Genomic DNA, 55,707 nt, shown 5'->3' with positions numbered 1-55,707 from the left:
TCAACGACCCCGCCTTCTTTGTGCTGACCAGCATTCTCACGGGTGTGGTGCTGTGGTCCATGACGCTTCTGGGCAGCTTCCGGAAGTTGCTGGTCTTCGACGGCGGGATGGTCGCCAAGTACTCGCAGAAACACACCCGCGTTGTGATTCCCTGGGCCGACATTACGCCCGGAACCATCAAGGCCGTGACCACCTCCGACGGCACCGATCCCGACCGCCGATTGGTGGCACGCCGGAAGGTTTCCCTGGGTGCTGGAGGCCGGAGTGCCGTGGTTTTCCAAGCCCGCGACACGTTCTGGGTCTTCGCTTCGAACCAGGATCCCGCCCCATTGGTCCTCGCTATCCACGGGGCGATGAATGATGCAGGAACGCCCGGCGCGGCACGGGCAGCGGCAGGTGCGCTGCCCGCCGTCGTCCTTACCGGGCGGACGGCGCTCGACTGAACGGCTGGACTGAACAATGGGCGAATTTGGCCCTTGCAGACCGTCTACCAGCCGGTAGCATGTGATCCACTATGTTCACTCTCACTATCAACCAACGCGACAGCCGGCGCGACGGCGACCTCGTGCCGCAGCTGCTCAAGGACCTGCGGCACATTCCTGCGCGGCTCGACTTTGACCGCTCGGTTGAGGATGAGGTGCAGGGCATCGTGGAATCGGGCCACCAGGCCGTGGAGACTGCCTTGATCGCGCTCCGGTCCAGCCAATGGTATGTAGGAATCGGCGTCGGACCCATCAATGAGCCGCTGCCCAACCTGGTGAAGGACGCGTCGGGCCACGGCCTGGTCTACGCGCGCCGGGCCGTCGACAGGCTGCGCAACGGCAAAGAGCGGATCCCGGTGGCAGTGGACGGACCTTTGACCGCGTTGGCTTCAGAAGCCGAAGCTGTGCTGCGACTCTTGGGACACATCGTCCAACACCGCAGCGCAGCGGAATGGCGGGTCCTTGACCTGCTCACACCGGGCGTCCGAGGCCAGCAAAAAGCCGTGGCCCAGGAGCTGGGCATCACCACGCAGGCCGTCAGCAAGGCCCTGGCCCGTGCGCAGTGGTCCGAGGAACACGCAGCCCGGCCTGCCGCAGCCCGCTTGCTGCAGATGATCCTGGAAGTGCGCTGATCCAAGACCCAGCCCGACACATCCCAGGAACGCAGCGTTAAACCAACTGAGTCGCAGATGATGCCGTTTTGAAAGCTCAAAAGGGCATCTGCTGCGACTCAGTTGGGTCAGCGGTGGAACTTACTGGTTGCTGACGTTGTCCTTGGCCGTCTGCGCGCGGTCCTGGACATCGGCGGCTGCTGCCTGGCCTTCGTCCTTGACGTTGGCGGCGGCTTCCGTGGCGCTGTCCTTGACGTTCTGCATTGCGTCCTGCGCTGGCTCGCGCAGGTGCTCGGCGACTTCCTGGGCAGCGTGGCTCAGCTCATCGGTCAGTGGCTGGGCTGCTTCCTTGACGGCCTGGGCTGCTTCGCGCTCCTTTTCAGAGGCCGGGAACAGCGAGGACACCAACAAGCCTGCTCCGAACGCGATCAGGCCAGCGGCGATAGGGCTGCCCTGGGCCTTGCGGGTGATTGCCTGCGGCGCGTCACCGATGTCCGATACGGCCCCGGAAACGGTGCCGGCCATACCGGAGACAGCGTCCCCGGCCCGGTGGGCAGCGTTGCCTGCAGCGTCACTGACGTCGTCGCGGGCGCCGAACACAGCGGTCTTGATCTTGTCCACCCTGCGGTTGACGATGTGCGAAGGCGTGACCTTGTCAGCCACGGCGTCAACGTTGGTACTGAGCCGCCGGCGAGTTTCTTCGATATCGGCGCGCAGGGCGTCGGGGTTCTGCGTCATCGTGTCTCCTCAGTGTTCGGTTTCAAAGCGGGGGGTATTTCTTTGACCGTCTCAGCGGTCTGGGGCATGCCCTTGATGGTGTTCAGTTCCTTGCGGCCCTTGGCAGCCAAAACGGCTGCGACGATTCCCCAGATGACCGCGACAATTACAGCGGACCATCCGAGTCCAACAAGTTGGCCCAAGGCCCACCAAAGAGCAATGGACAAGAACAGCACGGTGATGTGGCCGGCGTATGCAGCTCCGCCCAGCATCCCTGCGCCCTTGCCTGCCTTGGTGGCGGACTCTTTCAGCTCCGCCTTGGCCAGCTCCACTTCCTGGCGCATCAACGTGGAAACATCACGCGTCAGGTCGCTCAGGATCTCGCCGAGGGGAAGGGTTTCCGCCTTCACGTGGGCTTCTGTGGGGGGCAGATCGGCGGGACTGCTCATCGGGGTCCTCCGTACTGCGGGTCATCGGGATCAAGCGGTCCGGCAAGCGGGTCGCCCTGGGCCTTAACTCCGCCGGCGTCAGTCTCCGGGTATGGGAGGGTGGATCCGTCGTAGCCACCGGTGGTACCGGCGTCGTATCCGGTGGTGGTGGCTGAACCGTATCCAGCGGTGGTGGCCGTCGGTCCGGGAAGGTCCACGGCGGGAGGAGTCACGGCACCGCCCTGCGTCGGGTAGTAGACAGCTCGAGGCGTCTCAGTAGTGGCTGGGGTGGCGTTTGCTGAGGCTGCGTCGGAGGCGTTGCCTGCCATGCCCCGGCCCAGACGGCCGGCGAGGACGCCGGCTCCTGCAGCCAACAGCAGGAACGTTCCTGGCTTACGGCGGGCGAAGCCCTTGACTTCATCCAACAGGGAACCGGGATCCCGGCCTTCCAACCACTGGGCAACAGAGGAGGAACGCTGGGCTGCCTGCTGGACCAGGTCCGTCGCCACACCACCGTTTTCAGTCGAGTTGGCCATGGTGGAGAGTTCGTCCGAGATAGACCGCAACCCTTCGGCCACCCGCTGCTGCTGTGCTTGGGCCTGATCGGCCAGCTCGCCCTTGGTCTGCGTGAGCAGTTGGCGGGCATTCACCTTAACCTCGTGGGCAACATGCCCGGCTTCGGTCTTGGCGGTGTCTACAACTCCGCCGGCGGCGTCGCCTACGGCACCGGCCACGCCTGCGGCTTCTTCCTTGGCAGTATCCACCTTGCCGGAACTGGCGGAGCCTGTTCCGGAGCCAGTGGGGGTACCACTGATGCCGGTGGTACCAGCCGTTTGGGTCTCAACGTCGGCTGAATCCAGGTAATTTCCCGTGAACGGTTCGGTGCCTGCATGGGCACCGGTGGTTGGCGCCGCGAAGCTTCCGTCCTGCGGCGATTTGCTCTCAGTCATTATCGCTCTCTTTCCACAGTTGGCAGGCTGCGGACAGCAGCCGGGATAGTAAGTATCGTTACTATCAATGGGTGTGTACCCGTTTGCGGGGGTTCTAATCACCCAATCGAACGAATTGATGTCCCTGCTCACGTTCTGCGCTTTCGGCTCGACAGCCGGGACCATACCTGCGAATGTTGGGGTGATGAGCCAACTGCCCGCGAGGCGACGGCTGATTCCCGCGCTTCGAAAAACTGTCACCCGCCACCGACTCCTGTTCGCTGCCAAAACGGCCGCTGCAGCAGGCCTCGCCTGGTACCTCGCGCCCTTCATGCCCGGCTCCGCCGCTGCGTACCCGTACTACGCGCCCCTGGGCGCCCTGGTCAGCATGCACCCCACTGTTGCCGACTCCGCCAAACATGGGCTCCAAAGCCTGGCCGGGCTGGTGTTGGGCATCGGCATGGCCTTCGCCATCACCACCGTGGCCGCACCGACCGCCTTGGCCGTTGCCCTGGTGGTTGGACTTGGCGTTCTCATTGGCGGTCTCCCACGGCTGGGGACAGCGTCCGAATGGATCCCCATGGCGGCGTTGTTCGTGCTGGTGCTGGGTGATTCCAACGCCGAAGGATTCTCGTTTGCCTACGTTCTTCAAATGGGGTTGGGGGTTGCTGTCGGCTTCGCCGTGAACTGGCTCGTGTTTCCACCCCTGCACCTTGACGACATTGATCCCGCGATCGCCGGACACCAGGGAGCATTGTCCCGTCAACTGAAGGACATGGCCGAAGCCATGCAGGAGTCCTGGCCGCCCAACCACGAGGCTTGGGCCAGCCGCAGCGATGATCTCTCGCTCACCGCCGCAGCTGTGCGGACTGCCGTTCACCAGGCAGAGCTGAGCGCCAAAGCGAACCCCAGGTCCCGCCGTCGGGCAACCCGGATCCCCGGCGACCTCGCCGGATTAAGGACCCTTGAGCGGCTCACGTTCCACGTCCAGGACATCACCGATGTCCTGGCAAGCGCCATCTGGGAAGAAGGTGCAGGGACGGTCATCCCCGACTCAGTAGTGGGAAACCTGGCTGAATCCTTGGAAGCGGTAGCCGCAGTGATCGATCGCTGGCGGGATGCAGAGTCCGGGGAACTCGCCAACCGCCTGGCCGCAGCGAAGGACAGCATCTCTGCCCTCAGCGATGCTGTAGCCGGCGCTGCCGCCGATCATGCACCGGTGAACGCACCGGCGTCCGTCGCCATGAGTCTCCGCCGGATCCTCACGGTAGTGCTGACGGCCGAGTAAGGGCTAGCGCGGATGCAGTGGCGGCGAGGCTTTACGGCCCTTTCCTGCACCGATCCCGTCGAGCATTTCCGCCAGTGATTCCAGCGAGGAATGCTTGGGCGACCAGCCCAGGAGACCATGTGCCCGGGAAGTGTCCATGATGGGCGCATTGGCTGCCATATCCACCCACCCGCCGTCCGTCGCCTGCAAACGGAGACGCCAACTGACCTCGACGGCGGCGCGAAGCACCGGAAGCGGGAACGGCAGCAACCGCCGGGCGTTGAAAATCCACGCCAAGGCGTTGGGGTCGATCACGGGTTCTGCGGCGATGTTGAAGGCACCTTCGGCCTTGCGCTCCAGCGCGCGCCAATAGGCGTCGGCGACGTCGGCGGCGTGTACAGCCTGAAACACCAGTTCCTTGGGAAGAGCCAGCAGCGGCAACCAGGGCTTGCGGGGAACCAACCGCGGCAGCACCCGGCCCAGGAAGTACCGGCCTACTTCGCTGCCTGCCCCGTCGCTGAACGTCAACGCAGGACGAAGACGGGCCACCACGATCTCCGGGTTCTCCTTCGCGAAGCTGTCCAGGATCCTCTCCTGCGCGGCTTTGTCCGCACTGTAGTGGGACGTGCGGATACCCGCCGCCGGCCAACCCTCCTTGGTCCGCTGGTCCTTGGGTGCTGGTGAATAGGCACCCACGGACGAAGCACACACAACGTGCCCAACCCCGGCTTTCCGGGCTGCGGCCAACACGTGGGCCGTTCCCGCCACGTTGGTCCGGCGAAGCAGTTCGCGGTTGTGGTTCGGCTGGATCAACCAGGCAAGGTGCACCACGGCGTCGGCTCCGGCCAGGGCAGCTTCCAGCGCAGGCTGGTCCTTGCGATCGCCGATATCCACAGTCTGCCACTCGACCCCTTGGTAGGGAGGCGCATCCTGGTCGGGCTGCCGACGGACAATGCCCACAAGGTCAAGGTCTGCTCCTTCTTCCGAGCGCGCAGCCTGGAGCCGCTTCAGGACTTCGGTGCCAACGTGCCCGGTGGCACCGGTGATCACAATACGCATGGCATTCTTCCTTAGGTTTGCGGACCGTCGCCCGTAGCGCGGATGCGCTCCAGCACGGCTGTTGTGGAGTGCTCGGCCACGTAGTCCAGGATGGTCACGGTGCCGCCATAGCGCTCCACGGCCACGGTTTCCTGGAGCATCTCCGGCGTGTAGTCGCCGCCTTTGGCGTAAATGTCGGGCTGCAGGAGGTCTATGAGCGGTATGGGAGTGGGGGTATCAAAAACGATGACATGGTCCACGCAACTCAGGGCAGCGATGACTGCCGCACGGTCAGCTTCATGGTTGACCGGCCGGTCCGGGCCCTTGAGCTTCCGCACCGAAGAATCACTGTTCAGGGCGACCACCAATACATCACCTAACTGCTTGGCCTGGTTGAGGTATCGGGTGTGGCCGCGGTGAAGGACATCGAAGCACCCGTTGGTGAGCACAATCCGCTTACCCTCCCTGCGGTGCTCCTCCACCTGCCGCGCCAACTCGGCGTCCGTCAGTGCTGTATCCGCAAAGCCCCGGAGGTGCTTGGCGAGTTCGTCGGTGGTGCAGACGGAGGTGCCTGGCCGGTGGACGACAACATCTGCTGCAGCCTGGGCCAGATCCACGCTGGTGGTCAGCGGCAATCCGGCAGCACGGGCAATGGTCAACGCGGCCACGAAGGTATCCCCGGCGCCCGAGGCCTGTTTTTCCGCCTGGGGTCGCGCCCACGTTCGGTGGGTGGCCGGCTCCTGGGAGGTGCCGCCGGGGCGAACCGTCAGCGTGCCCTCCCGGTCCAACGTCACGACGACGGCGCCCGCACCTGAGGCGCGAAGGAGCTGGTCTGCGTGGGCTTCCACGAAGGGGCACCTGGCAGCGCCTCCGGGCAACTCGGTCCCAAGCAATCTGGCCGCTTCCTGGGCGTTTGGGGTTGCGAGGTCAGGTTTGAGGTCGGCCCACTGTCCGGGATAGTGGGCGTCCACTACCACCAGGATGTCCTGCCGAACCACTGCTGGGGTGGCTTGCCCGCCCTCACTCCCCGGCCCCAAATTTTCAAGAATGGCCTCGCGCACAGCTCCTTCCAAAGCACCCGCCCCGTAGTCGCAGAGGACCACGGCGGATGAGCCGGGAAGTGCTTCGGGAATGGCATCGGCCATGTGGCGGCGGCCTTCGGCCGGAAGGTCGGTTGCCGAGTCATCCAGCCGCAGCATGACCTGCCCGCCACTGCTCACCCGGAATTTGGTGGTGGTGGTCATCGCGGGGTGCGAGACCACATGCGAAACGTCCACCCCTGCCGAGCGGAGCTGGTCAAGGAGCGTGCGGCCCGCAGGGTCCTCTCCGATCAGCGAAATGAAACGAACCTCCGCCCCCATCGCAGCGAGGTTCATCGCCGTGTTGGCGGCTCCTCCCGGGGCGAAGTCGCGGCGCTGGACCTGGACAACGGGAGCCGGGGCTTCGCGGCAGAACCGCTCAATGGTCCCATCCCACCAGCCGTCCAGTATGGAATCGCCGATCACCGTCACAACAGGACGTTCCTCGGCCAAGCGGCCTGGCAACCAGTCAGCCATGCCTTCTTGATTGGCCAGGCCTTCTTGATTGGATAGGCGTGCCATGGGGTACCTTCCGGTTGGGCGACAGTTTCCTGTTCCCCTCAGGTACCCCGCGGCAGGCGCTTCACACGCCCGGCCCGGGAGTTTCCGCCACCCTGAAGAAGGAATTGCTCATGAATCTTCCTCCCAAGCCCGGCGTCGGTCCCGTGCTGGAAATGTTCAGCGACGTGAAGCGGATTGCGGTCCTCAGGGGTGGCGGCTTGGGCGACCTGATCTACACCTTCCCTGCCCTCCACGCCCTCAAGGAGGCCTACCCTGGTGCCACCATCACCGTCCTGGGCACACCGATCCACGCGGCAGTGGTTGCCGCGACGGAAGGTCCGGTAGACGACGTCGAAATGCTGCCAGTGACGCGGGGCGTCCATGACGGTCCCCGCAACGGCGAGCGCTTCGAGGATGATGCTGGGGACGTCGCGGCGCAAGAGGCCTTTTTCGAGGCCATGCGTGCCAGGAAATTCGACATCGCGTTGCAGATGCACGGCGGAGGGCGCTTCTCCAACCCTTTCCTGCTCCGCCTGGGCGCCCGGCATACCGTGGGCACGCGCACCCGGGACGCGGAACGGCTGGAGCGGAACCTTGATTACGTCTACTACCAGAATGAACCGGACCGCTGGTTGGAGGTCGCAGGCCTGGCCGGCGCTCCGTCGATCGTCGCCCCTCCCCTGCTCCCGACGCTGGAACATCAACGGAACATTGCGGGTTTCAAGGACCATCAGCGGACATCGTTGGTGGTGCTCCATCCGGGTGCCACCGATCCGCGGAGGCGGTGGCCGGCATCGTATTTTGCTGAAGCGGCGGCAACCTTAGTGCGGGAAGGTGCGCAAGTGTTGATTGTGGGCGACCGTTCGGAGAAGGCGCTGACGCAGGAAGTGTCCGAGCTCGCGGGCAGGCAACTGGCGGAGAACCAGCGGCAGGCCGTGCGCTCCGTGGCCGGCGAACTGGAGATCGGAGACTTGGCGGCACTCCTGGGTGAAGCCACGGTGATGCTCGCCAGTGACAGCGGTCCCCGGCACCTTGCCCAGGCAGTGGGGACCCCGACGGTAGGGATCTATTGGGTGGGGAACGCGTTCAATGCGGGCCCTCGAGGGCGGGCCTTGCACCGCGTCCATATGTCGTGGGCTACGCAGTGCCCGCGCTGCGGAGCGGACGTGACCCAGGTGGGATGGACGGCACCGCACTGCGGCCACGACGACACCCTCATCGAGGGCATCGCCGTGGCCGACGTTGTTCAGGACGTGCTGGACCTTACGGCCACGAGCCTTCTTCTGCGGGGCAGATAAGCAGCTCGCGGACTTCGCTGCCGAACGGCTGCGAGAGCGCGAACACCACTGCCTGCGCCACATTGGCGGGATCGTTCAGTTTGGAATCGTCCTGCGGCTTGTACTGCTCATCCCGATCATCGAAGAAGTGGGTCTTCATACCGCCCGGGATGATGGTGGTGACGCCTATGACTCCCCCGGTTTCGGCAGCCAATGCGCGGCTGAAGCCGATCACACCGAACTTCGAGGCGCAGTAGGCAGTGGCATCCGGCAGTGCCCTCAAACCCAGCGTGGACGCAATGGTGATGGCCCGTCCGCGGGATTCCTTGAGGTACGGCAAGGCCGCCCGGACTACGGACACCGTGCCCAGGAGGTTCACGCCAATGACCTTTTCCCATTCAGCGGCAGGGACATCGCCCAACTTGCCGCAGCGGTCGATGCCTGCCGCGGTCACCACGCCATCGAGCCCGCCCAGGGTGTCGGCGGCCTCCTTGACGGCGGCTTCCACTGCTTCCCGGTTGGAGACGTCCACTTCCAGGGCTTTGGCCCCGGAGACGTTGCTGACATCGCGGTCGAAGACGAAGGGCGTGCCACCGGCGTCGCGGATGGCTTCCACGATCGCAGCGCCAAGGCCGGAGCCGCCTCCAGTGACGATGACGCGACCAGGTGTTTGCGTGTTCATGCGGTTCCTCTCGGTTGATCGGTTGCTTGGGTGCTTGGGTGCTTGTTCTCAGCTGACGGTGTTGTTGTCAGCTGACCTTGGCCAGGGCTGCAGCCAGGCCGCTGGTGGAGCGTGCCGGCTGGAAGGGCACAGTGACGCAGCGCCCTCCCCAACCCGCCACCAAGCGGGCTTCCGGCAATTCTTCGGGGGTGTAGTCGCCACCCTTGACCCAAATATCGGGCCGCAGTTCGGTGAGGCAGGCTTCGGGAGTGTCCTCGCCGAAGACCACCACGGCGTCGACGCATTCGAGTGCCAGCAGCAACTCCGCGCGGTCCTCCACGCTGACGATTGGCCGGTGTGGACCCTTGAGCCGCCTGACCGATTCATCGGAATTCAGGCAAACGATAAGGCAGTCGCCCATGCCACGCGCGGCGGCCAGCGTCCGGGCGTGACCGGCGTGGAGGAGATCGAAGCATCCGCCCGTGGCCACCACAGTGCCTCCTCCGGCCCGCACCGCCCGAGCCAGCTGGACACCATCCGGGTCAAGGTCGTCGGCTCCCACGAGTTCCAGACCTTTAAGCTCGACGACGGGGCCGGCGTCGGGCGCTTCGGTCACCACCGCCAACGCCGCCGCTCCACCCCCTGCCAGGAAGGCGGACGCATCCTCCACTGCCCGGGCGGCGGCCTGTGCGAGGTCCATCCCTGATCCCAAGTGCACGGCAAGGCTGCCGGCCAGTCGGTCGCCGGCTCCACAGGGGTCGCTGACGTTGGTTCTGGGGGCGGGGATACCCTGCGCGGCTCCGGCTGACATCAAGAGCGCCCCGTCCGCACCCCTGGTCACCAAAACGGCGCTGCTTCCCCATCTTTCGAGCAGGTACCGGCCTGCTTCCCCGGCACCCGTGGACGGTTCCAGTCCGGCCGCTTTCGCCGCCGCGATGGCCTCGGCAAGGTTCGGCGTCACGACGGCGACGCCTTGCACGGGCTCGGAACCGGCAGGATGCGGATCCCACACCACGGGGACGTGGCGTACAGCATCGGCGAGCGCGGCACGGATCTCGGTGTTGGCGGTCATTCCCCGGCCGTAGTCGGCCACCACAATGGCTTCCGCCGAGGCGATGGCTGCGAGCATCTCCCCCGTGCTGGCGGGAACAGGGGCGGGGGCGCACCCTTCGTCGAACCGGACCATCGGGTGTGTCCCGATCCGTACCCGTGTCTTGGTGGGCGTGGGGGCGAGCGGGACTCCGGTGAGCACAGACACCCCGGACAGGGCGCGCTTGAGGTGGCTGGCGCCGTCGTCGTCCGATAGTGCGGTGACCAGCGAAACGCTGTGGCCGTCCTGGGCCAACACGGTGGCCACGAGCCCGGCGCCTCCTGCACGACGCCGGATGTCTCCGACGTCCACCACCGGTACCGGCGCGTCGGGGCTGAGCCGGGTGGCTGCCCCGTTGATGTCAACGTCCAGAAGGACGTCGCCTACGACTGTGATCCTCATGGTTGCCCCGCCCCGAAGGAGCTTGAACCTGCGCGCTGGGCGACCTCGGCATCGAAGGCCCGGCACACTGCATGGATTGCGATGAGGTGGCCTTCCTGGGCGTTGGCGGCGATGGCGTCCACGGTGATGGCTTGATCGCAGGCATCGGAAAGGGGGTTGGGGCCCGGACCGGTGAGAGCCCACGTTGCGATGCCGCGTTCCCTTGCCGCACGGGCGGCTTTGAGCAGATTGGGGCTGCGTCCGCTGGTGGAGAGAAGGAGAAGCACATCGCCCGCCCGTCCATGTGCCCTGACTTGCCGGGCGAAGACTTCCTCGTAGCCGTAGTCGTTGGACAGTGCGGTGACGGCGGAGGACTCTGCGTGCAGGGAGATGGCGGAGAAGGGCGCGCGTTCTTCGTCGAACCTGCCCACCAGTTCAGCTGTCAGGTGTTGCGCCTCAGCAGCTGAGCCGCCGTTGCCTGCCGCCAGCAGTCGTTGTCCGGAGAGCAGCCTGGTGGCGAGTTCGGTTCCCCATGCGGACAGGCGCCCGGACTGCGAGCGCAGCGACTCCAGCGCTGGCAGGACGTTGTCCAGGTGTGTGGTGACTTCAGCGGTGTGGGTAGGGTCGGTGACGTTGGGTACCCAGCGCGCCTGGACAGTGGTCGAGGTGCTGGACCCGGTGGTCGCAAGGCCTTTGATCATCACAGCGCCGTTCCTTCCAATGGTTCCAGGACTTGCTCGGATTGCCGGGACAGCCCGGCCGCCAGGACGGATCGGTAGGCTTTCTCGGTGTCGGCGGCAACGCGTTCCCAAGAGTAGCGGGAGCGTGCCCGGCGAGCGCCCGCCCGGCCCATGTCGGCGCGCAGCTCCGGGTCGGCCAGCAGCTTGCCGAGTGCCTCGGCGAGGGCTTCCGGATCACGCGGCGGGACATGCAGCCCGGTCTTTTGGTCGACGACGGTCTCCCGGAGTCCGCCCACTGCAGCCGCAACCACTGGCACTCCGCAGGCCATGGCCTCCAACGGCACAATGCCGAACGGCTCGTACCAAGGCGCACAGACCACGGCGTCGGCGCTGCGGAAAATGCCGGGCATCGCATCGCGTGGAACCTGCCCGCGCATGGTCACTTTGTCCTCCACCCCGAGTTCCTTCGCCAACGCATGGAGCCGTTGGGCTTCCGGGTCTTCCTCAAGTGTCAGGGCGTCGCCGGAGCCACCAACGATCAACAGCTCCACGTCCTTGAAGCCTGCCTCAGCGAGGATCGGGAGGGCCTGGATCACCGTGTCCACGCCCTTCCGTTGCACGAGGCGCCCTACGCTCAGGATGCGATGCGTCCGTGACTTGGGTTCGGCGTCGGAGGTTCCCGGGAACAGCGTGAGGTCCACGCCGCAGGGGGCAATGGAGACCTTGGACCGGCTGATGCCCAGGGCTTTGAGCTCGAAGACCTCGTCGGGGCACGTGGCGATGATCCAGTCAGCTGTGCGGCCAACCCAGGGTTCCAGCCACTCCCTGGCCGGCGGGCTGGTGTCTGCGGACCCTTGATGGCGGCGCTTCACCGAACCCAGGGCATGGAAGGTCTGCACTACAGGCACGGGGTCTGGTGCTCCGGCGCGCCGGGAGGCCTGGATGGCTGCAAGGCCGGACATCCAGAAGTGCGCATGGACCACGTCCGGCAACTGGCCGGCCCAGTCCGCGCAGATCCCGTCCGCCAGCGCACCCATATACGGCAGCAACCCGTCCTTGGGAATGCGGCGGGCAGGGCCGGCGTCGACGTGGACCACGGTGAGTCCCGGACCAACCTGCACCTTTGCGGGCAGGTCCGGATCGTCCCGCCGCGTGTACACCGTGACCTGGTGGCCGCGATCAGCAAGGCTTGACGAAAGCGCGGCCACATGGACGTTCTGCCCGCCGGCATCAACGCCTCCCAATGCAGCCAGTGGGCTGGCGTGTTCGGAGACCATGGAGATTTTCATGGGTGCGTCCTCTCAGTGTCATGGCTGGCTTCTGTGTCATGGCTGGCGAAAGCCGTACCGGGTTGCGGACGGCTTCCTCCGTGGGTGTGCTGGGGCAGGTCGGCCAAGAGTTCGTCCCAAGCCCGAAGAAACCTACCGAGTCCGTAGCGCTGCAAGGCGGCCTCACGGGCGATGATCCCCATGGCGTACGCGTCGTCGGGGTCGTCCAGCAGCCGCCGGGCGAACTTTTGGAGGTCGTCGACGTCGTTGGAGACGAGGCCTGCGCCATGCGGTACGGCGCGGCCCGCCTCGGTGGTGTCCAGTGCCAGCACCGGCATGCCAAGATGCATGGCTTCCAGCAGGGCCAACCCCAACGACGTCCACCGCAACGGATGCAGGTACAGGCGGCAGCGGGCCAGTTCCTGATGGAGTTTGGGCGCCTGCACGTCACCGGCAATGTGGAGCCGTTTTTCGCTAAGACCAAATCCCTTGAGATTCAGTGCTTCCGGCAACGCCTCCGTCCCCATGCCGAACACCCGCAGCGGACCCACGCCGGCGAATCCGAGCAGGAGGTCGGTTCCCGTGACACGGCCACGCCTGACGGGTTCGTTGACCACCACGCCCATCTCTACCTGTTCGCCGGTGTACAGGTGCCCGGGGTCGGGGATGCCGTGCTCGATCACCGTGGTGGCCGCCGAGCCCGTGTCCCAGAAGAGCTGGTTGAAATGAGTCACATGGACCACCGGGATGCTGCCCTGGTCCGCCAAGGGATGAAGCGTGAACGGGACGTCGCCCTTGGGAGTGTTGTGTTCGAGGTAGACGGCTGGGAGGTCGTGGCCCGGACGCCGGCCCAGCGTGCGGGCCACCGCAGTGATCTCCTCGGGCCGTTGGAGGACGACGGCATCGACGCTGTCCGGATCGAGCGTCTCCAGGTCAACTTCCCGGGCGGCAGCGGGCCACTCACGGCCCCCACGCCCCAAACCCCACGCGCCGCCGTCGGACGATGTTGGCAGCAGGTACTCATGCCGGCCACGGACGAATGCCTCCATCCATCCGCCGTGGACATGCCACACCAGGATCCTCATGGTTTCCACACCTTCCGACGAGTGGACAGTGACGACACGCCTCCCAGGAGCCTTTCAACAGCTTCGACAACCTGTTCCGGGGATACCGAGCTCAGGCAGGGATGCCCGGGAACAGGACAAATGCGTGCGCGGCTGTTCCTGCAGCCCGCTTCCTGGTCGCCGAGCAGCTCCAGCGGAACGCCGTAAGGTGCCCAGCGGATCGCAGGGACTACGGGTGCGAACAGGCAGACCACCGGCGTACCCACCGCTGCAGCCAGATGGGCGGGACCTGTATTTCCGGTCACCACGACGGCGGCACCGGCAAGTACCGCTGCCAGCGTCCGCAGGTTGGTTCCGCCGCCGAGGTTCCTGGCCGAAGGTCCTGCCACCGTTGCGGTGAGGGACGTTTCCCCGGGACCTCCCGTGACCACCACACGATGCCCGTATGCTTCGAGCAGTTCCACGGTGGCGGCGTGGTGGAGGGCCGGCCACGCCCTGGCGGGTGCTGCGGCTCCCGGGTGGACCACGATGTACGGGCCACCTTCAGCCAGTTCGTCCGCCACGCCGCCCGGGTCCGCCCCCGGAGTGATACGCAGTTTCCCGTCGTCGCCGTCGGGAAGAACGTAGCCACCGGCCTCAGCGATGGTGAGGGCACGGACCGCTTCCGGCTGGTCCTCGGGGAAGTCTTCGCCGGGTTTGAGCCGGACGTCCAGCAGGGAGCCTGCATAGTCCGTGGACGCACCCGTGATCTTCTTGACGCCTGCCAAGCGCAGGAGGAGTGCGAGCGGGAGGGGGGATTGGTGGAAGGACGTGAGGATCAAGGCTTCCTCGATGCGGGAATTGCGGACAAAGTCGATCAGCCGGCGGGCCGTCGTTTCGGTTGCAGGGGGTGCGGGGTTCACGATCCAGGGGCAGGCCCAGGTGTAAACCTCGGTGACTCCGGGCAGCATCTCCGCCGCGCTTGACCCTTCGGGACCGCAAAGCAGGACCACGTCGTTTGGGCGGCTGCCATCCGGCCTGTTTCCGTTGGCCACAGCACGCAGGGCGGGTCCCGAAAGGAGGACGTCGCCCATGCTGTCCAGGCGGGCTACCAGGATCCGGCTCATACAGGGGTGTCCTGTTCTTCCGGTACCCCGGAGAGAAGGATCTCCACCGCGTGGCCAAGATCCACGGCCACATTGGCCGCAGCCTCAATCTCCTCGTGCAGGGTGATCTCCGTGGGCACCAACACACTGCGGGCACCAGCTGCCGCGGCTGCGTCCATGTCAGTACCGATGTCGCCAACATAGGCAGCCTCGGACGGTTCGATGCCCAGGGCATGGCAGGCAGCCAAGATCATGCCCGGCGCAGGTTTACGGCATTCGCAGCTGTCCTCGGGCCCGTGCGGACATACTTGCCACACGTCGAACGGGCCCAACAACTGTTCCACCCGCTGGTTGACGGCGTCCACCTGGTCCATCGACAGCAGCCCACGGGCAACGCCCGACTGGTTGCTGAGGACCCCTGTGGCAAGCCCTGCCCTGCGCACTTCTTCCAGCGCCGCAAGGGCGCCTTCCATGGGCCGCACCAGCTGCGGGTCGCCGTTGTAAGGCACGTCAACCACCAGCGTTCCATCGCGGTCAAACAGGACCGCCTTCAACGTTCCGGTTCCTCCCATACCCGCAACGTTCCCCGGTTCTCCGGACGCTAAACAGTGCGGCGGTGAGAAGTTTCGTGCCGCTAGACTCCTAGCGGGAGGCCACCATGAATACAGCTGAACGCAACGATCAACCTCTTTTGCTTGCCCTGCGCGCCTTGAAGCTCGGTGACCTTTTGGTCGCAGTTCCGGCGCTTCGAGGCCTGCGGCGGGCCTTTCCCGAACACCGCATTCTGTACGCTGCACCGGCCTGGATCGCCGAGGCCCTGGAACTGGTGGGCGGCATCCATCACTTGCCTACCCCGGGCCTCGACGACCCCCTGACCGTCCCGCACGGGGCCGTGGACATTGCCGTGAACCTGCACGGAAACGGCGCCGAGAGCCGCCTCCGGATCGAGGAACTGGGGGCCAACCGGGTGGTCGCGCACGAGGCACCCGGGATCGATGGGCCGGCCTGGACCTCGGGCTTGCCTGAACGCGAGCGCTGGACCCGACTGCTCAACTGGCACGGCATCGAAGCCGACCCCTTGGACTACCGGTTGAACCTCCCCGCTGTCCCTTCGTCGCGCCCGGGAGCCACCGTGATCCACGTGGGCGCGGCTTACGGCAGCCGGCTGTGGCCCGTGGATCGGTTCGCGGACGTGGCGGCGGAACTCGCGGCAGCCAGGCACGACGTAGTGCTCACTGGTGGCGCGTCGGAGCGCGGGCGCGCTGAGCAGACAGCCGCGTTGGCGAAACTCAAAGGAGCAAACCTCGACGACGGCCTGCTGGCCGGGCGGCAAGGCCTTGCCGAGTTCGCGGCCACCATCGCCGAAGCGCGGTTGGTGGTATCCGCCGATACCGGTGCAGCGCACTTGGCGTCCGCCTATGGGCGCCCGTCCGTGGTGCTGTTCGGCCCCGCCCCCGCGGAAGAATGGGGACCGCCGCCCGGACCGCACAAGGTGCTGACCGCCGTCGAACTCCGCCGCGGTGATGTGTTCTCAGCCGATCCTGATCCGGCGCTTTTGGCCGTCAGCGTCCGCGACGTTGTGGACGCCGTGGAGAGGCTGGGTACATAGGGACCCTCTTCCGGCGGTAACGCGGGTTGTGATCATCGGATTCTAGGGTGCAGTCCCGTCCTGCAAATGGGCTTGTTCGTCCAGCAGTTGGGTTTGAAGGGAAACCAGGATCTTGGACAGCTTGCGCGATACCTGCATTTGCGACATCCCCAGGGCCTCGGCGATGGTGGACTGCGTTTCCTCGCGGTAGTAGCGGCGGTAGAGCAAGTGCCGGTCCTCGGCGCTCAGTCCGCGGATGGCGTTGCGGAGAGCCAGCACGTCCTCGAGGCGGTCCGTGGGGCACCCGAAAGCCGAAAGCGAGCCTTGGAGGCCCTCGCGGCCCTCGGATACTGGAGCATCCAGGGAATCCGGGCGTTTGCTGGTGCCGGCCATCAGTGCTTCGCGCACCTGGCACGGCTCCAGGGCCAGGTCCTGGGCCACTTCCTCGGGCGTTGGCGTTCGTTGCAGAGTTTGGGTCATTTCCTCCGTCCGCGCCAGCACTTGGCGGCGGACATCCTGAATGGTACGCGGAGGGCGCACCACCCAGCAATGATCGCGGAGGTAGCGTTTGACCTCGCCGGCGATCGTGGGCGCGGCGTAGGCAGGGAAACTAACGCCTTTTGATTCGTCATAACCCCGCGAAGCCTTGATGAGGCCCATGTATGCGACCTGCCTGACGTCGTCGAGGTCGTGGGTGTGGGCCGAGTACCTGGAGGCAATGGACTTGGCCAGATTGAGGTGGTCCAGGATCAGGCTGTCCTGAAAGCTTTGCTGGATGCTCCCTTGCGGTGCGTTGGCGGGGGGACGTGAGGGGACGTCAAAGCGCGGGATCTGTCGCATGGGGCTTCAATCCTCTACCTGCTGGTTAGGTGAGCCCACGGCAAGACTCTTTAAAAAGAGAAGCACACTTACTATTAGCTTTCAACGGGGTTAGGCTCAAAAGGTAGCCGCGTCCACCGAATCGGAGATTTACATGGAAGAACCACAACTCGCAGAGCCGAGTACGGTCCTGTCCGATATTCAGGATTTGCTGCTGGGCACGCCTGACGTCGAGGCGTTCCTTGAGGAGTTGGCCCGGCACTCAGCAAGTATCTTCAGCAGCCCTGACCACGAGGTTTACTGCGGAATTACGCTGATGCGTCACCGCACAGCCGGCACAGTGGCCAGCAGCAGCGAACGTGCACGGCAACTGGATGAGGTCCAATACGCGTTTGCCGACGGGCCCTGCCTGCATGCCTGCCGCGAGGGCACCCAGGTCCATATTCCCGACTTTGAAAAAGACGACACCTGGCCGGAATATAACGAGGCCATCACCGACCATGGCCTTCGTTCCGTGCTTGCGGTTCCCTTCCCACTGCCGGACGACACAGCCATGGCGGGTCTCAACCTGTACTCCGACCGCCCCAACGCTTTTGACCAGGCAGCCGTGCAGCGCGCCAACGACTACGTGGGGCAGGCCGCCAAGGGCCTTCAGCTGGCCATCCTGATTGCCCAGCACAGCCAAACCGCCGCCAACCTGCGGGCGGCCATGGAGTCCAGGACCGTGATCGACATCGCCACCGGGATCATCATCGCGCAGAACCGCTGCACCCAGGAGGAGGCGATGGAACTCATCAAGAAGGCCTCCAGCAACCGCAACGTCAAGCTCCGGGTGGTTGCGCAAGCCATTGTTGAGTCCGCCGGCGGAGGGCCGGTCCAGACGGTGTTCAAGTAGTTCAAGTAGTTCAACTTGTTCTTGTACCTACGGGGCGCTACCCCTGCATGGCTCCGATGATTGCGCCCATCACCGTGAAAGTGACCACGTTGTAGCTGCCGTTGATGGCAAAAAGTGTGAGGCTGCGGCGCTCGAACAGGTAATTAACACCCAAGGCTGTTGCCACCCATCCCAGGCCCGCGGCCAGCCCGGCAAAGGTCCCGAACATGAACCCGGCCCGGCCGATGAACGCAGCCAGGACAACGGCCATCACAGCCGCCAGGAGGAACGAGCCCACAAAGACGCGAGCCGTCCCGGACTTCAACTGTTCATCGCCCACCCCGGCCGCCTTCTGCCACGGTTTGGCGAACAGCAACGAATACCAGAGCCCACCCACTACGAACGTGGCCAACGCAGCCAACAACACAGCGAGCCAATTGATCTGAACGTCCATCAGTGTCCTCTCCAGGGTGAGCTGTTCCTGAATGGACAGTACGCCCGGTCAAGCTCGCGGTCTTGTAAAAAACCCGCAGGCTATCCGGCTACTTCCTCGAGCGGGATAAACGTGGCATATTCCGCCCCGTAGTTCTGCACCACCTGAAGGTATTCGGTGGGGGTAAAACCACTGAAGCGCCTGAAAGACCGGATCAGATGAGGCTGATCGTAGTAATCGGCCAAGTGAAGGAGTTCCCGGCCCGGGATGGAGCCCATAGGCAGGGCTGCCGCCTGGTTCACGAGCCTGTTGAACCGGCACACGTCTGAATAAGCCTTGGCCGTGGTCCCACAATCCCGCATCATGATGCGCTCCAGCGTGGACGCGCTGATACCCAATCCCGCAGCCACCACGCTGATTTCGACGTCCTCTTTAGCAAGGGTTTCCACGGCGTGCATTGTCCGGGGATCGGCCGCGTACCCCGGCCTGAGCTGCGCTTCCAGAAAACTTGCCAGTGCCGCGAAGGCCTCTTCAGGCCCTGCGGTGGTCAGTTGAGAGCGGAGCAAGGAAAAACCAGGAAAGATGCTTTCAGCATCCACCACCCGGTTCTGAAATTCCGACGGCGGCCGGTTGGTAAACGCTGCCAGTCCATAGGGAGCCAGACGGGCACCAATGTTGAACAGCTGGTCCGGGTTTTCACTGATGACATAACTGCGTTGCAGGCCTGCGTAAAAGCCCGTGGAAACTTCAGTTGCGCCGGCTTCCGACAGGGTGGGGGCTGTTCCACCCTCAGGCGGGGTGATCAGCCTGTACGGGTCAGACAGATTCAGAATCAGGTGTGCCGAAGGGCCGGGGAGAATCTTCTCGTACCGGGCCTGAGGCTGAGCACGGACAAACCACAGCTGGGTAACGAACGGCTGCAGTCCGGGCGGCGCGGGGCACTCTTCATAGAACACAGCCCCAGTCTAGGTACCCCGCCGCCCGCTAATGCGCAGTTACAGCAGGCCGCGCAGAACCAAGGCTGCGCCGTCGTCGAGCACTGACGCGGTGACCTCGTCCGCAACGGCGAGTACCTCGTCGGGGGCCTGGCCCATGGCAATGCCCCGGCCTGCCCAGGTGAGCATCTCGATGTCGTTGCGGCCATCACCGACGGCCACCGTGTTGGCCCGGTCCGTGCCGAGCTTCCGGCGCAGGGCTTCAAGGGCGCTTGCCTTGGTGACACCTTCCGCGGCGATGTCCAGCCAGGCTGTCCAACCCACCGAGTAGGTCACGCCGGAAAGTCCGATGTGCTTGATGGCCTCGTTGAACTCATCCGAGGTGTTCTCGCTGCTGAAGACCACCACGCGGACCGCGGTGGCATCCAACATGGTCTGAAAGTCCACGCCGATGGACTCCACACCGAAGCTGGCATCCTGGAAGCGCTCGGTGGAGAGGAAGTTGCCGTCCTCGTCTTCCAGCGCGTACTTGGCGTTGGGCAGCCGTTCGCGCAGGGCCTTCAGAGCCGGAGCGGGATCGAAGGTTGCCTTGTGGATGATCTCGTAGCCCTTGTCCAGCGAGGGATCCAGTCGAAGTGTCACGCCGCCATTGCAGCACACTGCGTAACCTCGCTCGAGGCCGATCTGTTCAATAATGGGCAGCGTCGCGTTGAGTGAGCGGCCCGTGGCGATCATGACGTCGTGGCCGCTGGCAACCACTGCCTGCGCAGCAGAGCGAACGGCTGGTGACATGTGGCCGTCGTGGTCAACCAAGGTGCCGTCAACGTCCAAGGCGACCATGAGGTTGTTGTTGTTATTTGGCTGGTCATCGATGCCAGCAACTGGAGTATCAGTCAAAATAGTCATGCTTACAGTAGAGCAGACACTTCCGACACTGAACTAGGACCGGCGCCACAGCTGTGGATTAACGGACGGTGAATCATTCGGATGGTTCCACATTCCTCCCCAGGATCACGAGTTGCTGGGTGGCCCGGGTCATGGCGACATAGCGGTCCACTGCACCTTCCATGCCTGCGCCGAACCCGGCCGGGTCGATGACAACCACCAGGTCGAACTCGAGACCCTTGCATGATTCAGGCGTGAGCCAGCTGACGCGGTCCAGTGTGGGCTTCGTTGCCACGGCGTCCGGCTGGCTGACGACGCAGGCCGTGCCCTCCGGGTTCTTGGCGAGCCAGACTTCCAGGATGGAGTTGAGCTCCTGAGCTTTCCCATGGACCACGGGGATGCCACTTTTGCGGACCGATGTGGGGACGTTGGCGTCCGGGAGGGCCGCCCTGATGACCGGCGCAGCTTCCGCCATGACTTCTTCCGGCGTGCGGTAGTTGATGCTGAGGCTGGCCACGGAAATGATACCCAGGCCCACCCGCTCCAGGCGTTCCTCCCAGGTCTCAGTGAACCCGTGCCTGGCTTGGGCGCGGTCCCCCACCACCGTAAAGCTCCGCGACGGGCAGCGAAGAAGCAGCATCCGCCACTCAGCGTCGGTCAACTCCTGGGCCTCGTCCACCACAATGTGCGCGAACGGTCCTGCCAGGACATCGGGATCAGCTGCGGGCACCGCATCACGGCCCACCAGTTTGTCCCGCATGTCATCGCCCCGCAACATGTACATCTCCAGGTTTTCTGAGTCGTCAGCTGCAATCAGGTCATCTACCACCCGATCCATGAGCTCCCGTTCCGCGGCCAGCGCCGCTTCCTGCTTCCGCCTGCGTCGGGAAGCTTCAGGGTCGCCCAAGCGTTGGCGGGCTGCATCCAAAAGCGGCAGATCCGCCGTCGTCCATTCCTCCGGGTCTTGACGCCGCAGTACCGCCCTTTCATCAGGCTGCAACCATGGTGCGCACAGCTGCAGATAGGCAGGCACACGCCAGAGGTCGGCCACCAGCGCCCCGTAGGAGAGCAACGGCCAGGCCTTGTTGAATTCCTCCTGCAGCCCCGCGTTGTGGGCCAACATCCTCCGGAGCAAGCCCGTGGGAACATCGCGCTCGGCCACCTTGTCCATGAGGATTTCCAGCAGCGCCTCCCACACGTCGTCGCGTGCCTCGTTGTGCGGGGTGCCGGGCTCTGCGGCATCGAAGGCCTCGGCCCAGTCTTCGGTGCTGAGCCAGATGTCGGCGTACGGCGTCTCAACCTCCATGCCCCTGGACGGCGGCGCCTCGTAAAACCTCACGGCAGCCTCAATCGCCTTCACCATCTCAACGGACGACTTGAGCCGGGCGGCGTCGGGATCACTTTCGACGACGGCCGTGGCACCTTCCGGGACCAGGTCCCGCAGCGTGCAGGTCTGGACTCCCTCTTCGCCCAGGCTGGGAAGAACATCCGCAACGTAAGCGAGGTAGGGCTGGTGGGGGCCGACGAACAGGACATCGCTCCTTCGATGGTTACCTCGCTGGCTCAGCCGAGGGTCCGAATAGAGCAGATATGCCGTGCGGTGCAGGGCGACCACGGTCTTACCGGTACCAGGACCGCCGTCGACCACCAGGGCACCCCGCGAGCCTGCCCGGATGATCTGGTCCTGGTCCGCCTGGATGGTCCCCAGCACGTCCCGCATTCGAGCCGTGCGGCTGCTGCCCAAACTGGCGATGAAGGCGGATTGGTCATCCAGTGCAGCGTTACTTTCCAAGCCATCCGCCGTGAACACTTCGTCCCAGTAGTCACTGATCCGCCCTCTGGTCCAGCGGTAGCGGCGGCGACTTACCAAACCCATCGGGTTGGCGTGGGTCGCTCCGAAGAAGGGCTCCGCTGCCGGCGAGCGCCAATCGATCAGGAGCCTGCGGCCTTCTGTGTCATTGAGTCCCAGCCGCCCTATGTAGGTGGGCTCCGGATTGTCAGCGGTGACCATACGGCCCAAGCAAAGGTCCAGTCCGAAGCGGTTGAGAGCCCGCAGCCGCGCGGTGATCCGATGAATTTCCTGGTCCCGGTCCAGGGCCGCCTGGCCCCGGCCGCCGGGCTGCTTTCGCACGGCATCGAGACGGTTGGACAACTCCGTGAGGGATTCTGAAAGGCTGGTTGCGATGGCTTCAAACTGCTGCTCATCGCTGCCGATCAACATGGGCACGGCCTTGCGGGCAAGGTGCTCCGGCAGGGCGAATGCCCTGGTTTTCAGGGGGCTGGTTTCGGGCATGGCACGAGTCCCTTTTCTCTGGGCGATGGGGTTCGTGGATCCATTGTTCGGCATGCAGGGGGCCTTGCCGCAAGCCCCCGGGTGGGTTATAAATTGAGTATGGAAGGGATCATTTCCCTTCCTTTTTTGTGCCCGATTTCCCGGGGATCCGGCGACGAGACCGTTAGGGTGGGCGGATGTCTTCCCGAATGACCTCAGCCCAACTGTCAGCCCTCTACGACGCGGAGAATCAGTGGGCCGCGGATGACGACTTTTTCCTGGCTTTGGTGAATGAGCGGCCGGACAGCCGGGTGCTGGATCTGGGCTGCGGTACCGGTCGGATCACCTTGGCGGTTGCCGCGGCTGGCCATGCCGTTGTTGGCATCGACCCCAACCCTGGTTCCCTTGCGGCTGCGCGACAGAAACCCGGGGCTGAAGGCGTCACCTGGTTGGACGGGACATCGGCGGCGATACCCCGCGACGCTGCCTTTGACGTAGCGATCATGACGGCGCACGTGGCTCAAGCGATCTACGACGACGGCAACTGGTCCCGAACGCTTGCCGACATCAACCGTGCGCTCGTCCCGGGAGGTCGATTGGCCTTCGATTCCCGAGACCCTGCAGCCAGAGCGTGGGAACACTGGACTCCGGCGAAGACGCGGCGGCGCTGCGCCCTCCCCGACGGCACTGCCTTGGAAACGTGGATGGAGTGTGATCCTCGGCCGGGCGGGCTTGTTGCACTGACTGAACACCGGGTCGTGGACGGGAGCATCGACAAACCCGAGACATCCGTGCTGGCCTTCCGCACGGAAGATCAGCTCCGCCACGATCTAGCCTCAGCAGGCTTCACGGTGGACCACGTCTGCGGCGGCTGGGCCGGCGAGGACGTGGGCAGCGGGCAAGGCGAACTGATCGTGCTTGCCCGCAAGCCCCGCTAGATAACCGGCAGAACCTCAAGCCCGCCAAGGTACTTCTGCAGCGCCTTGGGAACGTTGACGGAGCCGTCCGGGTTCTGGTGGTGCTCAAGGATGGCAACGATCCAGCGCGTGGTGGCCAGCGTGCCGTTCAGCGTGGCAACGGCCCGGGTTCCCTTGGCAACACCTTCGTCATTGATCACGCGTTCACGGATGTTGAGGCGGCGCGCCTGGAACGTGGTGCAGTTGGACGTCGAGGTGAGCTCGCGGTAGGCGTTCTGGGTGGGAACCCACGCTTCACAGTCGAACTTGCGGGCCGCGGACATGCCGAGGTCGCCGGCGGCAGTGTCGATCACGCGGTAGGGAAGCTCGCACTTTGCCAGCATTTCCTCTTCCCACGCGAGCAGGCGCTCGTGCTCGGCAGCTGCTTCCTCAACCGTGGTGTAGATGAACATCTCCACCTTGTTGAACTGGTGCACGCGAATAATGCCGCGGGTGTCCTTGCCGTGGGAACCTGCCTCGCGGCGGTAGCAGGAACTCTGGCCCGCGTAGCGGATGGGGCCTGCGGAGAGGTCCAGGATCTCGTCTGCGTGGTAGCCGGCGAGGGCCACCTCCGAGGTTCCCACGAGGTAAAGGTCGTCTTCAGCGAGACGGTAGATCTCGGCGTCGTGCTTGACATCAAAACCGGTGCCCTGCATGGTCTCCGGGCGCACCAAAGTAGGGGTGATCATGGGGACGAAGCCCGCGTCGATGGCCTGCTCCATGGCCATCTGCAGGAGGGCCATTTCCAGCCGGGCGCCAACGCCGCGAAGGAAGTAGAAACGCGAGCCGGAAACCTTGGCGCCGCGTTCCATGTCGATCGCGCCAATCAGTTCACCGATTTCCAGGTGATCCTTCGGTTCGAAGTCTGTGAATTCGCGCGGAGTACCGACGGTCTTGACCACGACGTAGTCGTCCTCGCCACCCTCGGGGACACCGTCCACCACGAGGTTGGGAATGACCCGGAGCAGTTCTTCCTGCTTTGCCTGGGCGGCTGAGGCTTCAGCGGCAGCTGCTTTGACCGAGTTGGCCAGTTCCTTGACCTCGGCAAGCAGCGCCTGCTTTTCCTCGCCCTTGGCCTGCGCAACCTTCTTGCCGAAAGCGTTTTGCTCTGCGCGGAGCGTCTCGTGGCGGATCAGCGCGGCACGGCGGTCGGAGTCAGCGGAGATGATCGCGTCCACAACGGACTCGTCGGCGCCACGGGCGCGCTGGCTGGCACGGAACTTGTCCGGATTTTCGCTGAGGTCTTTTACGTCGATCACCAGACAAGAGTATCGAATGCGCCGCGGATTTCCGGCCCCCAGCAGGCAAAGGACACCCGTCGCGGAGACTCGGCATGGAGGGACCTGCCCAGGGGATAGTGTTGGATCACCATGAGCGACTGGATCCTGTACGTGATTCTCGCTGGGGGCGTGGCCTTTGCCGTCTCCAGTTGGTGGGGTGTGCGCCGATTGAAAGCCCGGCACATCAGAAGCGCTGTTCGGGAGGATACGCACAAGCCCGGAGCCGGGGACCAGCGGGTGGCAGTCATCCTGAACCCCGTGAAGAACAACGCGGATGTTGCCCGGCAGGCCATCTTGGACGCCTGCGACCTCGCGGGATGGGACGCTCCCAAATTCTACGAAACCACCCTGGAGGATCCCGGTTACAGCCAGTCCCGGGAGGCTCTTGCGTACGGGGCCGACGTCGTCCTGGCGTGCGGCGGCGACGGTACAGTGCGCGTGGTGGCTGAGTCCCTGGCGCACAAGAACGTTGCCATGGGCCTCATCCCACTGGGCACCGGAAACCTGCTGGCGCGCAACGTGGATTTGGACGTCACCGACCTCGAGGACTGTATCCAGGTGGCGCTGTTCGGCCACCAGCGCTACATCGATACCGCCACCATGGGCGTGGACAACGACATCACCGGCGAGTCCGCCGAGCACACGTTCCTGGTCATCGCCGGCATGGGCCTTGACGCCGAGGTTGTTGGCGATACCAGGGACAAGCTCAAGAAGAGCGTCGGCTGGCTGGCCTATACCGAAGCCGGCGTCCGCCACCTTCCCGGCCGCCGCAAACGCGTCACCATCACCATGGATGACCAGCCCGAGCAGGCCCGGAAGATCCGCAGCGTACTGTTTGCCAACTGTGGTTTGATCCCTGGCGGCATCGACTTCATCCCCCAGGCCATGGTCGACGACGGCATGCTGGACATTGTGGTCATGAGTCCCCGCAGCGCTTTCGGCTGGCTCGCCATGTACACCAAGGTCCTCTTCAAGCACAACGCGAACCTGCCGATGATGAGCTTCTACCGCTCCGGCAAGGTGGTCATCCGCAGCCAGGAACCCATGGCAACACAGCTGGACGGCGACCCCTCGGGCGAGGCTACAACGGTGACCGTCCAGGTGGCGCCAGGGTCCCTGCTGGTGCGCGTGCCTAAAGCCAAAACCGGCTAAACAGCGCCCTTTTCGGGTTGTGCCGCGTTCTTCCCGGCTTCTTCAGCCGCTGCCTTGGCTGCGGCCCGGGCCTCGGACTGCTCCTTGATCATGGCCTGCTCCTCTTCGAAGCGCAGGCGATCCGCACGGTCAGCGTCGTCGCCGTCCCAGTCATCTTTGTTTTCACTTGAGGGCTTGGGATTGACGATCATGCCCTGGCCGTCTTTGTCATCGCTGTGGACAGTCATGACCGCTCCCTTCGTTTGGCATTCAGCCATCGTTGATGGATCAGGCAAGCATACGCATAGAAGCATGACTGCGAAAGAGCACGCTTTCCACGCTGTGGAAAGCGCCTAGGAGCCCTTGAGGATCGAGTCAACCCACGCGTGCGCCGAGGCAAAGGCGGCGTCGGAAGTATGCGGGGCCACCACGGCCGGCTGTTTGTCGGCGCGGGCATAGGAGCCCAGGAACCGCGTGGCCGGGCTGATGCGGTGGAGGCCGGCCAGGGCGTCCGCTACCCGTGAATCCGTAGCGTGACCGTCGGCGTCGATGCTGAAGAAGTAGTGGCCCAGGTACTGTCCGGTGGGCCGGGATTCGATGCGGCTGAGGTTCACTCCGCGGGACGCGAACTGGTCCAGGATCTCCATGAGCGCGCCGGGATGGTCCTCAGGCAGCGGGACAACAACGGTGGTCTTGTCAGCTCCGGTGCGGCCCGGAAGAAGGCCGGGTTTGCTCACCAGAATGAACCGCGTGACGGCCTCGGGGTTGTCGCCGATGTCCTCCGCCAGAACATTCAGGCCGGGTTGTTCCGCAGCGACCAGCGGCGCACAAATGGCGGCTTCATACGGCGCATCGTCCTCCAGCAGGCCCATCGCGGAGGCCGCCGTGGACGACCCCGGAACGTAATCGGCGTTCGGAAGGTGCTCATCCACCCACAAGCGGCACTGCGCCCAGGCGTGCCCGTGCGTCGAGATCCTCTTGATGTCGGAAAGTTCGACGCCGGGCCTCGCCACGAGCACGAAGGTGATGGGAACAAGGGCCTCGCGGATGATCCGGAGCTCCTGGCCAGTGGCGATCGCGTCCAAGGTGGCAGTGACCCCGCCCTCCACCGAGTTCTCGATGGGAACCATGGCCGCATCAGCCTCGCCGGCACGGACCCGATCCAGGGCCGTGTTGACGTTGGTGCAGGGAATCCGCGTGGCGTCAGCAGCACCCGGTACTTGCAGGAGGGCGGCCTCGGTGAAGGTGCCCTCGGGACCGAGGAACGTGTAGGTCACTGGTGGCGTCAAGAGATATTCCTTGCTGGTTATATAAGCAGGCTAGAGAACAACCGGCTTCAGTCCATTGTCCGAGACCATCGGCTTGCCGGTCTCGAACCACATATCCATGCCCCCTGCTACGTTCACGGCAGAGTAGCCCTGTCCTACGAGCCACTGCACGGCGCGGAAAGAGCGACCGCCGGTGCGGCAGATGACAAAGAGGTCGTCGTCTGGATCCAGCTCATCCAGGCGTGCCGGAAGCTGGTCCATGGGAATGTGGCGCGCTCCTTCGGCATGGCCTGCCACCCACTCGTAGTCTTCGCGGACGTCCAGAATGCTGGCGTCGGCCGGAATGTCGCCCACAGGCACGGTATCGAAGTCGCTCATGGCGGTCCCTTCCCATCGATTAAGTCCAGGATCCAGCCTAGTCCCCACTGCGTGGCACCGTAACTTCGCAGGCGGACCACGCTTGCGCCCCAAGCCCGGGACGCTAAGACTGGGACCCAAGCACTCCCCCAACACTCGCGCGTTAGGAGTACCCCATGGCTGCTGGGCACCCCACGATTCTGGCGACATCCGGCGGCTACAAGCCCGGCGATCGGACCAGGATCGAGTTCAACCACCTGATGCATTACGCCGTGGAACTGTCCGGCGTCACCGGCCGGGCTCCCCGCGTCACACACATCGGCACGGCCTCCGGTGACCAGCGTTGGTGGGCCGCGGAAATGGACCAGGCCGCCCGCATCGCAGGCTTCGATTTCAGCCACCTCAACCTTTTCACCATGCCAAACATCGAGGACCCGGAGGCCCATCTCCTGGAGCAGGATGTGGTGTGGGTTAATGGCGGTTCGGTGGTGAATCTGCTGGCCGTCTGGCGCGCGCATGGCCTGGACGGGATTCTACGACGGGCTTGGGAAGGCGGCGTCGTCCTGGCCGGGGTTTCCGCCGGCTCCATCTGTTGGTACCAAGGCGGCGTGACTGATTCCTTTGGGCCTGAGCTCAAGCCCGTTACCAACGCCCTGGGCTTCCTCCCTTACGGCAACGGGGTCCACTATGACTCAGAACTTCGCCGCGCGCCTGCCATTCACCAGTTGGTGGCCAACGGCACTCTGGGTGAGACGCACTGCACGGACGACGGCGTCGGGCTGGTTTACCGGGGCACGGAACTTGTAGAGGTGGTGTCCGAAGTGAAGAACAAGGCCGCCTTCCGGGTGACCGCCGGAGCGGGCGAGAGCGTAGATGCTGTTGCTGTGGAGGAACGGTTGGAGTCGCGTTTCCTTGGCTGATCCTTACGTGCATGACATATCGCGAATGACGGCTGTTGAGCTCCGTGGTGCCCTGGCTTCGGGCGAAGTCTCTGCCAGTGAAGCCACCACCCACTTCCTGTCCATGATCGAAGCCGGAAACAAGCAGCTGGGCGCCTTCGTCACGGTCACCGCGGAACAGGCCCTGCAGGACGCGGCCGCCGCGGATGGGCTGCACGCCAGGCTGAACCGGGAGGGACGCGTGGTTGAACTTCCCGTCCTCCACGGCATGCCCACTGCCTTCAAGGACCTCACCGATGTTGCCGGCGTTCCCACCACACATGGCAGCGCGGCCCTTGAGCACAAGCCCGCGCCCGAGGATGGCGCCCTCGCCGCGACGCTGAAGGGCCTCGGCGCCATCTCACTGGGCAAGACCCAGGTTCCAGAGTTCGGACTGACGGCCTACAGCGAAAACCGCGTTGCACCGCCGTCGCGCAATCCGCATTCACTGGGTCGAAGCTCTGGTGGGTCGTCGGGTGGCAGCGCTGCCGCTGTGGCCGCCGGCCTGGTGCCGTTCGCTCCGGGGACCGACGGCGGCGGGTCCATCCGGATCCCGGCCGGCGCGTGCGGCCTGGTCGGGTTGAAACCGGGGCGGGGCGTGGTGCCATCGGGTGCGAGCGCGGGCGACGCCGCCAAGCTGGTAGTCGCCGGGCCGCTGGCAAGAACAGCAGCAGATGCAGCGCTCCTGATGGACGCGCTGGTCCCTCGCGACCAAGCGCCCGACGGCGGATACCTCGCCAACGTGGGGCGGGCACCGGAACCCATGAGAATCGGTGTGACCCTGGATAGCCCGTGGGCCGGCATCTACCCGTTCCAGATCGGGCAGGAAGCGATGGACGCCCTATCGCTGGGGATCCGGCTGCTGGAAAAGGCGGGCCACAGCGTTACCGAAGCCGAAGTCCGCTACGACAACCGCTATCCCGAGGCATTCACCACAGCCTGGACCGCCGGAGTCGGGAGTGCCCGGATAGCACCCCAGCGCGAGGCGTTGCTGACCCCGTTGACCAGGACGTTCCGGCGTCGGGCACAACAGCGGAGCGCGTTGAAGGTCAACGAGGCCCTGGGTTTCCTGCGGCAGTTCGAGCACGACACCATCACGCAGTACTCGGGCTGGGACCTGATGCTCATGCCGACGCTGGCCCAGACACCGCGGCCGATCGGTTGGTTTACCGGAGGCGGGCACAGTGGTGAACTCTGGCCGAGCGAGTGGGCCGGTGACGCCGACGAGGACTACAAACGGCAGTGCGAGTACGCCCCGTGGTCGTCCATGGTGAACGTGTGCGGACTTCCGGCGATCAGCATTCCGGTGCATACGACGCAGGGCGGACTGCCAATGGGGATTCAGCTGGTTGGCCAGCCGGGATCTGAACTGGTGCTCCTCCAGCTCGCGGCGGTCCTCGAGAGCCGCTGAGGCCCGCTGGGCGTGCCTGGGTCGCGCGTCTAACATATGGAAAGTGGTTGCCCCGGGCATTCATCGATGTGACAATGCCCGCAGTCAGTGCCAGCATTAAGAAAATGAGCACACCTCAAACCACGGCTGAGTCCGCAAAGCCAGCGGGCGATACGTCATTCTTCGGCCACCCAAAGATGTTGGCCAGCCTCTTCTCCGTGGAAATGTGGGAGCGATTCTCCTTCTACGGCATGCAGGGAATCCTGCTCTACTACATGTACTTCACCGCCGAGCAGGGCGGTCTCTCCATTGACCAGAGCCTCGCCGCTGGTTTGGTGGGCGCGTACGGTGGCGGCGTTTACCTGTCGACGATTCTCGGTGCCTGGCTCGCCGACCGTCTCTTCGGCTCAGAAAAAGTCCTTTTCGGCTCAGCCATCATGATCATGGCCGGCCACATCGCGCTGGCCCTGCTTCCCGGCATTCCGGGCTTGATCGCGGGCCTGGTGCTGGTGGGCATCGGCTCCGGTGGCCTGAAAGCCAACGCCACGGCGCTGGTCGGCAGCCTTTACGGCGAGAAGGATGAGCGCCGCGACGCCGGCTTCTCCATCTTCTACATGGGCATCAACATCGGTGGGCTCATCGGCCCGTTGGTCACCGGTTGGCTCCAGACGAGCTACGGTTTCCACATCGGCTTCGGCGCCGCGGCCGTGGGCATGGCGATCGGCTTGGTCATCTACTCGCTGGGCCGCAAGAGGCTCCCCGAGGAAGCACACCGCGTCCCCAACCCCCTCCCGGCGAAGGACCGCACCAAGTACGGCCTGATCTTCCTGGCCATCCTGATCGTCATTGGCGTGTTGCTCGGCACAGGGATCGTCAACGCCAACAACCTGGCCCGGAGCATGGCCTACGCTGCCATCGGCGCCGCAGTGGTCTACCTGTTCCTGATCTTCCGCAGCCCGCTGGTCACTGGCGTGGAGCGCAAGCGCGTGGTCGCTTTCATCCCCTTGTTCATCGCTTCAGCCGGGTTCTGGGCACTGTTCCAGCAGCAGTTCACGTTCATCGCCGTGTACTCCCAGGAAAAGCTGGACCGCAACCTGTTCGGCTGGGAAATGCCTGCCGCATGGGTCCAGTCCATCAACCCGGTGTTCATCATCATCTTCGCCGGCGTCATGGCTGCCCTGTGGACCAAGCTGGGCTCCAAGCAGCCGAGTTCGCCGCTGAAGTTCTCCGCCGGCCTGTTCATCATGGGCCTGGCGTTCCTTGCGTTCATCCCGCTGGCCGGCGAAGGCAAGACCCCGCTGTTGGCCTTGGTGGGAATCCTGTTCATGTTCACCCTGGCGGAACTGTTCCTCTCCCCCATCGGCCTGTCCGTGAGCACCAAGCTCGCCCCGCAGGCCTTCCACACCCAGATGGTGGCGCTGTTCTTCCTGTCCGTCTCGCTCGGCACCACGCTGGCCGGAATCCTCGCCGGCCTCTACAACCCCGATGACGAGCTCCCGTACTTCCTGGGCATCGGCAGCGTGGCAGTGGTCCTGGCTGTTGGCCTGGCTGCAGCGTCGCCGGCAATCAAGAAGCTGATGGGTGGCGTTCGGTAACAGCCGTAACGGACTGACGTTAAACGACGACGGCGGCCCTTGCGTTCGGTGGGTTTCCCACCTGACGCAAGGGCCGCCGTCGTACGCGTTTATTTAGTAGTTGTAGCTGCTGGTGGAAGCGCCGATCGCAGCGAAGAAGATGATGCCGAAGATCACCGTCAGCGCAATGCCGATGTATCCCATCACCAGGCCGGCGATGGCCATGCCCTTGCCCGCAGGCTCGCGCTTGAGGCCGAGGTGGCCCAGGATCACGGCGGCGATCTGCGGCAGGATGAAGAATCCGAACCCAACAAAGATGGCAATACCGCAGCACATGCTGGCAATGCTCAAACCCTTGGGCTCGGCCTGCATGGCGTAGTACGCAGGCTGGCCGTACGGCGACTGCGGCTGGCCGTAAGGCTGCTGGCCATAGGGCTGCTGACCGAACGTCTGCTGCTGCTGGTACGGGCTGGGCGGCTGGCCGTACGGCGACGGCGGCTGCTGGCTGTAGTCGCCCGGCGTGTAGGAACCCGTGCTGGCGGGCGGCTGCGGCTGGGCGTAGAAGTCATTCTGGCCCTGGGCGTTATGCGTGTACGCGTCCTGCGCGTAGGAGTCCCCGTGCGCGCTCTGCTCATAGGGCGGGAGGGGCTGCGTGGCGTTGGCGCTCTCGCTTGATGCGCCCTGGTCCGGTGCGCCCTGGTGCGGTGCGCCTTGGCCCGGCGCGCTCGACTCGGGTGCGCTGAACTGTGCCGGCGGGACGTACTGCGGCGGTTCGTAGCCCGCCGGCTTGTCCTCGTTGGCCTTGGATGGTTGATCTGACATAGGAATCCCCCTGAAAGTGGTCTTTGCTCCCAACACTACCGCCGTCCGGGGCGCCGCATAAGGTAGCGCGCATTGATGGCATGGGCATAACAACCCATCCGCAAAGATTCATGCATAAGCATGGAATATTCTCGAGTCGGACTCGGTTTATAGGAGTAGCGACTTAAGCAGCGCTCACCAAGTAAATCGGCGGGATCCGTCCCGCGAAGGAGGAATCATGGGTAACTTCGAAGGCAAGACCGCGCTCGTCACCGGCGGCGGCTCAGGGCTTGGGGAAGCGATCAGCAAGGACCTCGCAAAGAACGGCGTCAAGGTAGTAGTTACTGACGTCAACCTCGACGCCGCCACCCGCGTGGCCAACCAGATCACGGCCGACGGCGGCACTGCAGTTCCGTTCCAGGCCAACACTGCCGTGGCCGAGGACAGCAAGAAGGCGGTCGACTTCGCCGTGGAGACGTACGGCGCTCTCAACTACGCCGTGAACAACGCGGGCATCGGCGGGGCAAGCGCTCCGGTGGGCGACGTCGATATCGAGGATTGGGACCGGGTCATCGCCATCAACCTGAGCGGCGTCCTGTACGGCATGCGTTACCAGATACCGGCCATCCTGGCCGCTGGCGCTTCCGAAGGCGCCATTGTGAACATGGCCTCGATCCATGGCGCCGTCGCTGCCCCCGGCAACGCCGCCTACACCGCTGCCAAGCACGCCGTGGTGGGCTTGACCAAGAACGCTGCTGCCGAATACGGCGCGCAGGGTCTCCGCGTCAACGCAATCGGCCCTGGCTACATCGACACTCCCTTGCTGGCCGCCGCCCCGAAGGAAGTCATCAACGGGCTTGAGGCCAAACACCCGCTGGGTCGTTTGGGTAAGGCCGATGAGATCGCGAACGTCACCACGTTCCTCCTCTCCGACAAGGCCAGCTTCATGACCGGCTCCTACGTGCTGGTCGATGGCGGTTACACGGCCGTCTAGCAATGGTTTTGGACCGCTCCGGCCCGGTTTCACCAACCGGGCCGGAGCATTTTTGTGCCATACCACCCGCCGCTGAACGAACGCTTAATCTTCGCGTCGCTGGGCTTCGGTCGCGGCAAGTTTGGTGCCTTTCGGCGTCACAGGGCGCTCAACACGGTCATTTCCTGTCAGCAGCCGCGAGGGTCTGGCATGCTGGACCCCATGGCTAGCCGAGCGGGCACAGTTGCCCTTCCCCAGGACCTTGTTGACATCACAGCCCTGCTGGACGCGTATTTCGACGTAGCTCCGGACTTGGGTGATCCCGCGCAGCGTGTGGCGTTTGGAACGTCGGGACACCGCGGATCCAGCTTGAAGGCATCCTTCAACGAGCCGCACATCCTCGCGATCACGCAGGCAATCGTTGAATACCGTGGACGCCAGGGCATCACCGGCCCGCTGTTCATTGGTCGTGACACCCACGCCCTCAGCGAGCCGGCGCAGAACTCCGCCTTGGAGGTGCTCGCCGCCAACGGCGTGACCGTCCTGGTGGACGCCCGCCACGGCTACACTCCCACCCCGGCTTTGAGCCACGCGATCCTCAAGTACAACCGCGAAGCGGCGCCAGGCACCCCCCAGGCCGACGGCATCGTGGTCACTCCCAGCCACAACCCTCCCGGCGACGGCGGCTTCAAATACAACCCTCCCCACGGCGGCCCTGCTGACACGGATGCCACCGGATGGATCGCCGACCGCGCCAACCAGCTTCTGGAAAATGGCCTCCGTGGGGTCAAGCGCATCCCGTTGAACGATGCCCTGAGTGCTGACACCACCGGCAAGTTCGACTTCCTCAGCAGCTACGTGGACGATCTCCCCTCGGTGCTGAACCTCGACGCCATCCGCAACGCCGGTGTCCGCATCGGAGCCGACCCCATGGGCGGCGCCTCCGTGGATTATTGGGGCGAGATCGGCGAGCGCCATCAGCTCAACCTCACCGTTGTGAACCCCACAGTCGATCCACAGTGGGCGTTCATGACCCTCGACTGGGACGAGAAGATCCGCATGGATTGCTCGTCGCCGTCGGCCATGGCGTCCCTGATCAAGCGGATGGCCGTTGGTGCTGATGGCACCGCCGCTTATGACGTCGCCACAGGTAACGACGCCGACGCCGACCGCCACGGAATCGTGACACCGGACGGTGGCTTGATGAACCCGAACCACTATCTGGCTGTCGCCATCGACTACCTGTACCGGAACCGCAGCGGCTGGAACCCGGAATCCGTGGTGGGCAAGACGCTGGTTTCCTCCTCGATCATCGACCGCGTTGCCGGTGGACTGGGCCGCAAGCTGGTTGAGGTTCCCGTGGGCTTCAAGTGGTTTGTTCCGGGCCTGCTGTCCGGCGAAGGCGCCTTCGGTGGCGAGGAATCCGCCGGCGCTTCCTTCAACAAGCTCGACGGCAGCGTCTGGACCACGGACAAGGACGGCATCCTGCTGGCCCTCCTGGCCTCGGAGATCACCGCCGTCACGGGGTCCTCTCCTTCACAGCTGTACAAGGGACTGACGGACCAGTTCGGAGCACCCGTTTACGCTCGCATCGACGCCGCCGCCACGCGCGAGCAGAAGTCCAAGCTGGGCAAGCTCTCCGCCGCTGATGTCACCGCCACGTCCCTTGCAGGCGAGGACATTACGGCCAAGCTCACCGAGGCACCCGGCAACGGCGCTTCGATCGGCGGCCTGAAAGTGGTCACCGAGAACGCCTGGTTCGCGGCCCGCCCCTCCGGCACCGAGGACGTTTACAAGATCTACGCCGAGTCCTTCAAGGGCGCGGACCACTTGAAGCAGGTGCAGGAAGAGGCCAAGGCGCTGGTGGACGGGGTTATCGCCTAGTTCCGCCCAGCTTGCGACGCCGGCGACGCGCATATCTGCTGGCGCCACCGAAACGGGCTGAGGACACCTGGATTCGAGTGTCCTCAGCCCGTTTCCGCGTCTTCAATCGCCTTCCGCGTCCTGCGTCCAGAGCCTGAGGACTCGGCGGATGGTGTGGTCACCTTCGGGCGCCATGTCCACCAGCGCTACGTGGTCAAGCACGACGACGTCTCCGGACTTGGGGCGCTTGCCGTCGTGGTGCGAGATGTGCGGCCTGTAGTGGTCCAGGATGTAGTTGGGGGTGGCGATGCGCCCGCCTGCTGCCTTTGCTGCCTCGACAATCTCTTCGTGCAGCCCCTGAAGCAGCGGGTTGTGCTCGATGAGACTGACCGGGATGGACCCCATATGCCCGAAACCCGCCTCTCCGCCCACCCGCAGCTGCGCACCCAGCGCTCCCTTGACGGGTGCTTCGGCCAAGTCCGCCAATACACCGGCGACGTCGGCACTCACGTCAGTCCCGACGTCGAACCTTAACAGCGTGATGTGCAGCGGCCAGTCGCTGCGCGGAAAAACCAGCCCCGGAGAGACGGGCTCCGTGAACGCCACCCAAATGAGGTTCCGCATAGGCATTAGTTTGCCACCCGCCGGCCAACCCTCTCTCACAACCCTCGGGCTTCCGGCCAACCCTCTCTCACAACCCTCGGACTTCCGGCCAACCCTCTCTCACAACCCTCGGGCTTCCGGCCAACCCTCTCTCACAACCCTCGGGCTTCCGGCCAACCCTCTCTCACATCCCTAGAGTCGAGGGAAGGACATGCAACGCTGGGGGAATATGAAGCTAGAGGCTTGGCACGTCATGGTTTTACTCATACTGCTGCTTGTGGCCGCCGTAGTGATCGTGGCGGTGACCCTACTCGTCCGCTGAGTCATCAGAGCGGCAGATCATCGGGATCGGGGAAATCGACCCGAGCGGGAGTGAGAGAGCGTCGGCCTCAAACCCGAGGGACCTGAAAGAGCGTCGGCCTCAAATCGCCGGCAATGCAAAACGCCCACCCACATTCCTGTGAGCGGGCTTTTTTTGCGATGTGAGGTCTTAGACAGTGCGAACAACGTCGTCGTATGCGAACTTCGGCTTGGCTTCGCCCCAGGCGTCGGGGCCTGGGTGGCCGATGTTGACCACGAGGAAGCTCTTCTGGTCGCCGGCCGGGAAGAACTCGGCGTCGATGGCGGAGAAGTCGGCACCGGTCATGGGGCCGGCGGCGAAACCGAGCGAGCGCACGGCCAGGATGAAGTAGCCGGCCTGCAAATGAGCGTTGTTGTTGCCCGCAGCAGCGGCGAAAGCGGGATCGGCGTCGTACATGGCCTTGGGCGCGCCGTAGGCGGGCAGGAACTTGTCCCACTGACCCTGCCAGTCGGTGTCGTAAGAGAGGATGGCGACCAGCGGGGCGGAGGCGGTCTTGGCCTTGTTGCCGTTGGAGAGGGTGTCCACCAGCTTGGCGCGGGCCTCATCCGAGCGGACGTAGGTCACGCGGAGCGGCTGGGAGTTGAAAGCGGTGGGGCCGAACTTGGTGAGCTCGTAGATGGCGCGGGCCTGCTCTTCGGTGACCTCACCGGCGAAGCTGTTGGCGGTGCGGGCTTCGGCAAAAATGGCGTCGACTGCTGCGGCGTCAATGACTGCTTCTTCGTGGGCAATCGTCATTTGGTGAACCTTTCGCTGGGCCTGACCCTGAGCCGGCCGGGCACTTCTGCTTTCCATGGTTGCAACTTCAACTTCCGTTGTCCTCTTCCCGTGACGGCCCGTGACATTGAGCACACAGCGTGACTCCGCGTGTCGTTTCCTTGCGTTGTGAGGCCCGCTTGGCGCGTTATTCACCGCGCGAGGCGCGTAGAGCAGGCCCCGCAATGGCGGTAATGTTGCACCGAATCCCAACACTCTTCTGAGGAAGGCCCCGCCATGAGCATGCTCGGCATGAAATGGAAGCTCCACGGCAACGGCAAGTCCGTCCGGCCCGGCCACGTGGTGGCACCCGACGAGCGGCTGGCGTGGCCCCTGACCATCGGCATCGGCATGCAGCACGTGGTGGCTATGTTCGGCGCGACCTTCCTGGTCCCCATCATCACGGGCATGCCTCCGGCCACCACCCTGCTCTTCTCGGGTATCGGCACCCTGCTGTTCCTGGTGATCACCAAGGGCCGCGTGCCCAGCTATTTGGGGTCGAGCTTCGCGTTCATCGCCCCGATCATGGCGTCCCAGCAGCAGTACGGCGTGAGTGGCGCCTTGGGCGGCGTGGTGCTTGCCGGCGTCGTACTTGCGCTTATTGGTGCGGTGGTCCAGAAGTTCGGCGCCGAGTGGATCAACCGGTTGATGCCGCCGATCGTCACCGGCGCCATCGTGGCGCTGATCGGCCTGAACCTGGCGCCGGCCGCAAAGGCGAACTTCGACCTCGCGCCGGTTACCGCCCTCATCACGTTGGTCACGATCATCCTGGTTTCCGTTCTATTCCGCGGGATTCTGGGGCGTCTGAGCATCTTGGTGGGCGTTGTGGTGGGTTACCTCGTGGCGATGATGCGGGGCGAGGTCAACTACGAGAAGATGGACGCCGCCGCGTGGATTGGCCTGCCACTGTTCCAGACGCCCGAATTCCACATCGGCGTGGTGGGTCTGTTCGTGCCGGTTGTGCTGGTGCTCGTTGCTGAGAACGTGGGGCACGTGAAGTCAGTGGCCGCGATGACAGGCCAGAACCTCGACGGCGTCTCCGGCCGCGCGCTGATGGCCGACGGCGCCGCGACGGTTCTTGCCGGGTTCGGCGGCGGTTCCGGTACCACGACATATGCGGAGAACATCGGCGTCATGGCCGCCACAAAGGTCTACTCGACGGCGGCCTACTGGGTTGCCGGTGTCTTCGCCATCCTGCTGAGCTTCTCCCCGAAATTCGGCGAGCTGATTGCGACCGTACCGCCGGGCGTCCTGGGCGGCGCCGCGACCATGCTGTACGGCATGATCGGCGTGCTCGGCGTGAAGATCTGGGTGCAGAACAAGGTCAACTTCTCCAACCCGATCAACCTGACGACCGCTGCTGTGGCACTGATCATCGGCATTGCTGACTACACCTGGACCATTGGCGAGCTGAAGTTCACGGGCATTGCCCTTGGTTCCGCTGCTGCCCTGGTGATCTACCACGGCATGAAGGGTCTGGCTCGCTGGCGCGGGACTGTGGCCGAGCCGGAGACCGAGACGGCGGGGCTGCCGCCTGCGGTGAAGTCTGCGATGAACGCTGCGGCTAAGCGGACGGGGAAGAAGGGGAAGTAGGGGTGGCACCGGCAGGAATGTCACGCGTTCCGGACGCTGCCCCCGAGCTCAACTGGTTGCTGGCAGAGCATGAGAAGAACGTCTGGACGGGAATGGACCCTACAGGCTGGCAGGACTCCGTGTGGGTGCTTCACGCCATGTATGAGAACCCGACGCTTGAGGGTGCCGGCACTCACGACGACGAGAACAAGCGCCGTATCGCTGCAGGCGGTGAGCCGACGATGATCGGCGACTTCAATCTGGACGAGGCCACCACCGATTCCGGGGTGCCGCTCGGTTATTCGTCCACGCCCGGCCCTGACTGGAGACGGCTGACATGGGGCGAGTATTTGGCCCGTTCCGGGCATAGCCTGCGCGACCCGCACATCTACCCTCCTTGCCACAGGTGGTTTCCGCCTGATTCATGGCCACTCTCAATCGACCCGCCCCCGGAGGGATCCCTGGACCAAGCCAGCTTCGCTGCGCTCATCCACTCAATCGCTGCTTTCGAACCCAACGCATACGACACCGAGATCTTCGCGTTCATGGCTATGCTGCCCGCGGGGTCGACTGACGATACCGACTATCACCTGTGGAAGGGACCGCTGGGAGCGATTCCTTCTCTGATGGTGGAAGGGTATCGATTCACACCTACCAACTGGTGGCCTGCTGATCGGTCCTGGTTCGTGTGGACCGACTATGACCTGCAAGGTACAAAAGTCAGTGGACCCACGGGTCTAATCGAAAGCGTTCGAAGCGACGACAGACTGGAAACCACTGCCTGGAACAAATCAAGCAACTGACGGCAAACTACGCCCCCTCACACCCCCACCTCCGCCTCGAACGCCGCCCGCCTCTGCAGCACGTCCTTCGGATCCCATCCCGGCCCCGGCATCGAGGAAATGAGCAGCTTCGTGTAGCTGTGCTCCGGCGCATTCAGCACCCGGCCCGTGGGTCCCTGCTCGAGGATCGACCCCCGGTACATAACCAGCACGTCGTCCGTGACCTCGGAAACCACGGCGAGGTCGTGGCTCACGAACAACAGCGCGATCCCGGAAGACGCCCGGATCTCGTTCAACAAGGCAAGGATCTGGGCCTGCACCGAAACATCCAGCGCGGACACAGCCTCGTCCAACACCATCACCGACGGCTCAATGGCCAAGCACCGGGCAATCGCCACGCGTTGCCGCTGACCGCCGCTGAGCTGGTGCGGCTTGGAGTCACCATGCTTCGCCAGCAAGCCAACCTGATCCAACAGCGCAGCAACACGCGAAGAACCAGAAACCCCATGCAACCGCATCGCCTGATCCAAACACTGTGCAACGGTCAGCCGCCGGTCCAATGAGCCGTACGGATCCTGGAACACCATCTGAATTTCCTTGGCACGCCGCAGGCGGGCCGCACGTCCCCGTTCCCGCGTCCCAAGCTGCCGTCCCCGCACGTGGATAGTGCCGGCGTCGGGCGTTTCAAGTCCCACCAGCATGCGGGCGATGGTGCTCTTCCCGGACCCCGACTCCCCCACCAGCCCCATGGAACCGCCCGGCGGAATGGCGAAGCTGACGTTGTTGCAGGCTACAACGTTGCCCGCACCCACGCGGAACGCCTTCTGCAGCCCGTCGACCTCGAGGACGTGCTCGCTCATGATGCCCTGCTTTCTGTATTGGGGAGGTGGCCGATTGCGGGAACGGCCGACAACAGCCGGCGGGTGTATTCGTGTTGCGCCCCGTGGAAGAGGTCGTTGCCGCGCAGTTCCTCCACGATCCGCCCGCGGTACATCACGTACACGCGGTCGCAGTACGCGGCTGCCAGGTGGAGGTCGTGGGTGATGAGGAGAACTCCCAGGCCGCGCTGCGTCTGAAGGTCCCGCAGGATCGCCAGGACTTCGGCTTGGGTAGTCACGTCCAGCGCGCTGGTGGCCTCGTCTGCCAGCAGCAGTTTTGGCTGTCCGGTGAGCGCCGCGGCAATGACAACCCGCTGAAGCATGCCGCCGGAGAGCTCGTGCGGGTACTGGCGCATCCGCTCTTCAGGCTGCCGGATCCCCACAGCGGCAAGGAGTTCCAGCCCAGCCGCGGCAGCATCCGAACGGCTGACACCCAGCACGTGGACCAGCCGCTCAGTCAGCGAGTCGCCGATCCGCCGCACCGGGTTGAGCGCCGCCCGCGGGTCCTGATGAATCATGGCAACCTCGGAAGACCGAACCCTATGAAGATCAGAGCGGGACGCCGACAGGACTTCCGTCCCACTCACCATGATGGAACCGTCGACGCCGGCCGTTTCGGGATACAGCCTCAGCACGGCTCGCGCGGTGGTGGACTTACCGGAACCGGACTCGCCCACCAGGCCCACCACTTCCCCGGCGTCAACGGAGAGGCTCACTCGGTCCAGGATTTGGTGGCTGAGGCCATTCGTGGTGATGGTGAGGCTCAGATTGTCTATGTCGAGCAGCATTTTCCTACCTCTCAAACCGGGAGTTCAGGCGGTCGGACAGCCGCACGCCCACCACGTTGACGGCCACCACAACGGCGGCGATGGCGGCGCCGGGAACCAGCGTCGGCCAGATGTGGCCTTGGATGATGCCGGACTGGCCTTCCTGGACCATGAGTCCCCACTCGGAGCTGGGCGGTTGTGCGCCGAATCCCAGGAAGCTGAGCGTCGCGAGGCTCATGAGGCCTTCGCCGAACAGCACCACAAGATAGCCGAGGAGCGGTGGCGTCAGGTTGGGGATGATGTAGCGGACGCACAGGAAGAATCCGCCTAAACCCTGCACGCGGTAGGCATCCACGTAGGGCCGGGCCATCTCGGCCAACGCCAACGACCTCGTGAACTTGGCGATCACCGGTGCGTAGGCGAGCGCCAAGGCGACAATCGCCGTCGCGGGTCCTTTGCCAAAGACGGCGATGACCAAAACCACGAACAAAAGCCCGGGGAAGGCGAACATGACATCGGTGATGCGCGCCAGGAGGACATCGATCCAGCCACCGTTCCAGGCCGCGACGGTTCCGATCGTCACCCCGAACACCGTAGCCAGCGCCAAGAGTGCAAGGGGTCCGAGCAACGATTCGCGGGCGCCGTGGATGAGCCGGGAGAACAAGTCCTGGCCAACCTGGTCAGTACCGAGCAGGTGCGCTGCACCCGGCGCCTGCCAGATCGCGGTGAAGTCCACGGCGTTGGCGGCGTACGGGGCCACCCACGGTGCAAGCAGAGCGGCAACAACCACAACGATGAGGAAGCCGAGGCTCAGAAGGTAGGCAACGTCGCGCTTCTTCCTGCCGATAACCGGGGTGGACGCCAGCGTGGACGTCGAAAGGGAGCTCATGATTTCTTGTCCTTTGCCTTGATGCGCGGATCAAGCAGCGGGTGGACCAGGTCCACCAGGGTGGTCACCACCATGTACGTGATGACCATGTAGAGGAGCACGGCCTGCACCACGGGGAAGTCGTGCGTGTTGATGGCATCCACCAGCAGCTTGCCGACGCCGCTAATGCCAAAGACACTCTCGACGACGACCGTTCCGGCCAGCATGCTGGCCACCACAAGCGCCACCATGGTGAGGATGGGTCCCCACGCATTGCGGAGAACGTGCCGGCGGATCAGTTTGGCGGGCGCCAGCCCGAAGCTGCGGGCCGCCTCCACGTGGTCCATGGACATTTGCTCCACCATGGATTGGCGGGTCACCCGGCTGACAATTGCGACGGCGCCAACAGCCAGTGCCACTGCGGGCAGCGCAAGGTGGTGCAGCCGGTCCAAGAAGCCTTCGCCGGCACCGGAAACGGGAAACCATCCCAGTTGCACGGAGAAGATGGACACCAGCAGCAGGCCAATGACGAATGAAGGAACAGAGGCCGCCAGCGTGGTGGCTGCCGTGATGGTGGAGTCCGTGCGCTTGCCTTGGCGCAGCGCGGACAGGATGCCCAGGCCAACACCGGCCACGATGAACAACACTGACGCCATGGCCACCAACGCGAGTGTTGCCGGAAGCCGGGTGGCCATCAGCTCAGCCACTGGCTGGTGATATTGGAACGACGTGCCGAGGTTGCCTACAAAAGCCTGGGAAGCCCAGAGCCCGTATTGCACAATGAGCGGTTGATCCAGGTTGTACTGCGCCTTCACTTCGGCAACGCGCTCAGGGGTCATGTTCTCCGGGTTGCCGATCAGGAACGTGACCGGGTCCCCTGGCGCCGCATACATCGCGGCGAAGATGACGAACGAGCTCACCACCAAGGTCAGGATCATTCCCGCGATGCGGGTTGCTGCACGGATCATGGCGTCACTTCTTGCTGCTGCCGACGTCCGCGGCCCACGGGTAGTAGAGGAACGATGCCGACGACGGTGCTCCGGTGATGTCTTTCGCCATGGCGATGGTTGCGGGTGTGTGTGCCACAGGAATCCAGACCACGGCGTCGGTCCACTGCTTCTCCAGTTCGATGGCGAGCTTGGCGCGGGCGGCGTCGTCGGTGGTGGCCTGGGCTTCCTTGACCTTGTTGTCGTAGCCCTCGCCGGTGAATTTCACAAAGTTGACCCGGGCCGTGGAGCCCCCGTTTTTGTAGAAGCCCACGGGGTCGTTCTTGGAGATGTAGTACTCGTCCGAGAAGAGGTCTGCTTGTGCACGCAGGGATGCGTCCGAGTAAAAGTCGCCGTATTGCTGGCGCGGGATGGTGACGATTTCGGCCGTCAGCCCGATCTTCTGCGCTGCTTCAACCAGTGCGCTGGAGATGACGTTCCTGATGGAGTCGCCGCTGTTGGCAACAACGATCGGTTCCGCGGGCACGCCGGCTTCCTGCACCAGTTTCTTCGCCTTCTCCAAGTCTTCCTCGGACGGCTGCGCGGGCGCGCCGGTCAATGCTTCGTAGGCGCTGCTGAACGTGGGCTCTTCGTAGCCCCAAGCGCCCGGACCCACCGGCGTCTTCCAGGGTTTGGCCAGCCCGCCAAATGCTGCCTGGGCTACACCCTGCCGGTTGAGGGCCAGCGACAATGCCTGCCTGATCCGCTCGTCCTTCAAAGCTCCGCGCTCGGTGGCTATGAGCGACCAGACGTTGGTGGACGGCCCTTGGGCGATCTGGACCTTGTCGCTCTTCTGCAGCGGTCCGGCCGTGGCAGGGCTGTCCAAGTAGGCACCTTGGGCTTCGCCGCTGGTCAAGGCATTCACGATCGCATTGTCGTCAGCCCAGCGGAAAGTCACGGCGCTGGTCAGGGAAGCGTTGTCAGCGTCCCAGTAGTCAGCGGCCTTGGTGAGGGTGATGTTGGAACCTGCCGACCACTTCTCGAGTTTGAGGGGACCTGAGCAGGCGTCAGGAGCCGACGGCGACCCGAAGTTGGCGCCTTGGGCTTCAGCAACCTTGCGGTTCAGGACGATACCGCCGTTACCGGCCATGGCCTGGAGGAAGATGGCGTCGCGTTGCTTAAGGGTGACGGTGATCTGGTTTTCGCCCGTCTTGGCCATGTCGGTGACGTTGGCGTATTCGTCTGATTCGTCGGCGCCCTTTGCTGCATGCCGCTGCATGCTCCAGAGCACGTCATCGGCGGTCATTGGAGTGCCGTCGTGGAATGTCACGTCCTTCCGGAGCGTAAACACCACCGTGGTGTCCGAGGTCCATTCGGCGCTCTCTGCCAGATGAGGCGTGGTGGTCAGGTCTGGCTGGAGTTTCATCAGGCGTTCGCAGACGTTGGACATGATGGTGTTCTCGGCCGTGCCGCTGTCCTTGTCCAGATCGAACGTTGCCGGCTCCTGGGTGATCATCCACGTGAAGGAATCGATCGCGCCTGCAGCTTCAGAGGTGGTGGGGCCGAAGGAAACATCGGTGGGGGTGCTCTGGGCTTGCGGACCTGCCGCGTTGCAGGCACTGATCGCCAGAGTGAAGGCGGCTGCACCGGCGATCACGCCGGTCCGGGCAAATGGCTTGAATCTATCGTTGCGTTTCACAGTGATACCTCTGCAATGGTGGGGTTGAGGGAGTCGTGGGCGGAACCGGGCCCGTCGTAGAGGTTCCAGGGCATTTGTTCGTAGTGGTGGTCGCACGGGGTTCCGTTGGTGACCAGGTAGTCACCGCTTGTGAGGTCAACACAGCTTGAGAGCAACGTGGACCACTGTCGGACACGGGGGCGGCGCTCGTCAGGGTGGGTGCACACGGATTCGGGGTAACCCAGGTGGTCCGACATCGCTGACTTGATAAGTTCGCGGGAGTGCACGGTGCTTGTGGCGGTGCGGACCCGTTCCAGCCCCCGTCGCGCTTGTGGAACCCGGAAGAGGGAATCCACGGAGACCGGACGGTAGGTGGCTGCCAGTTGTACTGGCATGAAAGCTTCGTAGTGGTTTCCGTGCACCAGCACCCCGGATGTGTCCGGGTACATCCAACCGTTGCTTCCCGGGGTGGTTTCCACGTCAATGGAGAATCCGGAGCGGTGGGACAGCACGGCGTTGCTGGCGATGTGGGGCTTCTGGCGGAAGAGCGTGTTCAACGCATCCGGAAGTTCTGATTGATCCAACACCATGCGCCGGATGAAGGTCTGCGGCATCCCGAGTTCGTCGTTGAACCGGCCACCCAATCCGTTGGCGTTGAGGGCAATGCCGGCGGAGTTCGCTCCGTGCCGGCCAATCTGGCCTGCCTCAACCTGCATGATCAGCGTGGGCTTGGGGTCCTGAATAACCCGCAGGATCATCACGGTGTCCTGTGCGCCGTGGCGCCAATCCCAGTTTTGGCCGACGTACATGTGGCCATCACCGGATGCACCATCGGTCAGTACAAAGGAAGTGCACCCGTCCACGTTGTCGCGCTCTTCGGGTTCAGGCGCCTTGGCGAAGCCAGCGTCGTAGATGATTTCACCGCGAAGGTTCAGCACCATGATGTCCAGGACGTCCCGGCCACTGCCTTCGGCGATGCCGCGCATTTCCGTGACCAGATCCGGCGCAGTGTCAGTGCACAGCCCCATCCAGCGCTCGGCCCGCCCGCGCAGTTGCTCCCAGGTCAGTCCCGTCTGCTGTTGGAACGCTTCGGTGTAAAAATCGATGGCTTTGGTGATCAGGTCTGCGGCAGCGTTTCCGTACTGCCTCCCCCGCTCCAAGGGAGGTCCGGAGATCTCCACGATCCGCAAGGATGTGTTGCTCATATCCGTAGGGCCTTTCATTCGGTTGGGGCTCACTGTCATCCGCGGCGGGAAGGGGTATCTTTGGAACAACCGTTACAAGTGAGGGCTTCTTTAGAATGAACAATACATCCAATGTGACTTCTGTAACAGACGTTACGAAAAATCGGGGCATGATTAACCTGCGTGGTCGTGTCCGCGAGCATTGGGACAAGCTCTCCAAGGCCGAGCGGACAGTGAGCACGTTCCTCACCAACAGCTCTCCCGAGCGTCTTCTCTACGCGAGCGCGCAGGAGCTCGGCGCCGAGAGTGGGACCAGCAGCGCCACGGTGGTCCGAACGGTTCAGTCGCTGGAATACTCCGGATTGCAGGAACTCAAAAGAGACATCGCCACCCCCTTCACCTCAACGGTGGCGCCGGAAGTTCGCATGCAACAGCGCATCGACCACATGGGTGCCAGCATCGAAGACATTTGGCACAACGTGTGGTCCGAGGCCAAGGACAGGCTGGAACTCGCCTCCAGCGCCGACCCGGCGGAGGCGATCGCTCCCGCCGTCGAACTCCTCATGAGAGGTTCCACGATTGTCAGTTACGGTGTGGGCGCGTCCGGAATTGCCGCCCTCAACCTGGCCCTGCGCTGTAACAGGATCGGCCGGCGGGCCAGGTGCATATCAAGCGACGGCTTCCGGCTCGCGGATGATTTGCTCCAACTTGGGAGCCAGGATGTGGTGGTCGTCTTCGCGCCGGGACGTGTAACGGTCGACGTCGAGGTGCTGCTGAAGCGAGCACGTTCAGTTGGTGCGTCCACCGTTCTACTGACGGACGAACCCGACTCTGCCCTGCACAACCTGTCCGACGCCGTGATCCTCGCGCCACACACACCCACCGGGATGACCACCGAAGCGCTGCCATCGATCGTGCTCAGCGACGTTCTGGTGCAGGCCCTGGTCTCCGTCGACCACGAGCAAGCAGTGGAGTCGTCGCACCAACTCACGGCACTGCGGGAGCAGTTGGGGTACTGACTGTGACACAGGCCCGCTCTTCCGTTTTCCGCAGGACGATCGCCCCCGCCCTGCTGAACGGATTGATCGGCCTCATTGTGGTGGCGGGGCTTTGGATCACCGTTGCTCCCCCGGAACCACCTGGCAGGCCTGTTCAACTGGTCCTTGGCGCACTGCTTGTCCTGGGTCTCTGCCTTCGGTCACGGTTTCCTTGGCTTGCAGCCGTGTGGACCGGCGTTGTGACGGCGGTGGGATGGGCCTTCGGAATGACGGAGGATCCTTTCCTGGTCACCGGGTTCTGTCTCTACGTCGCCGCGGAGCGATTCGGCACCCGCTTGTTTCCCACGTGGCTGGTCGCGCTGGAAGTTCTTCTGTTCGCATGGTTGCTTCTGGTGTCCGCCGAGGGCGCCGAAGCGAGCATTCGGGGGGTCATCCTGGGCGCTGTCATCATCGGTGCGGCATGGGTCCTGGGCATCCGCACTCAACGCATGCGGTACGAGACCGAGCGCAATGCCCGGGCTCAGGAAAGGCTCCGCCTCGCCCGCGATATCCACGATGTTCTGTCCCACACCCTGGGAGGGATCGGAGTGCGGGCCGGCGTCGTAGCGCATGTGAAATCATCCACCACCGACGATCTACGGTCCGCCTTGCAAGGAATTGAGTCCGATGCCCGGGATGCGTTGGGTGAATTGCACGTCCTGATGCTTCAGGAACGTGATGAAACTGCTGATGAGGCCCCACCGGGAAGACTCGTGGAATTGGTGCAGGAACTCTCCCGGCCGGCCATACGGGCCGGCATATCAGTCCACATCGACGCCGATCAAGGCGCCGGGGATCTTCCCGCTGCGCAGCGAACCACGGCTTACCGCATCATTCAGGAAGCCCTCACCAACGTGATCCGTCATTCCGGAGCAGAGACCTGCCGGATCACTATCAGGACCGAAGGCGACCACCTGAGAATCATCATCCTCGACGACGGCCCGGGGGCAGCTTTGGCTTCCAAGAACGGTCACGGACTCACAGGAATGCGTGAACGGGCTCAGTTATTGGGAGGAACCTTTGACGCAGGACGGGATGCCAGTGGATACTGCGTGGCTGTTTCACTGCCGGGAACTGCAGGGGGGGGTGGAAACCCGATGAATGAGATCAGTGTTCTCATCGCAGACGACGATGCTCACATCAGGACCTCACTGCACTTATTGATCGGCGATGAGCCGGACATGACCGTCTCCGCCGTGGTTGCCGACGGTGCAGAGGCAGTGGATGCCATCATCCAGCATCAACCCGACGTGGCGCTTATGGATGTTCGAATGCCTCGAATGACCGGGCTTGAGGCTGCAGGCATGCTGGCCTCCCGGAAGTCACGCACCCGGCTGGTCATGCTGACCACCTTCGATATGGACGACTATGTCTACCAAGCACTCCGCCACGGAGCATCAGGCTTCCTCCTGAAGAACGCCCCTCTGCCGGACATCCTCAAGGCAATCCGTACCGCCCATGAAGGAAACGCCCTACTCGCCCCGGAGATCACTCGCCGTCTCATAGACCGCTTCACCCTGCAACCGGCCGCACACGACCGTATCAGCGAACTGACCGTCCGCGAACGCGAGACCTTGACCCTCATCGGACAAGGCGCATCCAACAACGAGATTGCGGCCGCCTTGTTCCTCACGCGAACCACTGTGCGGACTTACGTGAGTCGAATCCTCACGAAATTAGGCGCACGGGATCGGGCCCAACTGGTTGTCATCGCCTACGAGGGCGGACTGGTGGGTCCTTCGACCGTCTAAGTGGGTGCCACGACTGTCGACACCTGCAGACAGACAAGTAGTGCTGAGCCGGATTGACTTGAGTTATGTCAGCATCTTCCAGAGCGACCTTCGACGTGCGGCCGGGGTCACGAACCACCATGGCCCGCGCCGTCAGGGCCGAAACCACCAAGCTCCTGACCCTGCGGCTTTGCCTCCACACCGTGGTTGGAACTGTCCTGCTGACAGTGCTTCTGTCCTGGGTACTAACAAACCTCATCGAGACCGCACATAGGGCCGGCAGGCCAGAAGAGGCAGCCGGCCTCGTAGGAGGAACCGCTTTTCTGGTCATCCTTCACTACGGGCAGATCGGAGTAATCCTTCTTGCGGCATGGTCGATGCACCAGGAATCGGACAGCGGTTCTCTCCGAAGCACCTTGATCAGCCTCCCGCAGCGAAGCGCCGTGTTGACAGCCAAAGCAATCGTGATCGTCGCCGCTGTATTCATCACGGCTGTCCTGAGCGTGTTCGGGTCGGCAGGGATTCGTTGCGTGGCCATCGACTGCACAGCTGAAAGCAGCCAGATAGCAGGGACTCCACAAGCCACATCCGGAGTCCTTTGGGGCGTGATCCTTTACTGGGTCCTCATCGCCTTATTCACCTACGCATTGTCGGTGGTCCTGCGCAGCGGATTGGCGGCCATGGGCACGGTCTTGGCGATGGCCCTCATTGTCTCCACCTACCTGGTGAACATCACACCCCTTGCCAAGTTTCTGCCGGATCAGGCGGGAGCCCAGCTCTACCAGCTTCCGCCTCCTACGCCGGGCGACTTAGGGCCTGCGACGGGTGGGGTGGTCCTCGCGGTTTGGGTGGCCGCAGCGCTGATCACCGCGCATCTTCTGTTTCGCCGCCAGCCGGTCCGCCGCTAAGTGACATCGACTACCCAAGGAGACCAGACAATGATCGAGATCAAGAATTTGAGCAAGAAATACGGGCAGTCGGACGGAATCATCGACGTCTCGCTGACGGCCGAGCCCGGGAAAGTCACCGCCTTCCTCGGTCCGAACGGCGCCGGCAAGTCCACAACTTTTCGGCTGCTTCTAGGGCTCGATCGGGCGGACAGCGGGTCCGCTCTCATTGAAGGAAAGCCTTACCAGGACCTCACCGCTCCCATGTGGACTGTGGGAGCCCAATTCGATGGCTCAGGAGCCCACAAGGGCCGCACGGCAAAGGCTCATCTCACCTGGATGGCTCAATCCAACGGCATTCCGCGATCCAGGATCCGTGAAGTTCTGGAGCTCGTCGGACTTTCGGACGCCGCCCGGAAGCGCGTGGGAGCGTACTCACTGGGTATGGGTCAGAGACTCGGAATCGCCGCGGCCCTCCTCGGCGATCCGCACATTATTGTTCTTGATGAACCCACGAACGGCCTGGACCCGCAAGGAATCCGCTGGATCCGTGAACTGCTCCGGACCCTCGCCGCCAACGGCAAGACGGTCCTTATCTCCAGCCATCTCATCAATGAGGTGCAGCACGTCGCTGACCACATCGTCGTCATTTCCGGTGGCCGCATTGTTCAGTCCGGAAACGTCAGCGATCTGCTAGCAGGTCACCACGACCTGGAAACCGCCTACTTCGATTGGACCGGCAATGCGGCCAAAGGAAACGCCGCATGAGCTCACTCGTGGCCACCGCCGGTAAACCCAGCCTGTTCCGTGCCGAACTCACAAAACTCATCACTTTAAGGTCTCTGTGGATCACCGCAATCCTGACGTGGCTCAGCGTCGTACTCATCGGGTGGTCCCAAGCGGGGCCGGTTGGGGACGCGCTCCGAACCAATGACCCGGACCTGGCTCCTGGCGCGAGTCCGGAAACGGTCGGCTTCGATTGGGTTGCCTTGGGACTGATTGGAATCATTGTTATTGGCGTCATTTCCGCATCAAGTGAGTACGTGTCGGGCCAACTGCGGACCAGCTTGGTGGCAGCGCCGAACCGCGAGCGCCTGTATTTGGCCAAGTGCGCTGCGTTGACAGTGTTCGTCACACTGCTGGGTGTTGTGACTATCCCGCTATTGAGTGTGCTGTCTCAATCCGGACTTGGCGAGCTTTCGCTGATCAACGGGACCGTTCCGGCAAGCCTCATTCTCCGTTGGGTCGGTGCCATAGCCTTCTGGGATGCCATAGCCCTCATAGGTTTCGCCCTTGGCGTCTTGCTCAAGCAGACGCTGATCCCACTGTTTGCTCTCATTGTGGTGTCACAACTGTCGCTGATGTTGCTCCTGCTGACTCCGGCCTTTGCCTATCTCCCCACCGTGGCCGGGGTTCTGCTGTTCGACCCAGGCTTGGTTACAGGGTCCTACCCGGACGCGGACCTGGGTACTCTCACCGCAGCGATAGTAACGTTCACCTGGACGGCCGGCCTCGTAGCCTTTGCAGGATTCAAGTTCAGCACACGGGATACAAGGGGCTAATCAAGCACCACCTAGCGGCCTTTCCACGCCTCGACACGCTCCATCCACTCGCCGAGGAGAGCGGCCGTGAGCTCCGGTTGATCTAGATGCGCGTTGTGGCCAGCCCGGTCAAGGACGGCAACGGTGGCCTGCGTATAGCTGCCTGCCAATGCGACCTGATCCTGATACCCCACCACATGGTCTTGTCGCCCGGACAGTATCAGCGTGGGTCCTTGAAAGCCCGCGAAACGCGCCTCCGGCTCAACACGGAGCGCATAGTTGCTCGAGATTCGTTCAACCGCTTCCTGGTCATAGGTCCGCAAGCCGGGAAGGGCAGCGTCCCGGAAACGAAACCAATTCCCGGGGGATTGGACCACGGCCATGGTCTCATAGTCGGCCGCGTCCGCGGGTTCCAAGGCCGCTAACAAGATCGGGTCTGTTTGGAGCACTATCTTGGCAGGCAGGGTTCGGGAACCGTGATCCGCAACGACCACTGGGCAGAGGAGCGCCAGGCCCAGTACCTGTTCCCCGAATTCGGCCACCAGGTGACGGGCGATCATGCCACCGAAGGAGTTTCCGAGGACAGCGAACCTTTCGGCACCGAAGGTCTTCCGGGCAAAGGAGACAACCGCTTCGGCCACGGCATCCGCGCTATCGATCTCGGGTCCTGCCGCGGATTGGCCCATGCCCGGCAAGTCCACATAGACCCGCCGCCACTGACCGTGAGCATCGAACACGGGGTCGAGCCCCAACAAAAGGCGGTGATCAACGCAGAATCCGTGGATGAGCAGGATTGGGGTTCCCGCCCCATAGTCAACAGAATGCACCCTTGAACGCTAACACCGTCAGAGCTCGAGCCTGGCAGCACCATTACCTTTGCTCGCACCAATCAGACCCTTCGGGATTGTTGGCGGGAAGCACCCACCGAGGGGTGAGCTTTCGGCAATAAGAACCCTCCGTACCCCCGAGACCTAACCCCTCGGCAGCATGAGAACTCACCCCTCGGCGGCACCGACGCACGAAGACACAGAACCAACTCCAGAGAGCGCTCTCTTGACGTACGTGACTTGCAGCACATACATTGGTCCCACATCCCAGAGAGCGCTCTCTCGCCATAGGCGTACGGTCGCTCGAACACACAAAGGAGTGATCGTGGAGTTTTCGCGACTAAGGAAATTCACTGCCCTGGCGGGCGTAGCCTCTCTTGCCCTCGTGGCGGCCGGCTGCAGCGGCGGAGGCGACAAAGCGGCGAGCGCAGACAATCCCGTCACGCTGACCGTGACCACCTTCGGCACTTTCGGATACGACGACCTGTACGCCGAATATGAGAAGCAGAACCCCGGAGTCACCATCGAGGCCACCAACATCGATCGCGGTTCCAACGCCCGGACCGATGCGTTCACTAAGCTGGCCGCCGGCTCCGGACTCAGCGACGTCACGGCCATCGAGGAGGGCTGGCTCGGCTCCATTATGGAGGTTTCGGACCAGTTTGTGGACCTCAAGGAGCACGGCGCCGAGGACATCAAGGGCAACTGGGTGGACTGGAAGTTCAAGCAGGGCACAGACCCCAATGGTCGTGTGATCGGTTATGGCACTGACATCGGACCGCAGGCCCTGTGCTTCAACGGCAAGCTCTTCGAGGCAGCAGGCCTGCCGAGCGACCGTGAGAAGGTCGCGGAATTGTTCGGCGGCAAGGACGCAAGCTGGGAAACGTACTTCAAGCTCGGCCGCCAGTACAAAGAGGCCACAGGCAAGGCCTGGTATGACCAGTCCGGCTTCGTCTGGAACTCCATGGTCAACCAGATGGACGAGGGTTACTACACCAAGGACGGCAAGCTGAACGTCGAGGGCAACAAGGAAATGCGGGCGAAGTTCGACATGCTCGCTGCCGGCACTGCCGATGGCCTGTCCTCCAACCAGACCCAGTTCGACTGGGGTAACGGCAAGGCATTCGTGGACGGCTCCTTCGCCACGCACGTTTGCCCGGCATGGATGCTCGGCACCATCAAGGGCCAACTCGAGTCAGCAGGCGGAGGGGCAGCCAGCGGCTGGGACGTAGCCGACGTCTTCCCCGGCGGTGCTTCCAACTGGGGCGGCGCTTTCCTCTCGGTCCCCAAGAGCTCCAAGCACCCCGCTGAAGCAGCCAAGCTGGCAGCATGGCTGACCGCACCTGAACAGCAGATCAAGCAGTCCGCTGCAGCGAACAACTTCCCGAGCACCCTCGAAGCACAGGCGAAGATCGTGGAAGCAGCAAAGCCGAACGAACTGTTCAACAACGCTCCCTACGGCGCCATCTTTGAGTCCCGCGCAGAAGGTGTCATCGCCCAGTTCAAGGGTCCGGATGACTCTGTGATCCAGGAAAACGTCTTCGGACCCGCCCTCAAGATGCTCGATTCGGGCAAGGGCAACGCCGATCAAGCCTGGAATGAAGCCGTCAAGCTCCTCAACGACCTCGTGGTCAACAACTAGCAGCACCCGGCCGTGGGGCCTCCGGGAAACCGGAGGCCCCCTCACAGAGTCTGAGACCCGACCATGACCACCACCTTGAACCGCCCGGCCGCCGGTAGAACGGCTGCCACCAAACCGAAACCGTCGTTCCGGCAACGCCTCAACGTCCTCGACATGAAGGCGTCCCCGTACCTCTACATCGCCCCGTTTTTCATCCTGTTTGCCCTGGTAGGCCTCTTTCCCCTGGGCTACACCTTCTTCGTCTCCCTCTTCGACTGGCACCTGCTCAAAGGCCAGGGCGAATTCGTGGGATTCCAGAACTTCGCTGAGGTTCTTCAAGACAGGTTCTTCTGGAATTCCCTGTTCAACACCGTCAGCATCTTCCTGATTTCCACCATCCCCCAGCTGATTATGGCCACCATCATCGCCGCGGTGCTGGACCAGAACCTGCGCGCCAAGACCTTCTGGCGCATGAGCATCCTGCTCCCCTACGTTGTGACTCCCGTGGCGGTCGCCATGATCTTCACCAACATGTTCGGCGAGCAGTACGGCCTCATCAACAACATCCTGTCCAGCTTCGGCATCGATCCCATCATGTGGAAGAACGACACCCTTCCCAGCCACATCGCCATCGCCACCATGGTGAACTGGCGCTGGACCGGCTACAACGCGCTCATCCTCCTGGCCGCCATGCAGTCAGTACCGCGCGATATTTACGAATCCGCAGCAATCGACGGCGCCGGCTCCGTCCGCCGCTTCTTCAGCATCACGCTGCCGAGCATCCGGCCCACCATGGTGTTCGTCATTGTCACGGCCACCATCGGCGGGCTGCAGATCTTTACCGAGCCAAGGCTCTTCGATCCCGTAGCAGCCGGCGGAACGGCACGCCAGTTCCAGACCACCGTGCTGTACCTGTGGGAGATGGCTTTCCAGCGGCAGAACTTCGGCAAGGCTTCCACCATCGCCTGGCTCCTGTTTCTGATCATCCTGCTTTTCGGCATCGTGAACTGGCTGATCTCACGCCGTATCGCCACCAATGGCGATGATCGCGGAGCAGCCAGTCGCCGCCGTCGGAAGCGTTCCTCCGCTGCGAATACAAAAGCGGACGACGCCGGCCTCACCGCCCAGGCGGCAGCGGCACCAGACTCGACCCCGAGGAGCGGGAAATGACCCTCACGCAAAACCGGCCACAAGCACCTGCCCCTCAGCGAGCTTCCCGATCCATGACCACCCGAAAAGCACTCTTTGGCAACGGCCGGCGGCCCGGCTTCCTCACCTATGGGTTGCTGCTGGCGTTCTTCCTGGCCTCCGCCTACCCGCTGTGGTGGTCCGTGATCATCGGCAGCCGCTCCAACGAAGCCCTCGGGGAGACCTGGCCGCCGCTGTTCCCTGGTGGCAACTTCTGGACCAACGTTGGGGAGGTCTTCGACACCGTCCCATTCTGGCTGGCGCTCGGCAACAGCGTCCTGATCTCGGGCATCATCACCGTCTCGGTGGTGGGCTTCTCAACCCTGGCCGGATACGCGTTCGCCAAGCTGCGCTTCCGCGGCCGCAACTGGCTGATGGTTGCGGTGATCGCCACCATGGCCATCCCTACGCAGCTCGGCATCATCCCGCTGTTCATGCTGATGCGCACGCTGGGCTGGACAGGTGAGATCGGCGCCGTCGTGATCCCTACCCTGGTCACAGCGTTCGGTGTCTTCTTCATGCGGCAGTACTTGGTGGACGTGATCCCGGACGAGCTCATCGAGTCGGCACGTATGGATGGCGCGTCCATGATCTCCACCTTTTGGCATGTTGCACTGCCGGCCGCGCGTCCGGCCATGGCAATCCTGGGCCTCTTCACGTTCATGACGGCATGGACTGATTTCCTCTGGCCCCTGCTGGTGCTCGACGCCGGCAACCCCACCTTGCAGACGGCGCTCAGCCAACTGCAGTCGGCCCGTTACGTGGACTATTCGATCGTCCTGGCCGGCGCCGTCATGGCAACACTTCCGCTGCTGGCACTCTTCGTCCTGGCGGGCCGTCAACTTATTTCCGGAATCATGCAAGGAGCAGTGAAGGGCTAATGCCATTCGAAGCAACAAACCACCCAGCGGTCACCCCCTTTAACAGGGAGTGGCCCAAGGGCTTCCTCTGGGGCTCGGCCACCGCCGCAGCCCAGGTGGAAGGCGCCAGCCACGAGGGCGGCAAGGAAGATTCCGTGTGGGATGCTTTCGCCCGTATTCCGGGTGCCATTGCCAACGGCGAGACGCTGAAGGACGCGGTGCAGCACTACCACCGCATGCCCCAGGACGTCAGGATCATGAAGGAGCTGGGCCTGGATTCCTACCGGTTCTCCACCAGCTGGTCCCGTGTCCGGCCTGGCGGCCGTACTGCGAACGCCGTCGGCCTGGACTTCTACTCCCGCTTGGTGGATGAGCTGCTCGACGCCGGCATCCTCCCTTGGTTGACCCTTTACCACTGGGACCTCCCGCAGGCGCTGGAGGAGAAGGGCGGCTGGGCCAACCGCGACACCGCCTACCGCTTCGTCGACTACGCGAACGATGTCTATTCAGCACTGGGTGACCGTGTTCAGCACTGGACTACGTTCAACGAACCGTTCTGCTCCTCACTCCTGGGCTATGCGGCCGGCGTTCACGCTCCCGGCCGTCAAGAGCCGGAAGCAGCCGTCGCAGCGATCCACCACCAGCACCTCGCCCACGGCCTGGCGGTCAACGAGCTGCGGAGCCGCGGCGCCCAGCAGTTGGGGATCACGCTCAACCTCAGCAACTCCATCCCGCGGGATCCTTCCGAT

The 55,707-nt window shown here is 63.8% G+C and carries 55 protein-coding genes (2 of these 55 cut by a window edge); 24 read left to right on the top strand and 31 right to left on the bottom strand.

Annotated elements, in window-relative coordinates; translation table 11 throughout:
• On the top strand, window positions 1-443 hold the 3' portion of the coding sequence (locus ABQM86_RS01365; protein WP_207595726.1) for a hypothetical protein. 193 nt of this gene lie to the left of the window's left edge; only the last 443 of its 636 coding nucleotides appear in the window; its start codon lies beyond the left edge, outside the window; it ends in the stop codon at window positions 441-443.
• Between the two features lie 71 nt (window positions 444-514).
• Entirely contained in the window at window positions 515-1,114 is a 600-nt protein-coding gene (locus ABQM86_RS01360) for a hypothetical protein (RefSeq protein ID WP_207595725.1), read from the top strand.
• Window positions 1,115-1,234: 120 nt separating this feature from the next.
• Here ABQM86_RS01360 and ABQM86_RS01355 read toward each other — a convergent pair whose 3' ends face one another.
• The 3 genes from ABQM86_RS01355 to ABQM86_RS01345 are packed head-to-tail and all read right to left on the bottom strand — an operon-like array spanning window position 1,235 to window position 3,188.
• Window positions 1,235-1,831 carry a DUF3618 domain-containing protein gene (locus tag ABQM86_RS01355; RefSeq protein WP_207595724.1) on the bottom strand — a complete coding sequence of 199 codons (597 nt, stop codon included), beginning with the start codon at window positions 1,829-1,831 and terminating at the stop codon, window positions 1,235-1,237.
• A complete protein-coding gene (locus ABQM86_RS01350; protein ID WP_207595723.1) occupies window positions 1,828-2,259 on the bottom strand; it encodes a phage holin family protein in 432 nt (143 codons plus the stop codon). The genes ABQM86_RS01355 and ABQM86_RS01350 overlap by 4 nt, the downstream gene beginning before the upstream one ends.
• Entirely contained in the window at window positions 2,256-3,188 is a 933-nt protein-coding gene (locus ABQM86_RS01345) for a hypothetical protein (protein WP_369745758.1), read from the bottom strand. Before ABQM86_RS01345 ends, ABQM86_RS01350 begins: the two co-directional genes overlap by 4 nt.
• Window positions 3,189-3,372: 184 nt before the next feature.
• Between ABQM86_RS01345 and ABQM86_RS01340 the strand changes: the two genes are divergently transcribed.
• Entirely contained in the window at window positions 3,373-4,455 is a 1,083-nt protein-coding gene (locus tag ABQM86_RS01340) for an FUSC family protein (protein ID WP_337340216.1), read from the top strand.
• A 3-nt stretch (window positions 4,456-4,458) separates the two neighbouring features.
• Here the strand turns inward: ABQM86_RS01340 and ABQM86_RS01335 are convergent, their stop codons facing one another.
• Together ABQM86_RS01335 and rfaE2 are read right to left on the bottom strand one after the other, a co-directional pair.
• Window positions 4,459-5,493: an NAD-dependent epimerase/dehydratase family protein gene (locus ABQM86_RS01335; RefSeq protein WP_369745757.1), complete on the bottom strand. Its 1,035-nt coding sequence runs from the start codon at window positions 5,491-5,493 to the stop codon at window positions 4,459-4,461.
• Window positions 5,494-5,504: 11 nt separating this feature from the next.
• Window positions 5,505-7,073, bottom strand: coding sequence for a D-glycero-beta-D-manno-heptose 1-phosphate adenylyltransferase (gene rfaE2 / locus ABQM86_RS01330; RefSeq protein WP_369745756.1), 1,569 nt, complete (start codon window positions 7,071-7,073; stop codon window positions 5,505-5,507).
• 110 nt (window positions 7,074-7,183) lie between these two features.
• Between rfaE2 and ABQM86_RS01325 the strand changes: the two genes are divergently transcribed.
• Window positions 7,184-8,350 (top strand): glycosyltransferase family 9 protein, encoded by a 1,167-nt coding sequence (locus ABQM86_RS01325; RefSeq protein WP_369745755.1) that lies wholly within the window; start codon window positions 7,184-7,186, stop codon window positions 8,348-8,350.
• Here the strand turns inward: ABQM86_RS01325 and ABQM86_RS01320 are convergent.
• From ABQM86_RS01320 to ABQM86_RS01290, 7 genes are all read right to left on the bottom strand, one after another.
• Window positions 8,316-9,011, bottom strand: coding sequence for an SDR family oxidoreductase (locus tag ABQM86_RS01320; RefSeq protein ID WP_207595718.1), 696 nt, complete (start codon window positions 9,009-9,011; stop codon window positions 8,316-8,318). The genes ABQM86_RS01325 and ABQM86_RS01320 overlap by 35 nt on opposite strands.
• A gap of 67 nt (window positions 9,012-9,078) precedes the next feature.
• A complete protein-coding gene (locus tag ABQM86_RS01315; protein ID WP_369745754.1) occupies window positions 9,079-10,482 on the bottom strand; it encodes a PfkB family carbohydrate kinase in 1,404 nt (467 codons plus the stop codon).
• Window positions 10,479-11,162: an SIS domain-containing protein gene (locus tag ABQM86_RS01310; RefSeq protein ID WP_207595716.1), complete on the bottom strand. Its 684-nt coding sequence runs from the start codon at window positions 11,160-11,162 to the stop codon at window positions 10,479-10,481. The genes ABQM86_RS01315 and ABQM86_RS01310 overlap by 4 nt, the downstream gene beginning before the upstream one ends.
• Window positions 11,162-12,430, bottom strand: a complete 1,269-nt coding sequence (locus ABQM86_RS01305; protein WP_207595715.1) for a glycosyltransferase — start codon at window positions 12,428-12,430, stop codon at window positions 11,162-11,164. The genes ABQM86_RS01310 and ABQM86_RS01305 overlap by 1 nt, the downstream gene beginning before the upstream one ends.
• Complete coding sequence (locus ABQM86_RS01300) at window positions 12,427-13,494, bottom strand: glycosyltransferase (RefSeq protein ID WP_369745753.1); 1,068 nt, start codon at window positions 13,492-13,494, stop codon at window positions 12,427-12,429. The genes ABQM86_RS01305 and ABQM86_RS01300 overlap by 4 nt, the downstream gene beginning before the upstream one ends.
• Window positions 13,491-14,579, bottom strand: a complete 1,089-nt coding sequence (locus ABQM86_RS01295; RefSeq protein WP_369745752.1) for a glycosyltransferase family 9 protein — start codon at window positions 14,577-14,579, stop codon at window positions 13,491-13,493. The genes ABQM86_RS01300 and ABQM86_RS01295 overlap by 4 nt, the downstream gene beginning before the upstream one ends.
• Entirely contained in the window at window positions 14,576-15,130 is a 555-nt protein-coding gene (locus ABQM86_RS01290) for a D-glycero-alpha-D-manno-heptose-1,7-bisphosphate 7-phosphatase (RefSeq protein ID WP_369745750.1), read from the bottom strand. Before ABQM86_RS01290 ends, ABQM86_RS01295 begins: the two co-directional genes overlap by 4 nt.
• An 86-nt stretch (window positions 15,131-15,216) precedes the next feature.
• Between ABQM86_RS01290 and ABQM86_RS01285 the strand changes: the two genes are divergently transcribed.
• On the top strand, window positions 15,217-16,167 hold the full coding sequence (locus ABQM86_RS01285; protein ID WP_369745749.1) for a glycosyltransferase family 9 protein: 951 nt from the start codon (window positions 15,217-15,219) through the stop codon (window positions 16,165-16,167).
• 42 nt (window positions 16,168-16,209) lie between these two features.
• Here the strand turns inward: ABQM86_RS01285 and ABQM86_RS01280 are convergent, their stop codons facing one another.
• On the bottom strand, window positions 16,210-16,986 hold the full coding sequence (locus ABQM86_RS01280) for a sigma-70 family RNA polymerase sigma factor (protein ID WP_207595710.1): 777 nt from the start codon (window positions 16,984-16,986) through the stop codon (window positions 16,210-16,212).
• Between the two features lie 133 nt (window positions 16,987-17,119).
• Here ABQM86_RS01280 and ABQM86_RS01275 point away from each other — a divergent pair, with 133 nt between their 5' ends.
• Complete coding sequence (locus tag ABQM86_RS01275; protein ID WP_207595709.1) at window positions 17,120-17,860, top strand: GAF and ANTAR domain-containing protein; 741 nt, start codon at window positions 17,120-17,122, stop codon at window positions 17,858-17,860.
• A 37-nt stretch (window positions 17,861-17,897) separates the two neighbouring features.
• Here ABQM86_RS01275 and ABQM86_RS01270 read toward each other — a convergent pair whose 3' ends face one another.
• The 4 genes from ABQM86_RS01270 to helR form a co-directional block, all read right to left on the bottom strand.
• A complete protein-coding gene (locus tag ABQM86_RS01270; protein WP_337340208.1) occupies window positions 17,898-18,293 on the bottom strand; it encodes a DUF1761 domain-containing protein in 396 nt (131 codons plus the stop codon).
• 80 nt (window positions 18,294-18,373) lie between these two features.
• On the bottom strand, window positions 18,374-19,228 hold the full coding sequence (locus tag ABQM86_RS01265) for an AraC family transcriptional regulator (RefSeq protein ID WP_280625700.1): 855 nt from the start codon (window positions 19,226-19,228) through the stop codon (window positions 18,374-18,376).
• A gap of 39 nt (window positions 19,229-19,267) precedes the next feature.
• Window positions 19,268-20,113, bottom strand: a complete 846-nt coding sequence (locus tag ABQM86_RS01260) for an HAD family hydrolase (RefSeq protein WP_337340207.1) — start codon at window positions 20,111-20,113, stop codon at window positions 19,268-19,270.
• Window positions 20,114-20,186: 73 nt separating this feature from the next.
• The gene (helR, locus tag ABQM86_RS01255; RefSeq protein WP_369745748.1) at window positions 20,187-22,385 is read right to left on the bottom strand and encodes an RNA polymerase recycling motor ATPase HelR; all 2,199 of its coding nucleotides are present in this window, start codon (window positions 22,383-22,385) and stop codon (window positions 20,187-20,189) included.
• 176 nt (window positions 22,386-22,561) lie between these two features.
• Between helR and ABQM86_RS01250 the strand changes: the two genes are divergently transcribed.
• The gene (locus ABQM86_RS01250; RefSeq protein ID WP_369745747.1) at window positions 22,562-23,302 is read left to right on the top strand and encodes a class I SAM-dependent methyltransferase; all 741 of its coding nucleotides are present in this window, start codon (window positions 22,562-22,564) and stop codon (window positions 23,300-23,302) included.
• On the opposite strand, the gene serS is transcribed toward ABQM86_RS01250, so the two are convergent.
• Entirely contained in the window at window positions 23,299-24,579 is a 1,281-nt protein-coding gene (gene serS, locus ABQM86_RS01245; RefSeq protein WP_207595703.1) for a serine--tRNA ligase, read from the bottom strand. The two genes, ABQM86_RS01250 and serS, sit on opposite strands and share 4 nt — an antisense overlap.
• A gap of 111 nt (window positions 24,580-24,690) precedes the next feature.
• Between serS and ABQM86_RS01240 the strand changes: the two genes are divergently transcribed.
• Window positions 24,691-25,752, top strand: coding sequence for a diacylglycerol kinase family protein (locus ABQM86_RS01240; RefSeq protein WP_207595702.1), 1,062 nt, complete (start codon window positions 24,691-24,693; stop codon window positions 25,750-25,752).
• On the opposite strand, the gene ABQM86_RS01235 is transcribed toward ABQM86_RS01240, so the two are convergent.
• From ABQM86_RS01235 to ABQM86_RS01225, 3 genes are all read right to left on the bottom strand, one after another.
• Window positions 25,749-25,979, bottom strand: coding sequence for a hypothetical protein (locus tag ABQM86_RS01235; RefSeq protein WP_280625687.1), 231 nt, complete (start codon window positions 25,977-25,979; stop codon window positions 25,749-25,751). The genes ABQM86_RS01240 and ABQM86_RS01235 overlap by 4 nt on opposite strands.
• A gap of 105 nt (window positions 25,980-26,084) precedes the next feature.
• Window positions 26,085-27,020, bottom strand: coding sequence for a prephenate dehydratase (pheA, locus tag ABQM86_RS01230; protein WP_207595700.1), 936 nt, complete (start codon window positions 27,018-27,020; stop codon window positions 26,085-26,087).
• Window positions 27,021-27,050: 30 nt separating this feature from the next.
• Window positions 27,051-27,377: a rhodanese-like domain-containing protein gene (locus ABQM86_RS01225; protein WP_024818941.1), complete on the bottom strand. Its 327-nt coding sequence runs from the start codon at window positions 27,375-27,377 to the stop codon at window positions 27,051-27,053.
• 155 nt (window positions 27,378-27,532) lie between these two features.
• Between ABQM86_RS01225 and ABQM86_RS01220 the strand changes: the two genes are divergently transcribed.
• The 3 genes from ABQM86_RS01220 to ABQM86_RS01210 all read left to right on the top strand — a co-directional run bounded on the left by ABQM86_RS01220 (window position 27,533) and on the right by ABQM86_RS01210 (window position 31,279).
• Complete coding sequence (locus tag ABQM86_RS01220; RefSeq protein ID WP_207595699.1) at window positions 27,533-28,276, top strand: peptidase E; 744 nt, start codon at window positions 27,533-27,535, stop codon at window positions 28,274-28,276.
• 25 nt (window positions 28,277-28,301) lie between these two features.
• On the top strand, window positions 28,302-29,705 hold the full coding sequence (locus ABQM86_RS01215; RefSeq protein WP_369745746.1) for an amidase: 1,404 nt from the start codon (window positions 28,302-28,304) through the stop codon (window positions 29,703-29,705).
• 74 nt (window positions 29,706-29,779) lie between these two features.
• Window positions 29,780-31,279, top strand: coding sequence for a peptide MFS transporter (locus ABQM86_RS01210; protein WP_207595697.1), 1,500 nt, complete (start codon window positions 29,780-29,782; stop codon window positions 31,277-31,279).
• 93 nt (window positions 31,280-31,372) lie between these two features.
• Here the strand turns inward: ABQM86_RS01210 and ABQM86_RS01205 are convergent, their stop codons facing one another.
• Complete coding sequence (locus ABQM86_RS01205; protein ID WP_207595696.1) at window positions 31,373-32,080, bottom strand: DUF4190 domain-containing protein; 708 nt, start codon at window positions 32,078-32,080, stop codon at window positions 31,373-31,375.
• Between the two features lie 217 nt (window positions 32,081-32,297).
• Between ABQM86_RS01205 and ABQM86_RS01200 the strand changes: the two genes are divergently transcribed.
• Window positions 32,298-33,053 (top strand): SDR family NAD(P)-dependent oxidoreductase, encoded by a 756-nt coding sequence (locus ABQM86_RS01200; protein ID WP_207595695.1) that lies wholly within the window; start codon window positions 32,298-32,300, stop codon window positions 33,051-33,053.
• 201 nt (window positions 33,054-33,254) lie between these two features.
• On the top strand, window positions 33,255-34,916 hold the full coding sequence (gene pgm, locus ABQM86_RS01195; protein ID WP_242703470.1) for a phosphoglucomutase (alpha-D-glucose-1,6-bisphosphate-dependent): 1,662 nt from the start codon (window positions 33,255-33,257) through the stop codon (window positions 34,914-34,916).
• A 102-nt stretch (window positions 34,917-35,018) separates the two neighbouring features.
• Here the strand turns inward: pgm and ABQM86_RS01190 are convergent, their stop codons facing one another.
• Together ABQM86_RS01190 and ABQM86_RS01185 are read right to left on the bottom strand one after the other, a co-directional pair.
• Window positions 35,019-35,519, bottom strand: coding sequence for a 2'-5' RNA ligase family protein (locus ABQM86_RS01190; RefSeq protein WP_207595693.1), 501 nt, complete (start codon window positions 35,517-35,519; stop codon window positions 35,019-35,021).
• Between the two features lie 469 nt (window positions 35,520-35,988).
• Complete coding sequence (locus ABQM86_RS01185; protein WP_369745745.1) at window positions 35,989-36,594, bottom strand: malonic semialdehyde reductase; 606 nt, start codon at window positions 36,592-36,594, stop codon at window positions 35,989-35,991.
• 255 nt (window positions 36,595-36,849) lie between these two features.
• Between ABQM86_RS01185 and ABQM86_RS01180 the strand changes: the two genes are divergently transcribed.
• Window positions 36,850-38,205: a solute carrier family 23 protein gene (locus tag ABQM86_RS01180; protein ID WP_337340198.1), complete on the top strand. Its 1,356-nt coding sequence runs from the start codon at window positions 36,850-36,852 to the stop codon at window positions 38,203-38,205.
• Window positions 38,206-38,207: 2 nt separating this feature from the next.
• On the top strand, window positions 38,208-38,987 hold the full coding sequence (locus tag ABQM86_RS01175; RefSeq protein WP_369745744.1) for a hypothetical protein: 780 nt from the start codon (window positions 38,208-38,210) through the stop codon (window positions 38,985-38,987).
• 17 nt (window positions 38,988-39,004) lie between these two features.
• Here the strand turns inward: ABQM86_RS01175 and ABQM86_RS01170 are convergent, their stop codons facing one another.
• From ABQM86_RS01170 to ABQM86_RS01145, 6 genes are read right to left on the bottom strand one after another with little or no spacing between them, the layout of a single operon-like run.
• The gene (locus ABQM86_RS01170) at window positions 39,005-39,826 is read right to left on the bottom strand and encodes an ATP-binding cassette domain-containing protein (protein ID WP_337340197.1); all 822 of its coding nucleotides are present in this window, start codon (window positions 39,824-39,826) and stop codon (window positions 39,005-39,007) included.
• Window positions 39,823-40,632, bottom strand: coding sequence for an ABC transporter ATP-binding protein (locus ABQM86_RS01165; protein WP_369745743.1), 810 nt, complete (start codon window positions 40,630-40,632; stop codon window positions 39,823-39,825). Before ABQM86_RS01165 ends, ABQM86_RS01170 begins: the two co-directional genes overlap by 4 nt.
• 4 nt (window positions 40,633-40,636) lie before the next feature.
• Window positions 40,637-41,500 (bottom strand): ABC transporter permease, encoded by an 864-nt coding sequence (locus ABQM86_RS01160; protein ID WP_369745742.1) that lies wholly within the window; start codon window positions 41,498-41,500, stop codon window positions 40,637-40,639.
• Window positions 41,497-42,447, bottom strand: coding sequence for an ABC transporter permease (locus ABQM86_RS01155; protein WP_369745741.1), 951 nt, complete (start codon window positions 42,445-42,447; stop codon window positions 41,497-41,499). Before ABQM86_RS01155 ends, ABQM86_RS01160 begins: the two co-directional genes overlap by 4 nt.
• Before the next feature lie 4 nt (window positions 42,448-42,451).
• Window positions 42,452-44,104, bottom strand: coding sequence for an ABC transporter substrate-binding protein (locus tag ABQM86_RS01150; RefSeq protein ID WP_369745740.1), 1,653 nt, complete (start codon window positions 44,102-44,104; stop codon window positions 42,452-42,454).
• Complete coding sequence (locus tag ABQM86_RS01145; RefSeq protein ID WP_207595684.1) at window positions 44,101-45,288, bottom strand: C45 family peptidase; 1,188 nt, start codon at window positions 45,286-45,288, stop codon at window positions 44,101-44,103. Before ABQM86_RS01145 ends, ABQM86_RS01150 begins: the two co-directional genes overlap by 4 nt.
• 149 nt (window positions 45,289-45,437) lie before the next feature.
• Between ABQM86_RS01145 and ABQM86_RS01140 the strand changes: the two genes are divergently transcribed.
• From ABQM86_RS01140 to ABQM86_RS01120, 5 genes are all read left to right on the top strand, one after another.
• The gene (locus ABQM86_RS01140; protein ID WP_280625556.1) at window positions 45,438-46,286 is read left to right on the top strand and encodes a MurR/RpiR family transcriptional regulator; all 849 of its coding nucleotides are present in this window, start codon (window positions 45,438-45,440) and stop codon (window positions 46,284-46,286) included.
• Between the two features lie 2 nt (window positions 46,287-46,288).
• Entirely contained in the window at window positions 46,289-48,055 is a 1,767-nt protein-coding gene (locus ABQM86_RS01135) for a response regulator (RefSeq protein WP_369745739.1), read from the top strand.
• Window positions 48,056-48,120: 65 nt separating this feature from the next.
• Window positions 48,121-48,942: a hypothetical protein gene (locus ABQM86_RS01130; protein WP_369745738.1), complete on the top strand. Its 822-nt coding sequence runs from the start codon at window positions 48,121-48,123 to the stop codon at window positions 48,940-48,942.
• 30 nt (window positions 48,943-48,972) lie between these two features.
• On the top strand, window positions 48,973-49,689 hold the full coding sequence (locus tag ABQM86_RS01125; protein ID WP_369745737.1) for an ABC transporter ATP-binding protein: 717 nt from the start codon (window positions 48,973-48,975) through the stop codon (window positions 49,687-49,689).
• The gene (locus tag ABQM86_RS01120; protein WP_369745736.1) at window positions 49,686-50,483 is read left to right on the top strand and encodes a hypothetical protein; all 798 of its coding nucleotides are present in this window, start codon (window positions 49,686-49,688) and stop codon (window positions 50,481-50,483) included. The genes ABQM86_RS01125 and ABQM86_RS01120 overlap by 4 nt, the downstream gene beginning before the upstream one ends.
• 11 nt (window positions 50,484-50,494) lie before the next feature.
• Here the strand turns inward: ABQM86_RS01120 and ABQM86_RS01115 are convergent, their stop codons facing one another.
• Window positions 50,495-51,289 (bottom strand): alpha/beta fold hydrolase, encoded by a 795-nt coding sequence (locus ABQM86_RS01115; RefSeq protein ID WP_369745735.1) that lies wholly within the window; start codon window positions 51,287-51,289, stop codon window positions 50,495-50,497.
• A gap of 325 nt (window positions 51,290-51,614) precedes the next feature.
• On the opposite strand from ABQM86_RS01115, the gene ABQM86_RS01110 reads away from it, so the two are divergent.
• The 4 genes from ABQM86_RS01110 to ABQM86_RS01095 all read left to right on the top strand — a co-directional run.
• Entirely contained in the window at window positions 51,615-52,931 is a 1,317-nt protein-coding gene (locus ABQM86_RS01110; RefSeq protein ID WP_207595676.1) for an ABC transporter substrate-binding protein, read from the top strand.
• 63 nt (window positions 52,932-52,994) lie between these two features.
• Window positions 52,995-54,080, top strand: coding sequence for a sugar ABC transporter permease (locus ABQM86_RS01105; RefSeq protein WP_280625530.1), 1,086 nt, complete (start codon window positions 52,995-52,997; stop codon window positions 54,078-54,080).
• Entirely contained in the window at window positions 54,077-54,979 is a 903-nt protein-coding gene (locus ABQM86_RS01100) for a carbohydrate ABC transporter permease (RefSeq protein WP_369745734.1), read from the top strand. Before ABQM86_RS01105 ends, ABQM86_RS01100 begins: the two co-directional genes overlap by 4 nt.
• Window positions 54,979-55,707, top strand: partial view of a GH1 family beta-glucosidase gene (locus ABQM86_RS01095; RefSeq protein WP_369745733.1) — the 5' end (the start) only. The gene runs 729 nt beyond the window's last position; only the first 729 of its 1,458 coding nucleotides appear in the window; it begins with the start codon at window positions 54,979-54,981; its stop codon lies beyond the right edge, outside the window. Before ABQM86_RS01100 ends, ABQM86_RS01095 begins: the two co-directional genes overlap by 1 nt.

Origin of the sequence: Paenarthrobacter sp. AMU7, assembly GCF_041200195.1 — a bacterium.
Classification (GTDB): domain Bacteria; phylum Actinomycetota; class Actinomycetes; order Actinomycetales; family Micrococcaceae; genus Arthrobacter.
Note: the sequence above shows the minus strand (reverse complement) of the source record. Positions and strands in the feature narration are given on the sequence as shown.

Coding starts and splice junctions, on each gene's coding strand:
- ABQM86_RS01360 (WP_207595725.1), top strand. CDS start 515: ATGTTCACTCTCACTATCAACCAACGCGACAGCCGGCGCGACGGCGAC.
- ABQM86_RS01355 (WP_207595724.1), bottom strand. CDS start 1,831: ATGACGCAGAACCCCGACGCCCTGCGCGCCGATATCGAAGAAACTCGC.
- ABQM86_RS01350 (WP_207595723.1), bottom strand. CDS start 2,259: ATGAGCAGTCCCGCCGATCTGCCCCCCACAGAAGCCCACGTGAAGGCG.
- ABQM86_RS01345 (WP_369745758.1), bottom strand. CDS start 3,188: ATGACTGAGAGCAAATCGCCGCAGGACGGAAGCTTCGCGGCGCCAACC.
- ABQM86_RS01340 (WP_337340216.1), top strand. CDS start 3,373: ATGAGCCAACTGCCCGCGAGGCGACGGCTGATTCCCGCGCTTCGAAAA.
- ABQM86_RS01335 (WP_369745757.1), bottom strand. CDS start 5,493: ATGCGTATTGTGATCACCGGTGCCACCGGGCACGTTGGCACCGAAGTC.
- rfaE2 (WP_369745756.1), bottom strand. CDS start 7,073: ATGGCACGCCTATCCAATCAAGAAGGCCTGGCCAATCAAGAAGGCATG.
- ABQM86_RS01325 (WP_369745755.1), top strand. CDS start 7,184: ATGAATCTTCCTCCCAAGCCCGGCGTCGGTCCCGTGCTGGAAATGTTC.
- ABQM86_RS01320 (WP_207595718.1), bottom strand. CDS start 9,011: ATGAACACGCAAACACCTGGTCGCGTCATCGTCACTGGAGGCGGCTCC.
- ABQM86_RS01315 (WP_369745754.1), bottom strand. CDS start 10,482: ATGAGGATCACAGTCGTAGGCGACGTCCTTCTGGACGTTGACATCAAC.
- ABQM86_RS01310 (WP_207595716.1), bottom strand. CDS start 11,162: ATGATCAAAGGCCTTGCGACCACCGGGTCCAGCACCTCGACCACTGTC.
- ABQM86_RS01305 (WP_207595715.1), bottom strand. CDS start 12,430: ATGAAAATCTCCATGGTCTCCGAACACGCCAGCCCACTGGCTGCATTG.
- ABQM86_RS01300 (WP_369745753.1), bottom strand. CDS start 13,494: ATGAGGATCCTGGTGTGGCATGTCCACGGCGGATGGATGGAGGCATTC.
- ABQM86_RS01295 (WP_369745752.1), bottom strand. CDS start 14,579: ATGAGCCGGATCCTGGTAGCCCGCCTGGACAGCATGGGCGACGTCCTC.
- ABQM86_RS01290 (WP_369745750.1), bottom strand. CDS start 15,130: ATGGGAGGAACCGGAACGTTGAAGGCGGTCCTGTTTGACCGCGATGGA.
- ABQM86_RS01285 (WP_369745749.1), top strand. CDS start 15,217: ATGAATACAGCTGAACGCAACGATCAACCTCTTTTGCTTGCCCTGCGC.
- ABQM86_RS01280 (WP_207595710.1), bottom strand. CDS start 16,986: ATGCGACAGATCCCGCGCTTTGACGTCCCCTCACGTCCCCCCGCCAAC.
- ABQM86_RS01275 (WP_207595709.1), top strand. CDS start 17,120: ATGGAAGAACCACAACTCGCAGAGCCGAGTACGGTCCTGTCCGATATT.
- ABQM86_RS01270 (WP_337340208.1), bottom strand. CDS start 18,293: ATGGACGTTCAGATCAATTGGCTCGCTGTGTTGTTGGCTGCGTTGGCC.
- ABQM86_RS01260 (WP_337340207.1), bottom strand. CDS start 20,113: ATGACTATTTTGACTGATACTCCAGTTGCTGGCATCGATGACCAGCCA.
- helR (WP_369745748.1), bottom strand. CDS start 22,385: ATGCCCGAAACCAGCCCCCTGAAAACCAGGGCATTCGCCCTGCCGGAG.
- ABQM86_RS01250 (WP_369745747.1), top strand. CDS start 22,562: ATGTCTTCCCGAATGACCTCAGCCCAACTGTCAGCCCTCTACGACGCG.
- ABQM86_RS01240 (WP_207595702.1), top strand. CDS start 24,691: ATGAGCGACTGGATCCTGTACGTGATTCTCGCTGGGGGCGTGGCCTTT.
- ABQM86_RS01235 (WP_280625687.1), bottom strand. CDS start 25,979: ATGACTGTCCACAGCGATGACAAAGACGGCCAGGGCATGATCGTCAAT.
- ABQM86_RS01225 (WP_024818941.1), bottom strand. CDS start 27,377: ATGAGCGACTTCGATACCGTGCCTGTGGGCGACATTCCGGCCGACGCC.
- ABQM86_RS01220 (WP_207595699.1), top strand. CDS start 27,533: ATGGCTGCTGGGCACCCCACGATTCTGGCGACATCCGGCGGCTACAAG.
- ABQM86_RS01215 (WP_369745746.1), top strand. CDS start 28,302: ATGACGGCTGTTGAGCTCCGTGGTGCCCTGGCTTCGGGCGAAGTCTCT.
- ABQM86_RS01210 (WP_207595697.1), top strand. CDS start 29,780: ATGCCCGCAGTCAGTGCCAGCATTAAGAAAATGAGCACACCTCAAACC.
- ABQM86_RS01205 (WP_207595696.1), bottom strand. CDS start 32,080: ATGTCAGATCAACCATCCAAGGCCAACGAGGACAAGCCGGCGGGCTAC.
- ABQM86_RS01200 (WP_207595695.1), top strand. CDS start 32,298: ATGGGTAACTTCGAAGGCAAGACCGCGCTCGTCACCGGCGGCGGCTCA.
- pgm (WP_242703470.1), top strand. CDS start 33,255: ATGGCTAGCCGAGCGGGCACAGTTGCCCTTCCCCAGGACCTTGTTGAC.
- ABQM86_RS01190 (WP_207595693.1), bottom strand. CDS start 35,519: ATGCGGAACCTCATTTGGGTGGCGTTCACGGAGCCCGTCTCTCCGGGG.
- ABQM86_RS01185 (WP_369745745.1), bottom strand. CDS start 36,594: ATGACGATTGCCCACGAAGAAGCAGTCATTGACGCCGCAGCAGTCGAC.
- ABQM86_RS01180 (WP_337340198.1), top strand. CDS start 36,850: ATGAGCATGCTCGGCATGAAATGGAAGCTCCACGGCAACGGCAAGTCC.
- ABQM86_RS01170 (WP_337340197.1), bottom strand. CDS start 39,826: ATGAGCGAGCACGTCCTCGAGGTCGACGGGCTGCAGAAGGCGTTCCGC.
- ABQM86_RS01165 (WP_369745743.1), bottom strand. CDS start 40,632: ATGCTGCTCGACATAGACAATCTGAGCCTCACCATCACCACGAATGGC.
- ABQM86_RS01160 (WP_369745742.1), bottom strand. CDS start 41,500: ATGAGCTCCCTTTCGACGTCCACGCTGGCGTCCACCCCGGTTATCGGC.
- ABQM86_RS01155 (WP_369745741.1), bottom strand. CDS start 42,447: ATGATCCGTGCAGCAACCCGCATCGCGGGAATGATCCTGACCTTGGTG.
- ABQM86_RS01145 (WP_207595684.1), bottom strand. CDS start 45,288: ATGAGCAACACATCCTTGCGGATCGTGGAGATCTCCGGACCTCCCTTG.
- ABQM86_RS01140 (WP_280625556.1), top strand. CDS start 45,438: ATGATTAACCTGCGTGGTCGTGTCCGCGAGCATTGGGACAAGCTCTCC.
- ABQM86_RS01130 (WP_369745738.1), top strand. CDS start 48,121: ATGTCAGCATCTTCCAGAGCGACCTTCGACGTGCGGCCGGGGTCACGA.
- ABQM86_RS01125 (WP_369745737.1), top strand. CDS start 48,973: ATGATCGAGATCAAGAATTTGAGCAAGAAATACGGGCAGTCGGACGGA.
- ABQM86_RS01120 (WP_369745736.1), top strand. CDS start 49,686: ATGAGCTCACTCGTGGCCACCGCCGGTAAACCCAGCCTGTTCCGTGCC.
- ABQM86_RS01105 (WP_280625530.1), top strand. CDS start 52,995: ATGACCACCACCTTGAACCGCCCGGCCGCCGGTAGAACGGCTGCCACC.
- ABQM86_RS01100 (WP_369745734.1), top strand. CDS start 54,077: ATGACCCTCACGCAAAACCGGCCACAAGCACCTGCCCCTCAGCGAGCT.